At 70.5% G+C, this 57,397-nt stretch carries 48 protein-coding genes, 1 tRNA gene and 1 pseudogene (1 of these 50 cut by a window edge); 31 read left to right on the top strand and 19 right to left on the bottom strand.

The features are described from left to right. From ABZT14_RS12555 to ABZT14_RS12540, 4 genes are all read right to left on the bottom strand, one after another. Positions 1-916: the 5' portion of a branched-chain amino acid ABC transporter permease gene (locus tag ABZT14_RS12555; protein ID WP_356300347.1), read on the bottom strand. 11 nt of this gene lie to the left of the window's left edge; 916 of the gene's 927 nt are visible here — the first part of the coding sequence; it begins with the start codon at positions 914-916; its stop codon lies off the left edge, out of view. After that, positions 916-1,656, bottom strand: coding sequence for an ABC transporter ATP-binding protein (locus ABZT14_RS12550; RefSeq protein ID WP_356301216.1), 741 nt, complete (start codon positions 1,654-1,656; stop codon positions 916-918). Before ABZT14_RS12550 ends, ABZT14_RS12555 begins: the two co-directional genes overlap by 1 nt. Positions 1,657-1,718: 62 nt before the next feature. Further along, positions 1,719-2,456, bottom strand: a complete 738-nt coding sequence (locus tag ABZT14_RS12545) for an ABC transporter ATP-binding protein (RefSeq protein ID WP_356300344.1) — start codon at positions 2,454-2,456, stop codon at positions 1,719-1,721. 3 nt (positions 2,457-2,459) lie between these two features. Beyond that, positions 2,460-3,662: a substrate-binding domain-containing protein gene (locus ABZT14_RS12540; protein WP_356300341.1), complete on the bottom strand. Its 1,203-nt coding sequence runs from the start codon at positions 3,660-3,662 to the stop codon at positions 2,460-2,462. A gap of 1,419 nt (positions 3,663-5,081) precedes the next feature. Here ABZT14_RS12540 and ABZT14_RS12535 point away from each other — a divergent pair. Continuing rightward, entirely contained in the window at positions 5,082-6,140 is a 1,059-nt protein-coding gene (locus ABZT14_RS12535) for a PHB depolymerase family esterase (protein ID WP_356300339.1), read from the top strand. Between the two features lie 86 nt (positions 6,141-6,226). Here ABZT14_RS12535 and ABZT14_RS12530 read toward each other — a convergent pair whose 3' ends face one another. Together ABZT14_RS12530 and ABZT14_RS12525 are read right to left on the bottom strand one after the other, a co-directional pair. Further along, the gene (locus tag ABZT14_RS12530) at positions 6,227-7,105 is read right to left on the bottom strand and encodes an alpha/beta hydrolase (protein ID WP_356300336.1); all 879 of its coding nucleotides are present in this window, start codon (positions 7,103-7,105) and stop codon (positions 6,227-6,229) included. Positions 7,106-7,531: 426 nt separating this feature from the next. After that, on the bottom strand, positions 7,532-8,488 hold the full coding sequence (locus tag ABZT14_RS12525; protein ID WP_356300333.1) for an SDR family NAD(P)-dependent oxidoreductase: 957 nt from the start codon (positions 8,486-8,488) through the stop codon (positions 7,532-7,534). Positions 8,489-8,658: 170 nt separating this feature from the next. On the opposite strand from ABZT14_RS12525, the gene ABZT14_RS12520 reads away from it, so the two are divergent. Then, entirely contained in the window at positions 8,659-9,078 is a 420-nt protein-coding gene (locus tag ABZT14_RS12520) for a TOBE domain-containing protein (RefSeq protein WP_356300330.1), read from the top strand. A gap of 96 nt (positions 9,079-9,174) precedes the next feature. Here ABZT14_RS12520 and ABZT14_RS12515 read toward each other — a convergent pair whose 3' ends face one another. The 6 genes from ABZT14_RS12515 to ABZT14_RS12490 form a co-directional block, all read right to left on the bottom strand. Next, complete coding sequence (locus ABZT14_RS12515; RefSeq protein WP_356300327.1) at positions 9,175-9,642, bottom strand: NUDIX hydrolase; 468 nt, start codon at positions 9,640-9,642, stop codon at positions 9,175-9,177. 1,864 nt (positions 9,643-11,506) lie between these two features. Beyond that, on the bottom strand, positions 11,507-11,944 hold the full coding sequence (locus ABZT14_RS12510; protein WP_356300324.1) for a hypothetical protein: 438 nt from the start codon (positions 11,942-11,944) through the stop codon (positions 11,507-11,509). Between the two features lie 248 nt (positions 11,945-12,192). After that, complete coding sequence (locus ABZT14_RS12505; protein WP_356300321.1) at positions 12,193-14,397, bottom strand: hypothetical protein; 2,205 nt, start codon at positions 14,395-14,397, stop codon at positions 12,193-12,195. A 109-nt stretch (positions 14,398-14,506) separates the two neighbouring features. After that, on the bottom strand, positions 14,507-15,352 hold the full coding sequence (locus ABZT14_RS12500) for a hypothetical protein (protein ID WP_356300318.1): 846 nt from the start codon (positions 15,350-15,352) through the stop codon (positions 14,507-14,509). Positions 15,353-15,457: 105 nt separating this feature from the next. After that, the gene (locus ABZT14_RS12495; RefSeq protein ID WP_356300315.1) at positions 15,458-16,117 is read right to left on the bottom strand and encodes a Crp/Fnr family transcriptional regulator; all 660 of its coding nucleotides are present in this window, start codon (positions 16,115-16,117) and stop codon (positions 15,458-15,460) included. Between the two features lie 1,212 nt (positions 16,118-17,329). Then, positions 17,330-17,403: transfer RNA gene (locus ABZT14_RS12490), tRNA-Gly, on the bottom strand. A gap of 336 nt (positions 17,404-17,739) precedes the next feature. On the opposite strand from ABZT14_RS12490, the gene ABZT14_RS12485 reads away from it, so the two are divergent. The 3 genes from ABZT14_RS12485 to ABZT14_RS12475 are packed head-to-tail and all read left to right on the top strand — an operon-like array spanning position 17,740 to position 19,034. Continuing rightward, positions 17,740-17,916, top strand: a complete 177-nt coding sequence (locus tag ABZT14_RS12485; protein WP_356300313.1) for a hypothetical protein — start codon at positions 17,740-17,742, stop codon at positions 17,914-17,916. Positions 17,917-17,940: 24 nt separating this feature from the next. Beyond that, entirely contained in the window at positions 17,941-18,516 is a 576-nt protein-coding gene (dcd, locus tag ABZT14_RS12480) for a dCTP deaminase (protein WP_356300310.1), read from the top strand. Between the two features lie 20 nt (positions 18,517-18,536). Continuing rightward, positions 18,537-19,034 carry a phosphoribosyltransferase gene (locus ABZT14_RS12475; protein ID WP_356300307.1) on the top strand — a complete coding sequence of 166 codons (498 nt, stop codon included), beginning with the start codon at positions 18,537-18,539 and terminating at the stop codon, positions 19,032-19,034. Between the two features lie 72 nt (positions 19,035-19,106). Here the strand turns inward: ABZT14_RS12475 and ABZT14_RS12470 are convergent, their stop codons facing one another. Next, positions 19,107-19,832, bottom strand: a complete 726-nt coding sequence (locus tag ABZT14_RS12470) for a dienelactone hydrolase family protein (protein ID WP_356300304.1) — start codon at positions 19,830-19,832, stop codon at positions 19,107-19,109. Positions 19,833-20,415: 583 nt separating this feature from the next. On the opposite strand from ABZT14_RS12470, the gene ABZT14_RS12465 reads away from it, so the two are divergent. From ABZT14_RS12465 to ABZT14_RS12450, 4 genes are read left to right on the top strand one after another with little or no spacing between them, the layout of a single operon-like run. After that, the gene (locus ABZT14_RS12465; protein ID WP_356300301.1) at positions 20,416-21,369 is read left to right on the top strand and encodes an ABC transporter ATP-binding protein; all 954 of its coding nucleotides are present in this window, start codon (positions 20,416-20,418) and stop codon (positions 21,367-21,369) included. Continuing rightward, complete coding sequence (locus tag ABZT14_RS12460; protein WP_356300299.1) at positions 21,369-22,139, top strand: ABC transporter permease; 771 nt, start codon at positions 21,369-21,371, stop codon at positions 22,137-22,139. The genes ABZT14_RS12465 and ABZT14_RS12460 overlap by 1 nt, the downstream gene beginning before the upstream one ends. 26 nt (positions 22,140-22,165) lie before the next feature. Then, the gene (locus ABZT14_RS12455; RefSeq protein ID WP_356300296.1) at positions 22,166-23,416 is read left to right on the top strand and encodes a histidine kinase; all 1,251 of its coding nucleotides are present in this window, start codon (positions 22,166-22,168) and stop codon (positions 23,414-23,416) included. Beyond that, positions 23,413-24,033, top strand: coding sequence for a response regulator transcription factor (locus tag ABZT14_RS12450; RefSeq protein WP_356300293.1), 621 nt, complete (start codon positions 23,413-23,415; stop codon positions 24,031-24,033). The genes ABZT14_RS12455 and ABZT14_RS12450 overlap by 4 nt, the downstream gene beginning before the upstream one ends. A gap of 193 nt (positions 24,034-24,226) precedes the next feature. Here ABZT14_RS12450 and ABZT14_RS12445 read toward each other — a convergent pair whose 3' ends face one another. From ABZT14_RS12445 to ABZT14_RS12435, 3 genes are all read right to left on the bottom strand, one after another. Then, a complete protein-coding gene (locus ABZT14_RS12445; RefSeq protein ID WP_356300290.1) occupies positions 24,227-25,123 on the bottom strand; it encodes a Yip1 family protein in 897 nt (298 codons plus the stop codon). 266 nt (positions 25,124-25,389) lie between these two features. Further along, positions 25,390-27,675 (bottom strand): (Fe-S)-binding protein, encoded by a 2,286-nt coding sequence (locus tag ABZT14_RS12440; protein WP_356300287.1) that lies wholly within the window; start codon positions 27,673-27,675, stop codon positions 25,390-25,392. 247 nt (positions 27,676-27,922) lie between these two features. Further along, entirely contained in the window at positions 27,923-28,612 is a 690-nt protein-coding gene (locus tag ABZT14_RS12435; RefSeq protein ID WP_356300284.1) for an NAD(P)-binding domain-containing protein, read from the bottom strand. A gap of 74 nt (positions 28,613-28,686) precedes the next feature. Here ABZT14_RS12435 and ABZT14_RS12430 point away from each other — a divergent pair. The 11 genes and pseudogenes from ABZT14_RS12430 to ABZT14_RS12380 form a co-directional block, all read left to right on the top strand. After that, positions 28,687-29,025: pseudogene (locus tag ABZT14_RS12430) on the top strand (helix-turn-helix domain-containing protein); the annotation flags it as partial. 613 nt (positions 29,026-29,638) lie between these two features. After that, positions 29,639-31,522: a molecular chaperone DnaK gene (gene dnaK, locus ABZT14_RS12425; RefSeq protein WP_356300281.1), complete on the top strand. Its 1,884-nt coding sequence runs from the start codon at positions 29,639-29,641 to the stop codon at positions 31,520-31,522. Beyond that, a complete protein-coding gene (gene grpE / locus ABZT14_RS12420; RefSeq protein ID WP_356300277.1) occupies positions 31,519-32,247 on the top strand; it encodes a nucleotide exchange factor GrpE in 729 nt (242 codons plus the stop codon). The genes dnaK and grpE overlap by 4 nt, the downstream gene beginning before the upstream one ends. 42 nt (positions 32,248-32,289) lie before the next feature. Further along, a complete protein-coding gene (gene dnaJ, locus ABZT14_RS12415; protein WP_356300275.1) occupies positions 32,290-33,477 on the top strand; it encodes a molecular chaperone DnaJ in 1,188 nt (395 codons plus the stop codon). A gap of 1 nt (position 33,478) precedes the next feature. Beyond that, complete coding sequence (locus tag ABZT14_RS12410) at positions 33,479-33,931, top strand: helix-turn-helix domain-containing protein (RefSeq protein WP_356300273.1); 453 nt, start codon at positions 33,479-33,481, stop codon at positions 33,929-33,931. An 812-nt stretch (positions 33,932-34,743) separates the two neighbouring features. Beyond that, on the top strand, positions 34,744-36,045 hold the full coding sequence (locus ABZT14_RS12405) for a HAMP domain-containing sensor histidine kinase (protein ID WP_356300270.1): 1,302 nt from the start codon (positions 34,744-34,746) through the stop codon (positions 36,043-36,045). A gap of 91 nt (positions 36,046-36,136) precedes the next feature. After that, the gene (locus tag ABZT14_RS12400; RefSeq protein ID WP_356300267.1) at positions 36,137-37,366 is read left to right on the top strand and encodes a histidine kinase; all 1,230 of its coding nucleotides are present in this window, start codon (positions 36,137-36,139) and stop codon (positions 37,364-37,366) included. Beyond that, positions 37,363-38,034 carry a response regulator transcription factor gene (locus ABZT14_RS12395; RefSeq protein WP_356300264.1) on the top strand — a complete coding sequence of 224 codons (672 nt, stop codon included), beginning with the start codon at positions 37,363-37,365 and terminating at the stop codon, positions 38,032-38,034. The genes ABZT14_RS12400 and ABZT14_RS12395 overlap by 4 nt, the downstream gene beginning before the upstream one ends. A 228-nt stretch (positions 38,035-38,262) precedes the next feature. Further along, the gene (locus ABZT14_RS12390) at positions 38,263-38,496 is read left to right on the top strand and encodes a hypothetical protein (protein ID WP_356300262.1); all 234 of its coding nucleotides are present in this window, start codon (positions 38,263-38,265) and stop codon (positions 38,494-38,496) included. Between the two features lie 5 nt (positions 38,497-38,501). Continuing rightward, positions 38,502-40,709: an MMPL family transporter gene (locus ABZT14_RS12385; RefSeq protein ID WP_356300259.1), complete on the top strand. Its 2,208-nt coding sequence runs from the start codon at positions 38,502-38,504 to the stop codon at positions 40,707-40,709. Between the two features lie 56 nt (positions 40,710-40,765). Beyond that, the gene (locus ABZT14_RS12380; protein WP_356300256.1) at positions 40,766-41,440 is read left to right on the top strand and encodes a hypothetical protein; all 675 of its coding nucleotides are present in this window, start codon (positions 40,766-40,768) and stop codon (positions 41,438-41,440) included. A gap of 338 nt (positions 41,441-41,778) precedes the next feature. On the opposite strand, the gene ABZT14_RS12375 is transcribed toward ABZT14_RS12380, so the two are convergent. Genes ABZT14_RS12375 through ABZT14_RS12365 form a run of 3 tightly spaced genes read right to left on the bottom strand, consistent with a single transcriptional unit; the run spans position 41,779 to position 45,337 of the window. Next, positions 41,779-44,121, bottom strand: coding sequence for an FtsX-like permease family protein (locus ABZT14_RS12375; protein ID WP_356300253.1), 2,343 nt, complete (start codon positions 44,119-44,121; stop codon positions 41,779-41,781). Then, positions 44,118-44,816, bottom strand: coding sequence for an ABC transporter ATP-binding protein (locus ABZT14_RS12370; protein ID WP_356300250.1), 699 nt, complete (start codon positions 44,814-44,816; stop codon positions 44,118-44,120). The genes ABZT14_RS12375 and ABZT14_RS12370 overlap by 4 nt, the downstream gene beginning before the upstream one ends. Continuing rightward, positions 44,813-45,337, bottom strand: a complete 525-nt coding sequence (locus tag ABZT14_RS12365) for a PadR family transcriptional regulator (protein WP_356300247.1) — start codon at positions 45,335-45,337, stop codon at positions 44,813-44,815. Before ABZT14_RS12365 ends, ABZT14_RS12370 begins: the two co-directional genes overlap by 4 nt. Positions 45,338-45,725: 388 nt before the next feature. Between ABZT14_RS12365 and ABZT14_RS12360 the strand changes: the two genes are divergently transcribed. From ABZT14_RS12360 to ABZT14_RS12310, 11 genes are all read left to right on the top strand, one after another. After that, positions 45,726-46,007: a hypothetical protein gene (locus tag ABZT14_RS12360; RefSeq protein ID WP_356300244.1), complete on the top strand. Its 282-nt coding sequence runs from the start codon at positions 45,726-45,728 to the stop codon at positions 46,005-46,007. A gap of 673 nt (positions 46,008-46,680) precedes the next feature. Further along, the gene (locus ABZT14_RS12355) at positions 46,681-47,184 is read left to right on the top strand and encodes a DUF2617 family protein (protein ID WP_356300242.1); all 504 of its coding nucleotides are present in this window, start codon (positions 46,681-46,683) and stop codon (positions 47,182-47,184) included. Between the two features lie 112 nt (positions 47,185-47,296). Beyond that, positions 47,297-48,256 (top strand): SRPBCC family protein, encoded by a 960-nt coding sequence (locus ABZT14_RS12350; RefSeq protein WP_356300239.1) that lies wholly within the window; start codon positions 47,297-47,299, stop codon positions 48,254-48,256. A 131-nt stretch (positions 48,257-48,387) separates the two neighbouring features. Next, the gene (locus ABZT14_RS12345) at positions 48,388-49,212 is read left to right on the top strand and encodes an aldose 1-epimerase (RefSeq protein ID WP_356300237.1); all 825 of its coding nucleotides are present in this window, start codon (positions 48,388-48,390) and stop codon (positions 49,210-49,212) included. 10 nt (positions 49,213-49,222) lie between these two features. After that, positions 49,223-49,762, top strand: a complete 540-nt coding sequence (gene pyrE, locus ABZT14_RS12340; protein WP_356300234.1) for an orotate phosphoribosyltransferase — start codon at positions 49,223-49,225, stop codon at positions 49,760-49,762. A gap of 924 nt (positions 49,763-50,686) precedes the next feature. Then, the gene (fbaA, locus tag ABZT14_RS12335; protein ID WP_356300231.1) at positions 50,687-51,709 is read left to right on the top strand and encodes a class II fructose-bisphosphate aldolase; all 1,023 of its coding nucleotides are present in this window, start codon (positions 50,687-50,689) and stop codon (positions 51,707-51,709) included. Positions 51,710-51,883: 174 nt separating this feature from the next. Further along, positions 51,884-52,297, top strand: coding sequence for a DUF3151 domain-containing protein (locus tag ABZT14_RS12330; protein ID WP_356300228.1), 414 nt, complete (start codon positions 51,884-51,886; stop codon positions 52,295-52,297). 215 nt (positions 52,298-52,512) lie between these two features. Then, positions 52,513-53,400 carry a tryptophan 2,3-dioxygenase family protein gene (locus ABZT14_RS12325; protein ID WP_356300225.1) on the top strand — a complete coding sequence of 296 codons (888 nt, stop codon included), beginning with the start codon at positions 52,513-52,515 and terminating at the stop codon, positions 53,398-53,400. Beyond that, on the top strand, positions 53,393-54,598 hold the full coding sequence (gene kynU / locus ABZT14_RS12320) for a kynureninase (protein ID WP_356300222.1): 1,206 nt from the start codon (positions 53,393-53,395) through the stop codon (positions 54,596-54,598). Before ABZT14_RS12325 ends, kynU begins: the two co-directional genes overlap by 8 nt. Next, the gene (locus tag ABZT14_RS12315; protein ID WP_356300219.1) at positions 54,595-55,272 is read left to right on the top strand and encodes an alpha/beta hydrolase; all 678 of its coding nucleotides are present in this window, start codon (positions 54,595-54,597) and stop codon (positions 55,270-55,272) included. The genes kynU and ABZT14_RS12315 overlap by 4 nt, the downstream gene beginning before the upstream one ends. A gap of 271 nt (positions 55,273-55,543) precedes the next feature. Continuing rightward, the gene (locus tag ABZT14_RS12310; RefSeq protein ID WP_356300216.1) at positions 55,544-57,097 is read left to right on the top strand and encodes an alpha/beta hydrolase; all 1,554 of its coding nucleotides are present in this window, start codon (positions 55,544-55,546) and stop codon (positions 57,095-57,097) included. Positions 57,098-57,397 lie beyond the last annotated feature (300 nt).

Here is a 57,397-nt window from a genome sequence, read left to right as displayed (position 1 = left end):
CTCCGGCGGGCTGTGGCCGCAGGCGGCGGGTGAGCCGTTCCAGCGGGCCGGACGTGCCGGGGGTGGGCCGGGCCAGCACCACGGCGGCGAGCAGCACCACCACGGCCAGGTCGCCGTATCCGCCGGCGTAGTAGTTGGCGTACTGCTGGACCAGGCCGACCGCCACGGCGGACAGGGCGACCCCGGTGAGGGAGTGCAGCCCGCCGATGATCACCACCACGAAGGCGAAGATCAGCAGCGAGGTGCCCTGGTGGGGGGAGAGCGAGCCGAAGAACATCCCGGCCAGGACACCGGCCAGTCCGGCGAGCGCCCCGCCCAGGGCGAACACCAGGGTGAACGCCCGGGTGACGTCCACCCCGAGGGCGGTGACCATCGCCCGGTCCTCCACCCCGGCCCGTACCACCAGGCCGTAACGGGTACGGGAGAGGAACAGCTGCACCCCGACCAGCACCAGTCCGGCCACCGCGATCAGCACCAGCCGGGTCACCGGGATCTGGGCGCCCAGCACCCCGACCGTGCCGGACAGGGCGGAGGGGACGGGGAAGTCCCGGGCGTCCGGGCCCCACACGGTGCGTACCAGGGCCGGTATCGCCAGCGACAGGCCGACGGTCACCAGGATCTGGTCCCGCACCCTCCCGTACAGCCGCCGGATCAGCAGCCACTCCACCACCACGGCCAGCAGCAGCCCGGTGGCGGTGCCCACCAGCAGCGCCAGCAGCAGTCCCGTGGAGGACTGCGGTCCGCCGACCGCCTGGAGGGTGCGCCAGGCCGCGTAGGCGGAGACGGTCAGGAAGGCGCCGTGCGCGAAGTTGAGCACGTCCATCAGCCCGAAGATCAACGCCAGCCCGGAGGCGATGAGGAAGTACAGCGCGCCCAGCCCGAGGCCGGTGACGCTCAACAGCACCAGGGTGTCCATCAGGCGGCCCCTCCCGACATCCTTCGGTCGCTGACCCCGAGCAGACGGGTCGTCATCTCCCGGTCCCCCAGCAGTTCGGCCGCCTCCCCGGTGTGCACCACCTGTCCGGCGTCCAGCACGGCGGCGTGCCGGGCCAGTCGGCGCACCAGGGCCAGGTTCTGTTCCACCAGCAGCAGCGGCACCCGTTCGGCGACCCGTTCCAGCACCTCGGCCACCTCGGTCACCACCCGGGGCGCCAGCCCCTTGGTGGGCTCGTCGGCGATCACCAGCCGGTTGTCGTTGAGCAGGGTGCGGGCGATGGCCACCATCTGCTGCTGCCCCCCGGACAGGGTTCCGGCCAACTGCCGTGAACGGGACCGTAGTTCGGGGAACAACTCGTGCACCAGCTGGTAGTGCGGGCCGTCGGTCGGCGCCCCGTCCGGGCCCCGGCCCCGCTCGGCCAGGGTGAGGTTCTCGGCCACCGTCAGCTGGGCGAACACCCCACGGTCCTCCGGCGCGTACCCCACGCCCCGGCGCACCGTGCGATGGGTGGGCTCGTGGGTGACGTCCGCCCCGGCCAGGGTCACCCGGCCGCCGGTGATCCGCCCACCGTCGGGCAACAACCCCAACACCGCCCGTACGGTGGTGGTCTTGCCCACCCCGTTCCGGCCCAGCAGGGCGGTCACCCCGGAGGCGGCGACCTGGAAGGTCACCCCGCGCAGGATGTGGGAGCCACCGATCAGCACCCTCAGGTCCCGCACCGTCAGCACCGGCGCGGCGGCGCCCTCGGGCGTCCGGGCACCGGTCTCGGTACCGGTCTCGTTCACAGCAGCTCCCCCACGTAGGCCTCCTGCACCCGGGAGTCGGCCATCACCTCGTCGGGGGCGCCGGCCGCCAACAGCCGGCCGTGGTGCATCACCGCCACCCGGTCCGCGAGGCCCAGCACGATGTCCAGGTGGTGTTCCACCATCAGCACGGTGCGCCCCTCGCCACGGTGCAACTCCCATATCACCTCGGTGAGTTCGGCGACCTCCTCGCTGGCCACGCCCGCCATCGGCTCGTCCAGCAGCATGAGCCGGGGCCCGGCCGTCGAGGGGGCGAGCAGCATCGCCAGCTCCAGCTTGCGCTTGTCCCCGTGGGACAGTTCGGCCGCCGGCTCGGCACGACGGTGCGCCAGCCGCACCCGTTCCAGGGCCGGCCGGGTGTCGACCGGGCCCCGGGCCCCGCCGGCCCGGGCAGCCAGTTCCACGTGTTCGGCCACCGTCATCGAGGGGAACAGCAGCGAGGACTGGAAGCTGCGGGCCACCCCGAGGCGCGCCCGACGGTGCGGGGGCAGGGTCTGTACCGCGCGGCCGTCCAGCAGTACCGCGCCTCCGGTGGGGCGGTTCACCCCGGACACCAGGTTGAACAGCGAGGTCTTGCCGGCCCCGTTGGGGCCGATCAGCGCCCAGAACTCCCCCTCGGCGACGGCCAGTTCCACGCCCTGGACGATGTCCGCCCCGCCCACCGACCAGCACAGGTCGCGCAGTTCCAGTACCGGTACGGGGCCCGAGCCCGGCACGTCTCAGTCCGCCTTTCCGGGCCGGGGCGCCACCTTGTCGGGCGGGAAGGTGGCCACCACTCCGGGCTTGCCGTCGTCGTCGAACTCGGCCTGGAACATGGGCTGGAGCAGCGCGTGGTCCTCGGCGCGGACCGTGTTGGGTCCCTTGACCCCGTCGAACTCGAAGCCCTCCAGCGCCTTGGTCATGGCCTTGGTGTCGGAGTCGTCCCCACCGGCCCGTACCGCCTCCACCACCATCTGCGCGGCGTTGAACCCGTCCGGCGAGAACAGGTCCTCCTTCCAGCCCCGCTTGGCGAAGTAGGCGCGCATCGCCTTGGCCTGCTTGTTCTCGGTGGCGCCGGCCACGTAGTGGGCCAGCAGGGTCACCTTGTCCCGGGCCTTGCCGAACACCGGGTAGCTGGAGCGGATGTCGAGTCCGGTGACCACGGTGGAGCTGTCCAACACCCCCTGCTGGTCCAGGGTGTTCCACATGGAACGGGCCGTGTCGCCCGCCCAGGCCACGAACACCATGTCCGGCTTGGCGGCCTTCACCTTGCTGGTCACCGGGGTCAGGTCGGTGGCGCTCGGCGGTGCCAGCACCTTGCGCACCTCGGTGCCGTCGCCGCCCAGCACCTGCCGTACGGCGGCCACGTTGGCCTGACCGAAGGCGTTGTCCTGGGCGAGTACCACCACCCTGCGCTTCCCCTGGGAACCGGACTTCCTCTCCCGGTCCAGGATGGCCTTGGCGGTCACCACGTCCTGGTAGGTCTGCCGGCCCGAGCGGAAGGTGTGCGCGTTGACCCCGGTCACCTCGTCGGTGGCGGCCGGGCCGGAGATGTAGAGGGTCCGGTTCTGCTCGGCGACCGGGGCGATCTGGGTGGCCACCCCGGACACCACGGTCCCGGCGATGATCCGTACGTCCTGGCCGATGCGCTTCTTGGCCAGCGACACCCCCTTGGCGGGGTCACCGCCGTCGTCGTCCTTCAGTACGGTGATCCGCCGCCCGTCGACCTTGCCGGTGCCCTTGGTGGCGTGGTGCAACCCCGCCTGGAAGCCCTGGAGGTACTGCTTGCCGTAGCTGGCCAGTGGCCCGCTGGTGGAGGTGACCAGTCCGACCTTCACCTCCTCGTCGTCCCCGGAGGCGTTGTCCTGGGGGCTGGCACAGGAGGTGGCCAGGGCCGCCGAGAGGGCGGCGACGAGTGCGGTCTGTGCCAGGGGTCTGCGCATGGCGAAACGGCTCCTCGGATTCGGTCCGATCCGCCCACGGGGCCAGGGCGGGGCTGCTGCTCAGGGCCCCGGAACCGGCGTCGACGGGTCAGGTCGCGCCGGGGTGCGGCTCGGGGCACGCCACCGTGGGGCTCGGGCCTCGTGGTGACTTAGGCAGCGTCCGCCCCGTGATGCCGGCCGGCAATGTACGTCCCGCACACTGCCCGACCACCACTCCTGGGGCCGGACCACATGGATCGCCCGCCCCCGATGGTCGCCCCAACCCCCGTGCCGAGTACGGGGGTTGGGGGCGCGCGGGGGAACGTGCCGGCGTTCGGCGGGGGCCACGCCCGGGTGCGTACCCCGGAGTCACGGTGCCCGGTCATCGGAGTCGACGGGACCGGCGGGGGATGGGGCACCGGGACCGGGGCCGGTCACCCTGAGGGTGGGGACCCGACAGCCGAGGTCGACGACCGGCTGGGGCACCGCCACGGAGGGGACCCCTGAGGGGGCCAGGCAGCACGGCCCGGCTGGGGCACGCCACCGGAGCGCCAGCCCGAGAAGGGGAGCGCCCTCCGACGGGTGGGCCACCCGAGACGGGGGCACCGCCCCGGTAGGCGGGGGCACCACCCGAGACGGGGGCGCCGCCCGAGATGGGGGGGCACCGCCCGAGATGGGGCACCACCACGGAGGGGACCCCTGAGGGGGCCAGGCAGCACGGCCCGGCTGGGGCACGCCACCGGAGCGCCGGCCCGAGAAGGGGAGCGCCCTCCGACAGGTGGGCCACCCGAGATCGGGGGCACCGCCCGAGATGGGGCACCGCCACGGAGGGGACCCCTGAGGGGGCCAGGCAGCACGGCCCGGCTGGGGCACCGCCACCGGAGCGCCGGCCCGAGAAGGGGGGCGCCGGCCCGAGGAGGGGGGGCGCCCTCCGACGGGTGGGCCACCCGAGACGGGGGCACCGCCCGAGATCGGGGGCACCGCCCCAGCAGACCAGGGCACCGCCCCAGTGGGCGGCCCGTTCGGGACCTGGTGGGCCCCGTGGGGGTCCCGTACCCCCGCCGGCGCCCACCGGCAGAGGGGTACGCGCCCTCCCGGCGGAGCGGGCGCCCACCCGAGGAGGCGGGTCCCCCGGGCGGGGGAACAGCCCCCCGGCAGAGAGGCAAGCGCACCCCAGGGTGGCCAACCGCCCCCGGGCCGGGGGCCGTTGGGGGCGGGGACCGTTGGTCGGGGCCGTCCGCCCTCGCAATGGCCAGTCACCACAGTCCTGGACCGCCACCATGGCGCCCCGGCACATTCGCCCAGCCCCGCCGCGCTCCCTACGGTGCTGTGACCTGACCGGCCGCCGCCTCCCCAGCCGGGCCGGTACCGGGGCGCCGGTACGCTCCCCGATGCCGCCGGACGCGGTCCCGTTCACCGTCCCCACGACAGGAGACCGGAATGCGCGCAAGTCCAGGAGCCCCCCGCACCCCCCACGTCGACCCGACCCCGCACCAGACGACCTCCCGCCGCCGGCGGCTGCCGGGTCTGCTGGCCGCCGGCCTGGTGACCGCCCTGGCGCTCGCCCTGCCGTCCAGCGCCAGCGCCCTGCCCGGCGCGTCCGGTACCCCCCGGGCCACGGCCGGGCTGGAGCAGGTGAGCGACTTCGGCGACAACCCCGGGGCGCTGTCGATGTACCGCTACGTTCCCGAGGGCCTGCCCCAGGGCAGCCCGGTGGTGGTGATCCTCCACGGATGCGCCCAGAGCGCCGCCGACTACTTCGACGGCGCGGGCTGGCAGTCCCTCGCCGACGAGCACGGTTTCGCCGTGGTCGCCCCGCAGCAGGAGATCCTCAACAACGCCTCGCGCTGCTTCAACTGGTTCGAGCCCGGGGACCGTTCACGCGGTCAGGGCGAGGCCGCCTCCATCCAGCACATGGTCGACCACACCCTGTCCGACCTGGGCGCCGACTCCTCCCGCGTCCACGTCACCGGACTCTCCGGGGGCGGGGCCATGACCGCCTCCCTGCTGGCGTCCTACCCCGACACCTACGCCGGCGGCGGCATCGTCGCCGGGCTCCCCCACGGCTGCGCCGACTCCATGGTCACCGCGTTCACCTGCATGAACCCGGGGGTGACCAAGTCCGCCAAGGAGTGGGGCGACCTGGTACGGGCGGCCCACCCGGACCACCAGGGCGCCCGCCCGGTGGTCTCCCTCTGGCACGGCAGCGCCGACGCCACGGTCGCCCCCGGCAACCTCACCGAGTCGGTCAAGCAGTGGACCGACGTCCAGGGCGCCGACCAGGAGGCGGACGGCACCGAACAGCTCCCGGGCGAGACCACCAGGGAGGACTACCAGGACGCCGACGGCAAGGTGGTCGTCCGCAGCTACCAGGTCGCCGGCATGGGCCACGGCACCCCGGTGAAGCCCGACGAGGGGTGCGGCACCAGCGGCACCTACTTCCCCGACCGCGTCTGCTCCAGCTCCCTGTTGCTCAAGGACTGGGGCCTGGCCGGCTGACCGGGCCCCCCACGCCTCCGTGCGGACGCCCTCGCCCGGCGTCCGCACGGAGCGGGTCGTACGGGCCCGGCCGGCCCCGGTACCCCTCAGCCGGAACGGGGGTGCGGGCAACTGTCCCGGTACTCCACGACCGCGCCGCGCTCCGGGGGCGGCGGACAGAGCCTCCGGTCGTAGCGGACGTCGCCGTCCAGGAACCGCCCGAACCAGGCCAGTACCTGTGAACCCAGGTACTTCCGGGGATAGTTGCCCACCAGGTGGTCGCCGTCCAGGCTGAGGTAGGCCCGCTCCCGGGCGTTGTCCAGACCCTGGTAGAAGGGCTTGGCGTACTCCGAGGGCGGGGCGATCTGGTCCGTGCTGCCGGCCACCACCAGGGTGGGCGCCCGTACGCCGGGCCAGCCGCGAGGGGACTCGTACCAGGGGGTCAGCGACACCACCGCTCGGATCGACGGCCGCCGGGACGCGGCGACCAGTGCCGCCCCGCCGCCCATGGAGTGGCCCAGCACCGCCTGCCGGTCAGCGTTCACCCGGCCCGCCAGGGGGCCGTCACGGGTGAGGTAGTCCAACGCGTTCAGCAACTGTTCCGCGCGCCGGTCCGGGGAGTCCTCCAGGGTCAGGGTGTCGATGGCGATCAGCACGAAGCCGTGCGACGCCAGCAGGTGCCCGTACCAGGTCACCGTCGACCGGTCGGCACCCAACCCCGGGGAGGCCGCGATCACGGCGGGTCTGGGGCTCATCCGCTCCGGGCGGTACACGGTGCCGCCCCCGAACCGCCCGGCGACCTCCCGCGCCTGCACCGTGCTGACCCGCACCCGCTCCGGCCCGGTCTCGGCCTCCGTGTGCGAGGGCAGCGGTACGGGACTGGACGGTTCCGCCCGGTCGGGCGAGGAGTCCCCGGAACACCCGGCCCCCAGCAACAGGGCCACGGCCACCCCCAGGGCGCCCAGCCCCCGCGTGATGCCTCCCATGGCCCGACTCCTCACACCGGGTGCGCCCTGCTGCGACGGTACGAGCGAGGAGAGGGCCCGGCAACCGGCGACCGTACGGAGGCGGAAGCGGGCCAGCCACCACCGAGGGACGCCCACCGGCACCCCTGCCCCGAGGGCGCCCCGAGGGGTCGGCCTGGCCGGGGCACCCCTCGAAGAAGCGTCCCGTGGTGGCCGGCCACCACGGGACGCCTGGACGGACGGGGGCGGTCGCCCCTCGGAGCCCAGGCCACCGACAGGACGTCCCCGGTCGGGGAAACGGCCACCCACACCGAAGCACCCACCACGAGCGGGGGCACCGGACGGGTTCGAGGGGACGGCGGGCGGCCGTTGACCGGCGCCCACCCGACGCGAGCGATGGTCGACCGGGCCGGCCACGTGGGCCGGTCCCGGTCGGGCCGCACTCCCTCAGCCGGAGAAGGCGTTCACCCCGGTCAGTTCGGCGGACAGGGCCCACAGCCGGGTCGCGCTGTCCGGGTCCACCGCGTACTTCCGTACCCCGCCCCGCCGGCCGTCCTCGGACAGTTCGGCGATGTCGCAGTCCTCGCAGTACACCCCGCCCCGGCCGTCCAGCAGCGGGGAGGTGGCCGCCCACACCTGGGTGGCCGCGCCCTGTTCCGGGGTCTTGAAGTCGGGGTTGATCAGGTTCCCCTCCTCGTCCACCCAGCCCAGCTCACGCATCTCCTCCAGCCCCAGGTGCCGTTGGAGTTCGGTACGGATCGGCCCCGGGTGCAGCGAGAAGGCCCGTACCCCGCTGTCCCTGGCGAGGGCGTCCAGCCCCACGGCGAACAGCACGTTGGCCGTCTTGGACTGCCCGTAGGCGACCCACTTGTCGTAGCCGGAGGTCAACTGGAGGTCGTCCCAGTGGATGTCGGAACGGTGATGGGCCGCCGAGGACACCGCCACCACCCGGCCCCGCCCCTGGGCGATCGCCGGCCACAGCCGGTTCACCAGGGCGAAGTGGCCCAGGTGGTTGATGGCGAACTGGGACTCCCAGCCCGGCCCCACCCTGGTCTCCGGGCAGGCCATCACCCCCGCGTTGTTGACGGTCAGGTGCAGCGGCCGGCCCTCGGACAGGAAGTCCTCGGCGAACCCCCGCACACTGTCCAGGTCCGACAGGTCCAGGGCCCCCACCCGCACCCGGTCGACGCCCTCCAGCGCCCGACGGGCCTCCTCGGGGCGACGGGCCGGCACGATCACCTCGGCACCGGCCGCGCTGAGCGCACGGGTGGTCTCCAGGCCGAGCCCCGAGTACCCACCGGTGACCAGTGCCAGGGTGCCGTCGAGGTCCAGGCCCTCGACCACCTCGCGGGCCGTGGAACGGTAGCCGAAACCGGAATCGATCTTCTCTTGCGCTGTCGTCATGGGCCCGAGGCTACGAATTGGAGTGCTCTCCAGGGCAAGCCCGACAGCCCCGACCCACCCGTACCGGCTCACCGACCCCCGGGTGACCCCGCCGCGTGTTACCCGGGCACCTCCCCGCTCCCGCCCTACGGTGAACGGGTCGCCCCTCCACCCCAGCGAAGGTCCCTCCCGTGAAGCTCAGCATCAGGAACCAACTCCCCGGCACCGTCACCGACTTGACCCCGGGGGAGGCCATGGCCACCGTCCACGTCCAGCTCACCGGAGGTCAGCGCGTGGTCGCCGCGATCACCCGGGACGCCGCGGAGGACCTCGAACTGACCGGCGGTACCCCGGTACGGGTCCTGCTGAAGTCGACCGAGGTCTCCCTGGCCACCGGCCCCACCGACCACCTCAGCACCCGCAACCGCATCCCCGGCACCGTCACCCGGGTCACCACCGGCGAGGCCATGGCAACGGTCCGGGTACGGGTGGACGGCGGCGAACTCACCTCCGCCATCACCCGGGAGGCCGCCCAGGACCTGCACCTCACCCCCGGCACCCCGGTGCACGCCCTCATCAAGTCCACCGACGTCGCCCTGGCCATCCCCTGACCGGTACGCCCGTACCACTGAGGTGCCCGTACCACTGAGATGCCGGCCAAGCACGGCAACCACGGGGCCCCGGCCACCCGTACGCCGGGGCAACTCCTACCGCGCGCCCATCAGTTGACGGCCGTCATGGCTCCGTACATGGGGGCCGCCCTCCACCGCCGCGTCCAGCAACCGGGCCGCGTACGGCTCGCTCATCCGCTCGGCCACCTCCTCGGCGGTCAGCCACACCACCGCCGACGTCTCGTCGGAGGTGGTCTCCACCCCGCCGGAGGGCACACAGCGGAAGATCAGGGCGACCACGCCCCGCACCATGTTCTTGTACACCCCGCTGAGCGCACCGACCTCGACCGTGATGCCGGTCTCCTCCCACACCTCACGCCGTACCCCCTCCTCCGGCGTCTCGTCCAACTCCAGCACCCCTCCGGGGAGGTCCCACTGGCCGTTGTCCGCCCGCTGGATCGCGAGGAACCTTCCGTCCGCCCGCATCACGGCCCCACCGACGGACACCGAATGCCGGGGCAGTGAACTCGCTACAGAGCTACCGGTACTCATGCCCAGGAGCATAGGAGCCAGCAGCCCCCGAGGTCCCCTTCGCCCCAGAGTGTGGACTGCGGGACCAAAAGAGAATCAGTGGCAAACACCTCCATTCCACACTATCGACTCACGATATCATTAATCTGGCCGACAGACCCCGCCTGGCGAAGCGACACCGAAGAAAGGGGAGGCCTAAACAGCGAAAACATCCGTTGGGCCCTATTCCCGGAGAACATGATATGCGCCATTCTCCACATCATCAGGGTGCACAATGGAGTCCTGAACCCCCAGGACAGCCATAAGAGATCTCACCGAAACAACTCGACTATTTCCGATCCAGAGAACACTAAAAGGGAGCTTTCCCTTCCTGTGCATATTCGATGCCTGAGATTCCGAAATACCAACAGCGTCAGCCGCTTCACCAAACCCGATATATCGCGGCAGCAGATCGGAGATCCGATAATATAAGTTTCTCCCGTCAACCCAGGTTCGCCCCAGTTGCGCCGAGTTAATCGGTGGAGCATCCGCGTCCCTCCGGCGGCCACTGCGGACTCCCTCATGAAAATAATTCACGTGCACCATTGCCCCCATTCGCTGCAGAAGAGCACCCGCGTTCTCGCCACGAATCCTCTCGTCAGCGTCCGGGTCTTGCACCGCACACCCGTCAATAATCGACGACGCACATAGAGTGACATATTCCTCGTGCACTACACCAGAGATCAGATACCCGGAACTTTCAGCGCACCTCTCCCCTTTGCCTACTTCCACCAAGGAGCGAGCCTTGGCAAATGCGCTCCTTCTCATACCATCCAAAAGCTCCCTGGGGGTCGCGCTACCAGCCAACGAAACCCAAGCTTCCAGTGCTCCTTCCACCATCGCGGACCTGACATCAGATACATCACAGCGCCACTTCCTTGCTAGATCATTGGACCACCACCGAAAATTCGGAGTAAGCATGTCCAACAAGATCATCAACCATTTCTCCCGCACCCGTTGTTCGCCTTGCATAGCCAGAGTTGACACCGACTCCCAGAGACGCATACTTTTCGTTGATTTCGTTCGCCCCAACTGAATGCTCTCCCGCAGAACCTCGTAAGTGGGATGCCTCTTGATTGTGCACACGCGCACATCGCCAACATGAGCACAGATCGGACGCCCGCCACAGTCTCGTACAATCTGTTCGGTGATGAGGGTAAAAATATCGCGCATCACTTTCTCCTATCTAACCCTCCCGCCCCCACACAAAGGGACGGAACACGAGGTGAAGTTGAAGTGGACAACAAATAAGCCGCAACTGGGCATTGGAATTTCCCATAACTCAAGCGGTCTCGATTAGCATGCCGCGCGCTCCGAGGCGGAATCCCACTGAAATCCCAACAGAAGATCCACATAGGCATATTGGGATTCTTCTATACTGCCCAACCAGCCACCGATCGGGAGTGAGCAGTAAACGGTTTCTGGGAACGCATAGATTGCTATGCTAGCGAGCCAAGTCTGGCAACCTCTTCAAATCCCCACCACTAGCCAGACATGTCAACCCCGAATAACTGAAGCATTTCGCACGCAAATTTCTGCCGCAATCCCTGGCTTCGACCTCCACAGTGAACAAGCGGAAAGCCGGCGCCCGATCTCACTCTACGGTGTGGGGGACTCGCGAAAATATTCTCGAGTTATCGGATTCACTTTTAGAGATCGTCTACTCTCGTGACCCAGTAAGAAGCTTGACTGACGGTTGCCCGGCGGCAGAGCAGGTAGACCATCTCGTCAGGACGCATGAGCATACGAGCTCGACACCAAGCAGCGTCATACGTCATCATCCGACGGCTACGCAGAATCATGAATAGAGCTAAAAGGCTCGTCAAAGGGGCAAGGATCACTCTCCAGATGGCGAGTGTCACAGCCGTTCCTGCCCTTCGGTAAAAGAGTTCTGAGGCAGGCCAGAGAGGTCTGGATCGATACTCTTGTCAAGTCTATTCAATGCGTCAATTAGGGCGAGCATTGCCCGCTGTTGCTGCTCTGGGTCATTGAACCCTTTTCCCACTTCCTCCCACTGCCGTAACAAAGGGGACCACCATTGATCGCAGGATTTGATCAGTCTGGACAAACGCTGAAGTTCAGCGACGTAGTCTTCATCAAGATCTCCGGGTGATCGGTGTTCCAGACGGTCGACCACTACAAGATCAGGGTGATCATACAGATTTTCCTTTAGGAATCGCAGGCGGCTGATGCGTTGGCCATCTGCCTGTTGACGGGCGATAAACGTCTTCGCCTGTGAGTTAAGCTGCAGCGAAGCATGTACATCGACCAGTCGGTAAGCATCATTGTCAGGCATGCAAGCGAGGGCAGCATTTATAGCGTCCTGCGCAGCGACCAGCTCGTGAGCTTCCCATAGGGCAGCTGTACGACGTGCCGCAGTTTGGACGTCGACCCGCAAACGATCTTCTGCGTTTGGTCGAGAAGGCCACTTTGGGCGCCATGTAATAACAAAAAACGCCTCGAAGTAGATGTCGGGCGTGGCGCTGGGCAATAGGCGAGGCTTCGGGCAGGAACTGGTACGGGAGCGACGCTGCCAAGGCTTCATCATTCTGCTTCACTTTCATGCTCCTTCGGGAGCGGAAAAGTGGGCTGTAGGCGGCTATCAACCAAGTGTTGGTAGAAGTCCTCGGCGGCGCTGCTGCCGCAGGCGGTGCAAACGCCTTCCAGGTGCCGCATCAACGTCATGCCAGCCTTGAACATGTCATGCCTGCGCAGGGCAGGAAGAAGGGTGTCGCGCAGTTGGCTGTAGGTATCCTCGTTGCTGGAACTGGAACTGATCCAGTCGACCAAACGAAGTATGACCGTATCATTGCTTTGCGGATCGACCAATAGATCATGTACGGCGCCTTGCACGTCAATTTCGGTAGTGCTAGCCGAACGTACCAGCCAAGGAAGGTCAGAGGATGTTTCGTTGTCAGGCACCGTCATGAGGGCGAGAAAGGCCAGGCTTCCGGCTCGCGCGGATGTTCTCTTCTGCTGCCAGCCACGCACTTCAGTTACCAGGCGTGCAATTCCGCAATCCTGCTGAGCGAGTTCATCGAATGCTTTCAAGACCGTTTCACGAGTTACATCAGTGGTTGACCTGTGGGCCACACGTCGTAGGCGAACCATGGCCCGCTTCTCTGCTCCCGCAGACATGGGATCTTGGAGAACCCTCTGGCACAGAAGAATCACCGGCTCGGTGTAGGTGTCACTTCCCGCCCATCGGTACAGGGTCTTCCAGGCGAGTGGACCGATATGCTCATCCCGGACGGCAGACTCCATCACAGAGGCGAAAACATCGGGTGCGGAAGCAGCTGACTTGCCCAGGGTGCTCAGGTAATCGATGCTACCGTGGCGTACCGCCAGGTAGGAAAGTGTTTCCACGGCACGTTTCTTAGCGTCCCCGTTATCGGTGCTTGTTTCCACCAGCCATGCGAGTAGGGGTTCGCGCAGGAATTCGTAGTTGTCCCACACATACTCTATGATGGCCTGCCCATAGGTTGGCCGTTCGAAGATTACGTTGTCCTGACCGTCTACCGTTGCTTGAACGTCGTGGAGTCGACGCCGTGTGCCACGACCAGCAAAAGCGGCATGCAAGGTGGGGATACCTGTTTGCCCATGAGCCACGGGTGCTTCACCCAACCGCCTCATCAAACGGTCTGCGATCCGAGCCACCTGCGACATCGGCGCGGACTGCCGGACTGCCAGGGCCACCAGCAGGCAGCGGTCATCCACTGTCAGAGAACTCTTGGGGTTGTGCACGGCGGGCGCATCGCCGAAGAGCCCATCCAACTCGTTTCGCCAGTCCGTCAGTGCTGCGGTCACCCGAACCTCCAAGTTCGGGGACTCTGTTTCAAGTTTGGCCCCCGACCTAGGGGAAGAATGCAGCAAGTTTTGATGCTCTTCCCATGCTGCCACGATGGTACGGGCCGCCCGTGCTGCCTTGACCGCGTTCAAACCCTTAAGCGAATCACAAGCTTTGGTGAACGTGCGTAGTGACGATGCGAGTGCAGCGTGGCCATGCGATTCCAGGTGAGCCTCAACTAGCGCTTGAGCGTCAGGCGCTTTCTGGAGGTGTAGAACGTGGACTCCTCGACGTGGGGGAAGGCGGTCATCAACCCACAGTTCTTGGGCTACTGTAAGCACCAGGTGAGAATGGCAAGACCGTAGATGGTCGGCGTGCCCGGAAAGAGCGTCAAGGAAGTCGCTGTTGACTCGGTCATGTTCGGGGTCTTTGAGGTCTAGCTGAAAACCGTGATTTTTCTCTAGCGGTAGGCGACCGCAACTCGGGGCGCCCCAGTCAGGGTCCAACTTCAAAATTGAAGTCGTGGAATTAGCACTCTTTGCCAGCAATCGCAGAGCGAAGGTGGTCGAACCGATGGAACGTGGTGCAACGATGATCAAGACAGGTGCCGCAAGACTGTGGGTGATCGGATCATGCGCTTCTTCCCACTTCTGGCTCCAGTCCGAATTCATTTCGAAGGGAGAATCCAGGATCTCGTGAACTCTCCGAATACTTCCCTCTAGTAGATCTTTTTTTCTTGATTCTGTAATCAGCGTACCAATCGACGCTGCTACAATGCCGGCGTCACCGTAAATATTGAAATCTTTGGAGGCTCTGGTTTCAATTCCCTTCTCAACGGTAGCCCCACTCGACGAAGCGTCACCACGCGCATCGTCGATGTGATATGGGTGCGGAGGTGTCTGCCCATTCGACGAAGCGGTCACTGGGATTTGCCGAGGATACTGCTGATACGGGTCATTCATGGAAATCTCCAAAATCTCCTGTGCCGACGCATTAGCGGGTCGCAACCCAAAAGCTGCTGCCTGTAACACCCACGTCACATAGCTCCGGGGCTACCAGACCTATGGTGATTCACCCCTTACGTTGGTCGATACGCAACCTCTTGATTTCTCCCACGATAGTTGGTTGATGCAATTCACTGAGAAACTTAAATGTCACGGCATCTTTTCCCGCCCCCTGCCCGCTGACGTCAGATTTCTGAGCAGACAGTGGGAAATCAGGAAGGAATTCAGTCCGGTCGCTGCTTTCCCTGGGCCGCACATCATCGTCAGAGATATACGGACGCAGGCCCAATGCCGTTAGACCTGGGACATGGATCCTGCAGGGTTCTGCGAAGTCTGGCTTGCCTTCAACTCGAGCTTCTGTGGGGAGAAAATGTTGCGCACCAAGATGAGGAGTGCGGCCAGCGGCGACCGCGCGCCGGTAAACGGTCTCCGAAATGACAGCCGCTAGATGGCCGTGCCCCTCGGCCGCCGCTGCCAGACCCCGATAGACAGCCTGGCAACTGACTAGTCGGCATGCCTCATTGATGGCATCGCCTCGCCTGTCCGGCAGCGACAGCGGCCCTACATGCACGCTCGCCCGCAGCCTTACCAAGGGTGCACCCGAAATCCGGTGTCGTTCGTGGCGCATCAACCCCACGTTCAACTCACCTAGCAAGGGGTCGATCAATCGGGCCAAAACATGAGGGGCGAACGCCAGGATCACCCCGTCCCCGGTGTCCATGTATGCACCGTCGTCCTCGCGTGGCAGCTTCAACCCGGCATGGGCCAGTGCGCAGTCCAGGATGTCGTCCACATTCGAACGAGCTGCAACCATCTTCGATTCAGGGATCTTGCTGTATCCCTGCATGTCGATGACGAGCAATGCCTGTTCTGGCGGCACGTCGGTGACACAAGGGGAGTCGTTCCACTCCATGGTGATCCGAGCCTTTCGCTAGTACCGAAGTCAGCGAGAGACACATGCTGGCCAGTTGGTACCGCTGTCGGTGCCCATCGTTGGGCACCGACAGTGTGCTCTACGTCACAGCGTCATCCCAGCGTGTGACTGAATGGCACTGATGTTGCGAATGCTCAGTCCACCGCCCGAAGTGGTCTCGATCCACCCTCGCTCCCGCCACGGCTTGAGGGCCGCACCGACCGCGTTGCGCGAGGCGCCAATAAGCTGTGAGAGCTCAGTCTGGGTCAGCCGCACGGTCACGAAGGAGGCAGACATTGTGGCGGCCTTGCACAACCGTTCTAGGGCCGAAGCCAGCCGAACCGGAACCGGTGACGTGGCGAGCTCAACCCTGACCGCGTCTCCCTCTCGGACTCGGGCGATCGCATGCTGCAGCAAGAGAGAGAGGAGGTCATGGCTCTCCACGAACTTGAGGAAGTCAACAGCCGGAATGACGTGAACCCCACACTTCTCGGCGGCCAACACGGAAGCGGTCCGCGGTTGTGAGTCCAGCACAGCCAACTCGCCCAGCAGTTCGCCCGCGCCACGGACAGCCAGGAGCATGCGCTCGCCATTACGTGCCGTTCGCGTGATGACGGCAGAGCCCCAAGCCAGCAGTATCACGTGCGTACCAGAATCCCCCTCCCGCAACAGAATGCTCCTAGCTGGCCGCGTCCGCAGCGGTGCCAGCTCCTTCAGCTGGCTCCACAGTTCGTCGCCCAATGCCTGCGCATGCGGTTGATACATCACACCTCCAGCAGCTGGAATGCTTGTCAGTACAAAGCGTCCTAAGAAGTTAAGTAATCCATCAACAGGGCAAAACCAGCCATCACAAGTGCAATCCGCACCAGGTCCACTGCAAGCCGCACAGCCCGAAACTTCCGCCCAGCCAAAGCAGCCAGGACTCGCAAACGCCTCGCATCCGATGTGGAACGAGCCAACGTGAGTGCCCCTCCCTCAACTTGCGGGCATCCCGCCTCCTCGGCAAGTGCTGCCGGTAGACCAGCTCGTGGCAACGCCGGACGTAGAGCTCCCAGCGCGGCGATAATCGCACTCGCTAGCAGTACACAGACTGCAGCCAGCCCGTACACAAGAAAGCCTGAGGCGCCTTCCGCCTGCACCAAGACCGTCACGCTGAGCGTCAACAGTCCCCCGGCCACTCCACACAGCGCAGTGGCCTTCGTATCGGCTCGCTGAATCTCAGCGAACGCTTCATCCGCACGCGCCCCGTAAGCCACGGCCGTAGTCACACGCTGCCCGTCCACGCGAACCTCCCGATGTCTTAGACAGATCACGACGCACTTACCATGCCCACGGGAGCCTGCTGCGGCTGCCCTTCACCAGGCACGCCTCAGGCAATACAGCTCACGCACAACGTGTTTAGTTCTTCTGCTTCTCGTGTGTCACATGAACCTGGCGCAGCGCACATGATTGTCACCCACCCCATAGCTGGCACCGCACTGTATGGACCATCGGGATCAGCAGGGGGAATGAGGAAGGATTCACAGAAACTATGTACCAATGCTTCCAGGCGCGACCTCCCTAATTCACACGTGGTTGAAAATGTGGGCGGGCATTCCCATTCAACATTGCTAATCGACGCGCCGGATCAATTTTATGATCAAGTCCACCCATCTCCTCGCATGCAAGGAAAGGGACTGGAAGAGCCTCTGAGATGTGAGAGATTTTTCCTCGTAGGTGACCAGCAGACTCTCAGGCTTCCTCGTTCAGGGTCGCGACTTAACAATGGATATCATTCAGCCCGCGACATGCACAGCCACCTCGTCCTCGACGTACGTTGCTGCAACATAAGCCACTGCACATAGCGCATGACCTTATTGGCTGGCCCCTTACCGTCCCGGACAAGTGGAGAGGTGAACTGGCGGGCCTTCTAGGGTAAGAAATTCAAAGTGCCCACAAAAAATCCACCCCCAGGTCTTTCAACCTGGGGGTGGACTATGGAGCGGGCGACGGGAATCGAACCCGCGCTATAAGCTTGGGAAGCTCATGTTCTACCATTAAACTACGCCCGCGAGATTTCGCCGGAGGCGATCTCGGTGCGGACACTGTACCGCATCCGGGAAGTGTCCCGCAGGCCGGTTCGGCAGGCCCCCACCCCGGGAGGGTGGGGGCCTTCGCGCTGCTCCGGGAGGCCGCCCCCGGGGTGTGGGTGGTGGGGCCGCCAGGGCGTCGGGGCGGGAGTCACCGGGGCGCCGGGGCAAGGGAGTTGGGGCGTACGGTGGGTGTCGGAGCGGCGCCTGGGTGAGCGCCCCCTTCATCCCCTACCGTGACGCTCGTCAGCCTTCGTCCCGACCTCCTCGCGGGGGTCCGAGGCACGAGGGGAAGCGGACGTCTGGGAGAGGGAAGCGATGCAGTCCACGGTGGTGCGTTGTAGCGAGGGCCACGAGTTCCGCACCTCGGTTTTTCCGATGCCGCAGCTGGACGAGGCCCGGATCGGGCCCGGGCGGTTGCTGCGCTGTCCGCGCTGCGCCCGGCTGAGGAACGCGGTGCCGGTTTCGATGCCCGAGGCACGTCGGGAGCGGTAGGTCCGGGGCGGGTAGTCTCGGCTCGTGCTTCTGTCAGACAAGGACATCCGGGCCGAGATCGACTCCGGGCGGGTGACCATCGAGCCGTACGACCCGGCGATGGTGCAGCCGTCCAGCATCGACGTACGCCTGGACCGTTACTTCCGGGTCTTCGAGAACCACCGTTACCCGCACATCGACCCCGCCGTGGAACAGCCGGACCTGACGCGGTTGATCGAACCGCAGGGGGACGAGCCGTTCATCCTGCACCCCGGGGAGTTCGTGCTGGCCTCGACCTACGAGGTGATCGGACTGCCGGACGACCTCGCCTCCCGGCTGGAGGGCAAGTCCTCGCTGGGGCGACTGGGTCTGCTGACGCACTCCACGGCGGGTTTCATCGACCCCGGGTTCAGCGGTCACGTGACCCTGGAGCTGTCCAACGTGGCGACCCTGCCGATGAAGTTGTGGCCGGGGATGAAGATCGGTCAGCTGTGCATGTTCCGGCTGACCTCGGCCGCGGAGTTCCCCTACGGCTCCTCCCGTTACGGTTCGCGCTACCAGGGGCAGCGCGGGCCGACGCCCTCCCGCTCGTACAAGGACTTCCACCGCACACGGGTCTGAGCCGTCGGGAGGGACACGGAATGGGTGACGAGCGGGAGGAACTGAGCTACCCCCTCTTCGGGCAGGCCGTACGGGAGTTGGCGCGGTCGGTCGCGGAGGACGGGTACGAGCCGGACATCATCCTGTCCATCGCCCGGGGCGGGCTGTTCGTTGCCGGTGGGCTGGGGTACGCGCTGGACGTGAAGAACCTCTACGTGACCAACGTGGAGTTCTACGAGGGCGTGGGCAGGACCCTCGAAGTCCCTATGATGCTGCCGCCGTTGCCCAACGCGGTGGACTTCTCCCAGAAGAAGGTGCTGGTCGCGGACGACGTGGCGGACACCGGGCGGACCCTGCGGCTGGTGTACGACTTCTGCGAGGGGCACGCGGCCGAGGTGCGGTCGGCGGTGATCTACGAGAAGCCCGGGTCCCTGGTGAAGTGCGAGTACGTGTGGCGCCGCACCACGAAGTGGATCAACTTCCCCTGGTCCTGTGAACCGCCGGTGGTACGGCGCGAGGGCCAGGTACCCGAAGCCTGAGCCGGGGCAGGGCGGGGCCGTCGCCCCGGGGCAGGCGCTGGTCGGCGCAGGCCCACGTTCGGACGGGTCCGGTCACTCCGTCAGGGGCAGGCACTCGGCGAGCAGGCCGACGACGTCGTGCCAGGCGCGCCGCGCGTGGTGGGGGTGGTAGCCGACGCCGGGGACCACGGGGTGGTCGACCGGCGGGTGGTGGAAGGCGTGCACGGCGCCGCCGTAGACCACCAGGCGCCAGTCGACATCCGCGTCCCGCATCTCGGCCGTGAACGCGTCCCGTTGCGCGGGCGCCATGATCGGATCCTGGGACCCGACCCCGGCCCACACCGGGCAGCGGATGCGCGCCGCCTCGCCCGGGCGGCCGGTGGTCAGTCCGTTGACGGTCCCGATCGCGCGCAGGTTGACCCCGTCGCGCCCGAGTTCCAGCGCGATCGCGCCACCGGTGCCGTAGCCGACGGCGGCGATCCGGTCGGGGTCGACGCGCGGTTCGGCGCGCAGCACGTCGAGCGCCGCGTGGCCGATGTCCCGCATCCGGTCGGGGTCGTCCAGCAGCGGCAGGCAACGGGCCAGCATCTCCTCCGGGTCGTCCAGGTAGCGCCCGCCGTGGATGTCGAAGGCGAGCGCCACGTACCCCAGTTCGGCGAGGGCGTCGGCCCGACGGCGCTCGACGTCGCTGAGCCCGGTGCCCTCCGGGCCGAGCAGCACCGCGGGCCGGCGGTCGGTACCGGCCGGGAGCGCGAGGTGCCCGATCATCGTCAGGCCGTCGGCCGGGTACTCGACCGTGCGCGTGGTGATCGTCGTCATGGGACGGGACGCTAGTCCGGCCCGGGGGCTCGTGGACAGGGCCTCGGGTACGCCCGTGGCAGACCGCGACCGCCCCGAGCCCGGCCCCGTGTTGCCGCTCGCCGGCCGCGACGGACCGGGGATGCCAGTCCCCCGGCCCCCGCCACCCGGTACGGGCGTCACGCGGTGGCGCGGCCAGGCGCGCTCCCCGGGGGCGTACCACCGCGCGCCGGCCGGCGTGACCCGTACGGGGACCACGTACGCGGTGCCCGACCAGGTCCCGAACACCTGCCGGGGCCCCACCTTCACCGGCCAGCGCCCCGCCCACGGAGACCCGCGAGAGCCGCGAGGACCGCGATGCGGGACAGCACCTCCGCCGGCGCCCTCCGGGGAACGGACGCCCTCAACCGCCCGACGCACAGGGGCGGTTGACGCCCTCCTGACGTTGCCCGCGCAGCCGACGAGGTAGCCACCCGTGCCGCTTCCCGGCTCGCGTACCCACCGGGTCGGGGTGCGGTCTGTCACCGCCCGGACTGACATTTGTCACGCCGACCGATGACAGCGCGCACTGCCTCAGCCGCTCCACGGACGGAAGCCTTGAGGCATGGACACAGACGAGCTGGTGATCGAGACACACGGGCTGAGGCGACGTTACGGCTCGCGCGGCAAGGACGGTTTCGAGGCCGTACGGGGGTTGGACCTGGCGGTGCGCCGGGGCGAACTGTTCGCCCTGCTGGGCACCAACGGCGCCGGCAAGACCTCCACCGTGGAGCTGCTGGAGGGCCTGGACCGGCCCACCGACGGCACCGTACGGGTGCTGGGCCACGACCCGTACCGGGAGCGGAACCGGGTGCGGCCCCGGATCGGGGTGATGCTCCAGGAGGGCGGTTTCCCCTCGGAGCTGACCGTCCAGGAGACCGCCCGGATGTGGAGCGGCTGCACCTCCGACCCCATGCCCCTGGGCGAGGCCCTGGAGTTCGTGGGCCTGACCCGGCGGGAGAAGGTCCGGGTCAAGCAGCTGTCGGGGGGTGAGCGGCGCCGGCTGGACCTGGCCCTCGCGGTGCTGGGCCGACCCGAGGTGCTGTTCCTGGACGAACCGACGACCGGCATGGACGCCGAGGCCCGGCACGCGACCCAGCGGTTGGTGGGGCACCTGCGCGAGCGGGGCACCACGGTGCTGCTGACCACCCACTACCTGGAGGAGGCCGAGCAGTTGGCGGACCGGCTGGCCATCATGCACGCCGGCCGGATCGTCACCTCCGGCACCACCGACGAGGTGACCCGGGAACGTCCGTCCCGCATCCGCTGCACGCTGCCGCCCGGGGTGGAGCGCTGGCGGTTGCCGGCCTCCCTGGGTGCCGGTGGCGAGGGCAGCACGGTGGAGATCAGGACCGAGAACCTCCAGCACACCCTGACCGAACTGCTCGACTGGGCCCGGGCGCAGAACGTGCCGCTGGCCCAACTGGACGCGCGGACCGCCTCGTTGGAGGAGGCGTTCCTGGACATCGCGGGCTCGGTGAACGGCCGGGAACCGCTGACCGTAGGGGAGGCCCACTGATGACCACCACGGCTCTGGGACGGATGTCGGCGCTGGGCAGGGCGGAGCTGACGCTGCTGCTGCGCAACCGTTCGGCGATGGTCACCGCGCTGCTGCTGCCGCCGGTGCTGGTGCTGAGCGCCAAGCGGCTGTTCGACGGGATGTCCTCGCTCGACGAGGCCGGGTTCAGTGTGGGAGAGATGCTGGTCACAGCCGGTTTCGGGCTGATCCTGACCATGACCGTCTACACCACCCTGGTCGCCTCCTACGTCACCCGCCGCGAGGAGCTGGTGCTCAAGCGGCTGCGTACCGGTGAGGCGTCGGACGCGCAGATCCTGGCGAGTACGGCCCTGCCGGTGGCGACCCTGGCGCTGGCCCAGATCACGCTGCTGTTGCTGGTGGGCGTGGGGTATCTGGACGTGTCCGCGCCGGCCCGGCCGGACCTGCTGGTGGCCGGGGTGGTGCTGGGGCTGCTCCTCATCGTGCTGGCGTCCGCCGCCACCACCATCGTGACCAAGACGACCGAGAGCGCGCAGGTGACCGTGATGCCGGTACTGATCGTGACCATGATGACCTCGGGGATGCTCACCCCGCTGGACGCCCTGCCGGACACCATGGGCCAGATCTGCCGGCTGATGCCGCTGACCCCGTCCGTGGAGCTGCTCCAGGCCGGCCTCCAGGGGGGCATGGACGGTACGGAGGTGCTGCGGGCGCTGGGCGTTAGCCTGGCCTGGGCCGTGGCCGCCGGGTACGCGGTGAACAGGTGGTTCCGCTGGGAACCGCGCCAGTGAGGTCGAGGGCGGAACGGGGAGCGGCGATGGCGCCGAAGTGGCTGACCGGCTGGTGGACCGACCGGAACACCCCGGACCGGATCGAGATATACACCCGCTACAGCTTCCTGTTCTTCGCCCTCGCCGAGCTGCTGTGGGTGGGGGTGTCGGCCCTTCGGTGGGCGGACACCCCCACCGCCGTACGACTGGGCCTGTTCGCCCTGGTGGCCGCGCACGCGGCCACCTCGGCGTTGGCCAGCGTGCGGGCCCTGGACTGGGCCATGGAGCGGCGGGGCCGGCCCACCGCCGAGTTCGTGGTCTGCTGGGCGTTGGCGTGTGGGCTGTTCGCCGGGTCGCTGGCGCTGTGCGCGACCGGGCAGCTGTCCCAGCGGGTCATCTTCGCCACCGCCGTGGGCCCCCTGATCTTCGCCGTGGTCCCGGTGACCGCCAACCTCGCCAACCGTCACCAGCCCCGGGTGGTGGTGGCCGTCGGGCTGCTGGTCGGGCTCGGCTCCTGGGTGGCCGGCCTTCCCGGCCGTACCCCGCTGGCCATGGGGTTCGCGGCGCTGTGGTTCGCCCTGTTCGCGGCGTTCACCGCCCGGTTCTCCACCTGGCTGGTGGCGGTGGTGTGGGAGCTGTACCGGGCCAGGGAGACCCAGACCCGGCTGGCGGTGGCCGAGGAGCGGCTGCGCTTCTCCCGTGACCTGCACGACGTGCTGGGCCGCAACCTGTCGGTGATCGCCCTCAAGAGCGAGCTGGCGGTACAGCTGGCGCAGCGGGGGGAGGCCGGTCAGCGGTCGGCGCGGGACCAGATGGTGGAGGTGCAGCGGTTGGCGCGGGACTCCCAGCGGGAGGTGCGCGAGGTGGTACGGGGGTACCGGGAGACCGGGCTCGACACCGAACTCGCGGGCGCCCGTGGGGTGTTGGAGTCGGCGGGCATCGACTGCGAGATCGCCACCTCGGGGGTGGACCGGCTCCCGCACCCGGTACAGACCGCCCTGGGGTGGGTGGTGCGGGAGGGCACCACCAACGTGCTGCGGCACTCGGAGGCGGCGAACTGCGCGATCCGTCTCCGTCAGGACGGGGAGCGGGCGGTGCTGGTGGTGGCCAACAACGGCTCCCCGGTGAACGGCACCGGGCGGGGCGACGGCTCGGGGCTGAAGGGGCTGCGGGAGCGGCTGGCCCGGCTGAACGGCACCCTGCGGACCGAGCGGGGTGGTGACGGTACCTTCCGGCTGACCGCCGAGGTGCCGTACGGGGAGGATGGTGGCGGCGAGCCGAAGGTGGTGGGTACGTGACCGAACAGCGGTTGCTGCGGGTGCTGTTGGCGGACGACGAGCATCTGATCCGGGGGGCGGTGGCGGCCCTGCTGGCCCTGGAGGACGACCTGGAGATCGTGGCGGAGGCCGCCTCGGGGCCGGAGGCGCTGGCCATGGCGCGGGCGCACCGCCCGGACGTGGCGGTGCTGGACCTCAACATGCCGGGGGCGGACGGGGTGGAGGTGGCCCAGGCCCTGCGGGGTGAGCTGCCCGGCTGCACCACCATGATCGTCACCGGTCACGGGCGGCCGGGGAACCTCAAGCAGGCCTTGGCGGCGGGGGTGCGGGGGTTCCTGCCCAAGACGGTCTCGGCACAGCGGCTGGCCGAGATCATCCGTGACGTCCACGCCGGAAACCGTTACGTGGACCCGGAGTTGGCGGCCGACGCCATCAGTGCCGGGGACTCCCCGCTGACCTCCCGGGAGGCGGAGCTGCTGGACCTGGCGGCGGACGGTGCCTCGATCGCGGACATCGCCCAGCGGGCCTCGCTGGCCCCGGGCACGGTCCGCAACTACCTCTCCGCGGCGGCCAACAAGCTGGGTGCGGAGAACCGTCACACCGCCGCCCGGATCGCCCGCGAGCGGGGCTGGCTGTAGGGCGGGGCGTTCGGCAGGGGCCTGGTGTGGCCCCGGAGGTCGCGGGTGGGGTGGCGCCCGTACCCCCGGTGCGCCGGGCCGTTGCCCAGCGGCGCCCCCGGTATCCCCGTGCGTACGGGGTGCGGACAGCCGTCCGCCGCCGTGCGGAGGCCCGTGGAGGGCCGTACCGGCACGGCGGCGGGAGGGCGGACGGTCAGATGGTGCCCAGCTTGATCAGGCCGAGCAGGGCGACCAGTTGGATGGAGGAGGCGCCCAGCGCCTTGGTCCAGGGCAGGTCGTGGGAGCGGCTGACCATCATGGTGAACAGCACGCCGGCACCGAGCCAGGTCACCCAGCCCAGCAGGCGGACGAAGGAGTCGTCGCCGCCCAGGAAGATGGCGAACAGCAACCGGGGGGCGTCGGTGAGGGACATGATCAGCATGGACAGTCCCACGGTGGGCTGCCACAGGCCGTCGCCCCCGAACTGCCGGGCCATGGTGTGGGTGACCGCGCCGAGCATCAGACCGGCGAGGAGTACCGCGATCCCGGTGGACAGCACATAGGGGATGGCGGTGGTGAGGGTGGCGTGGATGGCCTCCTCACGGGCGTTGTGCAGGCCGAAGAGGGCCAGCAGCCCGTAGAGGAAGGTGACGATGAGCGCCGGGCCCCAGACCGCGTGGTCGCGCATCTGCCAGAAGGTGGGGCTGGGGCGGAGGATGATGCCCCGCAGCAGGTCCTTCCAGTGCATCCTGGGCCCGACCGGGTACCCGCCGTTGCCGTACTGCTGGGCGGGCCCGTAGTCGCCCGGCCCGTACCCCTGGTCCGGGGCCTCTCCCACCGTGAAGCTCTGGGTGTGTCCCGGGCTGTTGGCCCAGTCCCCGCCGTGCGGGTCGCCGTAGTTCGGTGGGGCGAGGTACTCCGGGCCGTCCTGGCTCCCCGGAGCCGCCGGCCAGTCCGGCCGGGTGGGTTCGACGTGCGGGGGCCGCTGCCCGTACGCGTGCGGGGGCGGGCCCTGACCCGGTGGTGCCGGGTAGGGCGCCCCGGGCGGGGGCTGCTGACCCTGCTGTGCGTTCTGCGGTTGCCGGCCGCGTCCGATCCTGAATCCAGCCACGTCATCGAACGTACCCTCTTCCGTGGCCACTGGGAGCCGGCGGCGGGAGAATCTCGGGGTCTTTGCCGTCCAGTCGTGACATCCCCTAGGGGGCCCCGGTGGTGCTGGGGACACCCCGCCGGTGGAGCTGGCACCCGGTTTCGCCCCGGGGCGCCGTTCGGGCGACCGACAGGTCCGTACGGGGGTGGGCGTGACCGTCGTACGACGGACCGGGGGCCACGGGAGGAGTTCCCGTGGCCCCCGGTCCTGGGCGTCGTGGTGGGCGGCTACTTCACCGACTCCGGCGCGGGGGCCGGCTCGTCCTCGGCGGCGCCGTCCCCCTCCTCGGGGTCGGCCGGGGTACGCACCGAGTCCAGCAGCAGCTGGGCCACGTCGACCACCTGCAACTCCTCCCGGGCCTTGCCGTCGTTCTTCTTGCCGTTCACCGAGTCGGTGAGCATCACCAGGCAGAAGGGGCAGGCGGTGGAGACGATGTCGGGGTTGAGGGCGAGGGCCTCGTCCACCCGCTCGTTGTTGACGCGCTTGCCGATGCGCTCCTCCATCCACATGCGGGCGCCGCCGGCGCCGCAGCAGAAGCCCCGGTCCTTGTGTCGGTGCATCTCCTCGTTCCGCAGGCCCGGCACCTTGGCGATGATCTCGCGCGGTGGTGTGTAGACCTTGTTGTGGCGGCCGAGGTAGCAGGGGTCGTGGTAGGTGATCAGCCCCTCGACGGGGGTGACCGGCACCAGCTTCCCCTCGTCCACCAGGTGTTGGAGCAGCTGGGTGTGGTGGATGACCTCGTAGTCCCCGCCGAGCTGGGGGTACTCGTTGGCGATGGTGTTGAAGCAGTGCGGGCAGGTGGTGACGATCCGCTTGCGGGACTTCTCGACCGTCACGCCCTCGTCCTCGTCCTCGCCGAAGGCCATGTTGAGGGTGCTGACGTTCTCCTGGCCGAGCTGCTGGAACAGGAACTCGTTGCCCAGCCGTCGGGCCGAGTCGCCGGTGCACTTCTCGTCGCCGCCCATGATGGCGAAGGAGACCCCGGCGATGTGCAGCAGTTCGGCGAAGGCCTTGGTGGTCTTCTTGGCCCGGTCCTCCAGGGCGCCGGCGCAGCCGACCCAGTAGAGGTAGTCGACCTCGGTGAGGTCCTCGATCGTCTTGCCGACGACGGGCACCTCGAAGCCGATCTCGCGCTCCAGCTCCTTGGTCCACTCCAGGCGCTGCTTCTTGGCCAGGCCCCAGGGGTTGCCCTTCTTCTCCAGGTTCTTCAGCATCGTGCCGGCCTCGGAGGGGAAGCTGGACTCGATCATCACCTGGTAGCGGCGCATGTCGACGATGTGGTCGATGTGCTCGATGTCGACCGGGCACTGTTCCACGCAGGCACCGCAGGTGGTGCAGGACCACAGCACGTCGGGGTCGATGACCCCGTTCTCCTCGTGGGTGCCGATCAGGGGGCGTTCGGCCTCGTCCAGGGCGGAGCGGGGTACGTTCCGCAGCTGCTCCTCGGTGGCGCGTTCCTCGCCCTCCATGTCCTTGCCGCCACCGGCCAGCAGGTAGGGGGCCTTGGCGTGGGCGTTGTCCCGCAGGGACATGATCAGCAGCTTGGGGGACAGCGGCTTGCCGGTGTTCCAGGCGGGGCACTGGGACTGGCAGCGTCCGCACTCGGTGCAGGTGGAGAAGTCGAGGATGCCCTTCCAGGAGAAGTGCTCGACCTGGGAGACCCCGAACTGGTCGTCCTCGCCGGGGTCCTCGAAGTCGATCGGCTTGCCCTTGGAGACCATCGGCTGGAGGGCGCCGAGGGCGCTGGAGCCGTCGGCCTCCCGCTTGAACCAGATGTTGGGGAAGGCGAGGAAGCGGTGCCAGGCCACGCTCATGTCGGTGTTGAGCGAGACCGTGATCATCCAGATCAGGGAGACGCTGATCTTGATCGCGGCGAAGAGGTAGACCAGGTTCTGCAGCGCGCCGACGGACAGTCCGTCGAAGGCGGTGACCAGCGGGTACGACAGGAAGTAGTCGACCTCGTAGTGGTCGACGTGGTGGAGGGCCCCCTCCAGTCCCCTGAGCACCAGGATGCAGATCCCGATGGTGAGGATCACGTACTCCACGAAGTACGCCTGCCAGGCGGTGGAGCCGGCGAACCGGGACTTGCGGCCGGCCCGGGAGGGCAGGTTGAGCAGCCGGATCACGATCAGCGCGGCGATGCCCAGGACGGTCATGGCGCCGATGAACTCGATGTACATCTCGTACGGCGGGAAGCCGCCGATGAGCGGGAGGGTCCAGTCGGCCTGGAACAGCTGGCCGTAGGCGGTGGCCAGGGTGGGGGGCAGGGTGAGGAAGCCGATCGCCACGAACCAGTGGGCGACGCCGACCACACCCCAGCGGTTCATCCGGGTGTGCCCCAGGAACTCCTTGATCAGGGTGGCGGTGCGCTCCTTGGGGTGGCCGGTGCGGTTGCCCGCCGGCAGGGGTTGGCCCAGCCTGACGAAGCGGTAGATCTGCGCCACGGCTCGACCGAACAGCGCGAGACCGACCGCGGACAGGACCAGCGTGACGATGATCGCGGCGAGTTGCATACGAGGCTCCTCGGGCCTGCGGAGGGCGTGGTGACGGCGGCGAGAGGGCAGTCCTGGTAAGGCAAACCTTACTAAGCAGTAACTTATCTCGCCGGTTAGAGGGTACCCACTATCTCAGTGGCGCTGTAGCCGGTGACCCGTGATCTGTGTCGCGACCTGGACCACCCCCTTCAGGGGTCCCGAAACCCCTCCCCCGCCGGGACCACGCGCCCAACCCACCCGCCGCCCCCGGGAGTTCACCCCCGCTCTAGTCCCCCTTACCCGCCTGGCTCCCCCCGCCCTCCCCGTCCGCCGGCCCGGCCGCGTACGCCAACGGAGGCGCGATCGCCTGGGCGTCAGCCCCCTCACCGACCCACAGGGAGATGAACAGCGCCGCCGTCGCCTCCAGCAGCCCCGCACGCTCCAGGCCACCACCGGCCACCGGTTCACAGCCCACGTCCCGCACCAGTTCCCGCACCCGCGCCAGGGCGGTCCCGTCGTCCCCGCAGACCGGAACGGCCAGGGGGCGCCCGTCGAAGACCGGGGGCCGCATCCGCCACACGTCCTCGTGGCAGAGGTTGAAGGCCTTGACCACGTGGGCCCCCGGCGCCGCCTCGGCCAACAGCCGCGCGGCGGAGGGACCGCCCTCCGTCAGCAGCCGGAAGCCCGGCCCCACCGGGTTGGAGCAGTCGACCAGCACCCTGCCCTCCAGGGCCGGGCGGAGGTCACGTACCACCTCGGCCCCGGCACCGAAGGGCAGCGCCGCCAACACCGCGTCCCGCCCGAACCCGGCCGCCTCCCGCAACCCCACGGCACGCGCCCCGCCACCGAGACGTGCCGCCAGCCGCTCCGCCCGGTGCGCGTCCCGCCCCCCGACGGCCACCTCGTGCCCGGCGCGCACCCAGTGGGTGGCGAGCGCGTCGGCCATGTTGCCCGTTCCCAGTACGCCGATCCTCATCACTGACTCCCTCTTCGCGGCCTGTTGACCCGTTCACCCCCACGCTAGGAAGTGGCTCGGGCACCATTCGGTACGTGACGCCTGACGCCTTCCTCGCCGACTGCCGCGCCCGCCTCGCCTTCGACCTGCTCTCCCACACCTGGAACGCCGTCGTGCTCTGGGCGCTGCGCGAGGGCCCCCGGCGCCCGGTGGAACTGCGGGAGAGGATCGGGGGCATCAGCTCCAAGGTCCTGACCGAGACCCTGCGCAGGCTCCAGTTCAACGGCCTCGTCGAGCGGCGGGCGCACCCCGGTTCCCCGCCCCGGGTCGAGTACGAACTCACCGACCTGGGCCGGACCCTGCTGCCGGCCATCGACACCTTCGGCAAGTGGGGCTTCGAGCACGGCGACGAGGTGATGGCCGCCCAGGAGGCGGCGTCCACCCCGGAACCGGCTCCCGCCCGGACGCCGACCACACCACCCGAGGACACGGACACCTCGGCCCCGAGTCCACGCCGGCACCCCAAGTCCCGTCACCCCGGGGGCCGTTGACTCCAGAACGGCACCCCTTCCCCGGTCGGGGGCGGCCGGCCCGGGTGGCGGAGGTTCCTCTCGGGGTGGACGCTGGTGGGGCGGGCGATCCGGGGTGGCCGGTGCGCCTGGCCGGGCGGCATCGACCGGAGGCGCCGGAGGGAAGCGGCGCCCCGGGGGCGCGGCACCGGGTACGGCCGGTGGCGACGGCGACAGGCGACGTACCGGCCGCGCACCCCACGGGGGCGGGCCGGCCAGGGTTGGCCTCCGGCGAGGGCGCCCGGCGCGTCCGGCTCGCGGCGGTGGTCCACCTGAGGAGGGCGTGAGGAAGGTCGCACGACTGTCCGGCCACCCTAATACACGCCTCTGACCTGGGCTTACGCCATGACGAAACTTCGCTGCGTGAATTTACCGCAGGAGAGTTGAGCCAGGTCGACTCATAGCAATTGACGCCGCCCCCTCGTGTCAGGCACTCTTGAGCCAGTTCCACTCAAGGCTCTTTCTGGAGGACCGGAAAATGACACGTGCGGTCGGCATCGACCTGGGTACGACGAACTCCGTCGTCAGTGTTCTCGAAGGCGGTGAGCCCACCGTCATCACCAATGCCGAGGGCGCCAGGACCACGCCGTCCGTCGTGGCCTTCGCCAAGAACGGCGAGGTGCTGGTGGGTGAGGTCGCCAAGCGTCAGGCGGTGACCAACGTCGACCGGACCATCCGCTCGGTCAAGCGCCACATGGGCACCGACTGGAAGGTCAACCTCGACGGCAAGGACTTCAACCCGCAGCAGATGAGCGCCTTCATCCTGCAGAAGTTGAAGCGGGACGCCGAGTCCTACCTCGGCGAGAAGGTCAGTGACGCGGTCATCACCGTCCCGGCCTACTTCAACGACCACGAGCGGCAGGCCACCAAGGAGGCCGGGGAGATCGCGGGTCTGAACGTCCTGCGCATCGTCAACGAGCCGACCGCCGCCGCCCTCGCCTACGGCCTGGAGAAGGACGACCAGACCATCCTGGTCTTCGACCTCGGTGGCGGCACCTTCGACGTCTCCCTGCTGGAGATCGGCGACGGTGTGGTCGAGGTCAAGGCCACCAACGGCGACAACCACCTCGGTGGTGACGACTGGGACCAGCGGGTCGTGGACTACCTGGTCAAGCAGTTCAACAACGGCCACGGCGTGGACCTGTCCAAGGACAAGATGGCGCTCCAGCGTCTGCGCGAGGCCGCGGAGAAGGCCAAGATCGAGCTGTCCTCCTCCACCGAGACCAGCATCAACCTGCCCTACATCACCGCCTCCGCCGAGGGCCCGCTGCACCTGGACGAGAAGCTGACCCGGGCGCAGTTCCAGCAGCTGACCAGCGACCTGCTGGAGCGCTGCAAGACCCCGTTCCACAACGTCATCAAGGACGCCGGCATCCAGCTGTCCGAGATCGACCACGTGGTGCTGGTCGGTGGCTCCACCCGTATGCCGGCCGTGGCCGAGCTGGTCAAGGAGCTGACCGGCGGCAAGGAGGCCAACAAGGGCGTCAACCCGGACGAGGTCGTGGCCATCGGCGCCAGCCTCCAGGCCGGTGTGCTCAAGGGTGAGGTCAAGGACGTCCTGCTGCTGGACGTCACCCCGCTGTCCCTCGGTATCGAGACCAAGGGCGGCATCATGACCAAGCTGATCGAGCGCAACACCACGATCCCCACCAAGCGTTCGGAGATCTTCACCACGGCCGAGGACAACCAGCCCTCGGTGCAGATCCAGGTCTACCAGGGCGAGCGGGAGATCGCGGCGTACAACAAGAAGCTCGGGATGTTCGAGCTGACGGGCCTGCCGCCGGCTCCCCGTGGCGTGCCGCAGATCGAGGTCACCTTCGACATCGACGCCAACGGCATCATGCACGTCGCGGCCAAGGACCTGGGCACCGGCAAGGAACAGAAGATGACCGTCACCGGCGGCTCCGCGCTCCCCAAGGACGACATCGAGCGGATGATGCGGGACGCCGAGCAGTACGCCGACGAGGACTCCAAGCGCCGTGAGGCCGCCGAGACCCGTAACCAGGCCGAGCAGCTGGTGTACCAGACGGAGAAGTTCCTCAAGGACAACGACGAGAAGGTCCCCGGGGACGTCAAGTCCGAGGTGGAGTCCGCCGTCAGCGACCTCAAGGAGAAGCTGAAGGGCGAGGACACCGCCGCCATCCGCGAGGCCTCCGAGAAGGTCGCCGCCACCAGCCAGAAGCTGGGTCAGGCGCTGTACGCCGACGCCCAGGCCGCCCAGGGCGGTGCCGAGGGCGCCGAGGGTGCCGAGGGCGCCAGCAAGGCCAAGGCCGACGGTGGCGACGAGGACGTGGTGGACGCCGAGATCGTCGACGACGAGACCGGCAACAAGAACGACAAGTCGCAAGGTGGTGCCGCGTGACGGAGGAGACACCGGGCTTCGACCAGGAGCCCGAGGTCCCCGACGACGCCGCGCAGTCCGATGAGGCAGCGGCCAAGGCCGCCGGGTCCGCCGAGAAGGCGGGCCCGGAGGCCCCGTCGGGTGACACGAAGGAAGACAAGGGCCGTACGGGCGGCGGGTCGGCGGGCGAGGCGGCACTGACCGCCCAGCTGGACCAGACGCGCACCGCCCTGCACGAACGCACCCAGGACCTGCAACGGCTCCAGGCGGAGTTCCAGAACTACCGCCGCCGGGTGGAGCGGGACCGCGCCGCCGTCAAGGAGGTCGCGGTCGCCAACCTGCTCACCGAGCTGCTGCCGGTGCTGGACGACATCGGACGGGCCCGGGACCACGGGGAGTTGGTGGGCGGCTTCAAGTCGGTCGCCGAGTCCCTGGAGATGGTGGCCGCCAAGATGGGGCTGATGCAGTTCGGCAAGGAGGGCGAGCCCTTCGACCCGACGGTGCACGAGGCGCTGATGCACTCGTACTCCCCGGACGTCACCGAGACCACGTGCGTGCAGGTTCTTCAGCCGGGGTATCGCATCGGCGAACGCACCATCCGGCCGGCCCGGGTGGGCGTGGCCGAACCCCAGCCGGGGGCTCCGGCCAAGGCCGAGGAGGAGTCCGAGGCGGCCGAGTCCAAGGAGGCGAAGGGCGGTTCAGACGCGGGAGACGAGAAGGACGACGGTGACACGGCCGAGGCGTGAGGCCGGCCACCGTAGGCCCGTGGGAGAGGAGGGACGCCGAGGATGAGCACCAAGGACTTCATCGAGAAGGACTACTACAAGGTCCTCGGCGTCCCCAAGGACGCCACCGAGGCGGAGATCAAGAAGGCGTACCGCAAGCTGGCCCGGGAGAACCACCCCGACGCCAACACCGGTGACGCCAAGGCCGAGGAGCGTTTCAAGGACGTCTCCGAGGCCTACGACGTTCTCGGGGACGCCAAGCGCCGCAAGGAGTACGACGAGGCGCGCACCCTGTTCGGCTCGGGCGGTTTCCGTCCCGGACCGGGTGCCGGCGGAGCGGGAGCCGGCGGCTTCAACTTCGACCTGAGCGACCTCTTCGGCGGCGGCCAGACCAGTCAGGGGCCGGCCGGCGGTGGCTTCGGCGGCGGGCTGGGCGACGTGTTCGGCGGCCTGTTCGGCGGCCGGACCGGCACCACCCGTACCCAGCCCCGGCGGGGACAGGACATCGAGTCCGAGGTGACGCTCAGCTTCACCGAGGCGGTGGACGGGGCCACGGTCCCGTTGCGGATGTCCTCCTCGGCCGCCTGCAAGAAGTGCTCCGGTACCGGCGACAAGAACGGCACCCCCCGGGTGTGCCCCACCTGTGTGGGCACCGGCCAGGTGTCCCGGGGCGGTGGCGGGGGCTTCTCCCTCACCGACCCCTGCGTGGACTGCAAGGGTCGCGGCCTGATCGCCGAGGACCCCTGCGACGTCTGCCGGGGCAGTGGCCGGGCGACCAGTTCCCGCACCATGCAGGTGCGGGTGCCGGCCGGGGTGACCGACGGGCAGCGCATCCGGCTGCGGGGCAAGGGTGCCCCCGGAGAGCGGGGCGGGCCCAACGGCGACCTGTACGTGGTCGTCCACGTCGGCGGCCACCCGGTGTTCGGACGCCGGGGGGACAACCTGACCCTCACCGTTCCGGTCACCTTCACCGAGGCCGCGTTGGGGGCGGAGATCAAGGTCCCGACCCTGGGCGGCCCCCCGGTCACCCTGCGGCTGCCGGCCGGCACCCCCAGCGGGCGTACGATGCGCGCTCGCGGGAAGGGTGCCCGACGCAAGGACGGGACCAGGGGAGACCTGTTGGTCACCGTGGAGGTCGCGGTGCCACGACAACTGAGCGACAAGGCGAAGGACCTTCTGGAGTCCTACCGGGACGCGGAGTCCGGTGAGGACCCCAGAGCGGAGATCTTCAGGGCCGCGAAGGGAGACTGACGTGAACGGCCGAGGTGGACGCAAGAACCCGTACGAGCTGACCGACGAGTCGCCCGTGTACGTCATCTCGGTCGCCGCGCAACTGTCGGGGCTGCATCCGCAGACCCTTCGGCAGTACGACCGACTCGGGCTGGTCTCCCCCGACCGCACCGCCGGCCGGGGCCGCCGCTACAGCGCCCGTGACATCGAACTGCTGCGGCAGGTCCAGCAGTTGAGCCAGGACGAGGGCATCAACCTGGCCGGCATCAAGCGCATCATCGAGCTGGAGAACCAGGTCGCGGCGCTCAGCGCGCGGGTGGCCGAACTCCAGCAGGCGGTGGACGGCGCCGCGGTGGCGATGCGCCAGCGCGAGGCACAGGTGCACGCCTCGTACCGCCGTGAGGTGGTGCCGTACCAGGACGTGCAGCAGTCCAGCGCGCTGGTGGTCTGGCGCCCCAAGGGGCGGCGCAAGTAGCCGTCCGACCAGAGCACCGCACCCCGCACCCCGGCGAACCCCCTTGCCCCGCAAGGGGGTTCGTCATGTCCGCCCACCACCTCACCGGGCCCACCCGGGCGCCCCTCCTCCCCCGGCCCGGGCGCCTCTGTCGGGTCCGTACCCACGCTGCCCGAGTCGGGCGACCGTACGACCACGGCTCCACTCGGCCCCGTGACACCGGCCGCCCCCGTCGGGGCACCCGCCTCCGCCCGGCCCCACGCGAACCGGGCACCCCGGGTCCGGCCACCGACCGACCGGGGCGGCACAAGGCCCGGGGCCATACGGTTGCGCCTTCACCCGCCCCCGTGCCTCCACCGCCCGGGGCGGCAGTCGTGGAGCCGCTCCAGCCACCACCGCCTCCGGCACCCGGACCGGGGCGCCCGTACAGCTGCGGCTGGAGCGGCCCCGGCCCGCGTGGTCGGGGCACCCCGGGCCCGACCACCGACCGACCGGGGCGGCAGCCGTACAACGGCCCCGGCCACCACGGGCCACCGCCCCGTACCGGTCACCGAGACCACCGGGCCCCCGGGCCGCCGGAACGGGGCGACCGTACGACTACGACTCCGCCCCGCCCCGTGACACCTGCCGCCCCCGTCGGGGCTCGGCGGGGCGCCCACGGCGGGCTTACCAGGGGTTTATGTAGGTTGCGGGCAGGATGGCCGCAGGGTCTACGGCAAGGAGGATGTCCGCTGTGTGTGCCTGTCGTCGCACCCTCCCGGGGTTCGCGCACGGCCGGGCGGTGAGCCGCCCGGTGAGGTCCGGCCACCACACCCGGAAAGTGGGGCCAGGTCATGGCCGGCACCGCTGAGGTCCCCTCGCCCGGCGGCCAGCCCCCCAAGTCACCGCCGCCGAAACCGGCCTGGGACCCCAGGGGCGCGAAGAACGGGAAGAACGGCAGGAACGGACACCCGGACGAGGGCCGGTTGCGGCCCACCATCCGTATCCGGCTGACCCTGCTGTACGGCGGACTGTTCCTGATGGCCGGCGTCATCCTGCTGGTGATCATCTACCTGCTGACCGCCCAGACGCTGAACGAGGGCGCCTCCAGCTTCCGCGTCTACGGCGGCTACGACCTGCGGCTGTCCAGCGACAACTGCCCGGCGGTGAGCCAGGCGACCAACATCAACGAGTTCAACCGCATCCTGGACGCCTGCCAGGAGGCCCAGCGTTCGGCCGTACTGAACTCGCTGATGAAGCGCTCCCTGCTGTGCCTGCTGGGGCTGACCGTCCTGGCCTTCGCCGCCGGCTACATGGTCGCCGGACGGGTGCTGTCCCCCATCGGCCGGATCACCCGCACCGCGCAGGGCGTCGTCAGCTCCGACCTGCACAAGCGGATCGACCTGGACGGCCCGGACGACGAGCTGAAGGAACTGGCCGACACCTTCGACGAGATGCTGGACCGGCTGGACCGCGCCTTCAACGCCCAGCAACGGTTCGTCGCCAACGCCTCCCACGAACTGCGCACCCCCCTGGCCATCAACCGCACCCTGCTGGAGGTGCAGATGGCCGACCCCGAGGTGTCCCCGGAACTCTCCCAGCTCGGCAAGACCCTGCTGGCCACCAACGAACGCAGCGAACAGCTGGTCGAGGGGCTGCTGCTGCTCGCCCGCAGCGAGAACGAGAACATCGAGCGCAAGCCGGTCGACCTGTCCGAGGTGGCCTCCCAGGCCGTGGAACTGGTGCGCCCGGAGGCCGAGCAGAAGGGCATCGAACTGCGCGGCATCCGCCAGCCCGCCTACGTCATGGGCAACGGGGTGCTGCTGGAGCGGGTGGCGCAGAACCTCGTACAGAACGCCGTGCGCTACAACGTCTGCCGCGAGGACTCCCCCTGGGTGGAGGTCACCACCGAGGCCCGGGAGGGCTTCGCCCTGCTGACGGTCAGCAACACCGGCCCCCAGGTCCCGGCCTACGAGGTCGACAACCTCTTCGAACCGTTCCGCCGGCTGCGCACGGAACGCACCGGCAGCGACCGGGGAGTGGGCCTGGGACTGTCCATCGTGCGGTCGGTGGCCACCGCCCACGGGGGGCGGGTCAGCGCCGAACCCCGGGAGAACGGCGGCCTGGTGGTCCGGGTGACCCTGCCGGTGCAGTGAGCCCACCCGGGCGCGGCCCCGGGCCGGTCGGGCACCCGGCCGGCCCGACGGTGGCCGGCGCGGGGGACGGGGTGAACCGTAGGGTGGCGGCATGGTGTCCGTCGGTGGTCTGCGCGTAGCGGTACCGCGAGGTCGGGCCGCCGACGCCACCCTGGCCGCCGTGGTGTTCGTGCCGGTGGCCCTCGGCTCCTCGCGGTCGCTGCTGGGCGCCCGCAGGGAGTCCTGGACGGCCACCTCGCTGGGCTGGGTGCTGATCGTCCTGTGCTGTGCGGCGCTGTACTGGCACCGCCGCCACCCGGTGGCCGTCGGCTGGTTCACCCTGGTCACCACCTTCGGCTACTACATCGGCAGCGCCTACGACGGTCCCCTGCTGGTGGCCTTCGTCATCGCCCTGTACTCGGTGGCCGAACGGGCCCGGCTGGTCCACGCCATGGTGCTGGGCGCCCTGATGGTGGCCGGTACCGGGGTCGGCTCCGCCTCCGGCAACGACGACGTCAACGCGGTCGCCCTGTTCATGCTCGGCGGCTGGATGGTGGGCGTGATCGCCCTGGGCCGGGTACGCCGACACCACCTCGCCTACAGCCGGGTGGTGGAGCAGCGGGCCATCACCGAGGAACGCCTGCGGATCGCCAGGGAACTCCACGACGTGGTCGGCCACCACCTGTCGCTGATCAACGTCCAGTCCACCGCCGCCCTACGCCGCCTGGAACGGGACCGGACCGGCCGACCCGAGGGCAGCTCCGGCAGTGGTTCCGGCAGCGCTCCCGGCAGCGGCCCCGATGGCGCCCGCGCGGTGGAGGCCCTGGGAGCGGTACGGGAGTCCAGCCGGGAGGCGCTACGGGAGCTGCGCGCCACCCTCGGGATGCTGCGGAACCCCGACGAGCGGGCGCCCACCGCCCCGCCCCCCGGACTGGACCGGGTGACCGAACTGCTGGAGTCCGCGCGGCGGGCCGGGCTGGACGCCCGGGTGGAGTGGCTGGGCTCCCGGCGCCCGCTGCCGACCGAGGTGGAGCTGGCCGGGTTCCGTATCGTCCAGGAGTCGCTGACCAACGTGGCCCGGCACGCCCAGGCCACCTCCGCCCGGGTGCGGGTGCGGTACGAGGAGGGGGCGGTACGGATCGAGGTGACCGACGACGGGCGCGGCCCCGGCGCCCTGGGGGCCGGCGGGGGCAGCGGGATCGGCGGGATGCGGGAGCGGGCCCGCTCCCTGGGGGGCGAGTTGGAGGCGGGCCGGGCCCCGGGCGGAGGGTTCCGGGTGGCGGCCCGGCTGCCCCTGGATGGCGGGCGCGGGCCGGAGGACGTACGAAGGAGCCGAGGATGATCAGGGTGGTGCTGGCGGACGACCAGCGGCTGGTGCGCGCCGGGTTCCGCTCGATCCTGGAGGACGAGGACGACCTGCGGGTGGTGGGGGAGGCCGGGGACGGCGAGGAGGCGCTGCGGGTCTGCCGGGAGACACGGCCGGACGTGGTGCTGATGGACGTGCGGATGCCGGGCACCGACGGACTGGAGGCGACCGGGCGGATCGGCGCGGACCGGGAGCTGTCGGCGGTACGGGTGGTCATCCTGACCACCTTCGACCTGGACGACTACGTCTACGCCGCGCTGCGCTCCGGCGCCAGCGGCTTCCTGGTGAAGGACACCGAACCCGAGGAACTGGTGCAGGCGGTACGGGTGGCGGCCCGGGGTGACGCGCTGATCAGCCCGCACATCACCCGGCGTCTGATCGCGGAGTTCGCCACCCGGGTACGCGCCCCCGAGCCCGGCCCCCGGCTGCGGTCGCTGACCGAACGGGAGCGGGAGGTGATGCGGCTGGTCGCGGCCGGCCGCAGCAACGACGAGATCGCCCGGGAACTGGTGCTGAGCCCGGCCACCGCCAAGACCCACGTCAGCCGCATCATGACCAAACTGGACGTACGGGACCGATCCCAGCTGGTGGTGCTGGCCTACGAGTCGGGCATGGTCAACCCCCGCTGGCTCAGCGGCGGTTGACGGGCCCGCACGGGCGGACGCGCGGGCGGCCGGGGTTCGGGGGCCGCGCCCCCGGAACACCACGAGCCACCCCACCCTCCCGGGGTTTCCCGGGGTCGCCGGCGCGGTACGGGCTGGGGCGCAACCGGGGGCGTAGGGGAGGTCCCCCAGGGGCACAACCGGCGGGGTAGCCGTGGTGTCCGCCGTGGGCGGACGCGGCGGGCGGTGCCGGGCGGCGAACCTGGCGCCATGAACCGATCCCCTGACCCCGGTGGGGCACGCACCCTGGTGCGGGTGCTGTCCCTGTTCGCGCTGGCCTTCGTACTGACCCACCTGGTGGGCACCCTGCACGCCCTCGCCCTGGGGGACGGCCTGTCGGAGGTGGACGGCACCGGCTGGCTGCTGGCCTTCCTGGTCGGCGTGCCCGCGGTGTTCGGCCTCCGGTACGCCCGTCGGGGCGACGCCCCGCAGAGCCGGGGGTGACCGCGATGTCCACGGCACCCGACGAGCACCCCCCGGGCACCGGACGTCCCGGGCGGCCGGCCGGCGTCTTCGGCCGGCTGGCGGACTGGTCGCAGCGGCACCGTGGCAGGGCGGTACTGCTGTGGGTGGCCGTCGTCGCCGCGATCACCGTCGGCGCCCAACTGGCCGGCGACGACTACCGCAACGACTTCAGCCTGCCCGGTACCGACTCCCAGTCGGCCTCCGACCTCCTGGAACGACACGGGGCGTTCCAGGCCGGCGGCACGGTGAACGTCGTCCTGCGGGACCCCGAGGGGCTGGACGGACACCGCCCGGAGGTCGAGGCGATGCTCCAGCGGCTGCGCCCGCTGTCCGGCGTGGCCCAGGTGCGCGGCCCGTACGCCGACTCCTCCGCCGTGTCCCGTGACGGCACCATCGGCTACGCCACCGTGACCCTGGACGGCAAGGCCGAGGAGGTCCCGCCGGGGGACGTACGTCGGATCATGGACACCGCCCGGCAGGCTTCCGGGGACGGGCTGGAGGTCCAGCTCGGGGGCGAGGCGGTCCGCGCGGCCGAGGAGGACGAGGGCGGCGGCGCCGAGGGCGCCGGGATGCTGGCCGCCCTGGTGGTCCTGGTGCTGCTGTTCGGCTCGCTGCTGGCGGCGGCGGTGCCCCTGCTGACCGCGCTGTTCGCGGTGGGCAGCGCGGTCGGGCTGATCGGGCTGGCCTCCCACCTGTTCACCATCGCCGACTTCACCCCGCCGGTCATGATGCTGGTGGGCCTGGGCGTCGGGGTGGACTACGCCCTGCTGGTGTTCTACCGCTACCGCCACGAGCTGCTGCACGGCGCCGACCCCCGGGAGGCGACCCGGTCGGCGCTGGACGCGGCCGGCCGTACCGTGTTCTTCGCCGGCTGCACGGTGATCATCGCGCTGCTGGGGCTGGTGGCCCTGGGCCTGGGCTCGCTCCAGGGGGTGGCCCTGGCGGTGGCGTTGACGGTGCTGATGACCATGGCCGCCTCGCTGGTGCTGCTGCCCGCGCTGCTGGCGTACTTCGGCGGGCGCATCCAGCGCCATGTGCTGCGGCACGAGGAGAAGGCCCGGGCGAAGGGCCGCCAGGAGGGTCGGCGGTGGCGTTCCTGGGCCTCGCGGGTGCAACGCCGGCCGCTGGCCGCGCTGTTGGCGGCGGTGGCGGTGCTGCTGGCGCTGTCCGCCCCGGCCCTGGGGATGCGGCTGGGCTTCGCCGACGCCGGCAACGACCCGGAGTCCAGCACCAGCCGCAAGGCGTACGACCTGCTGGCGGAGGGCTTCGGCCCGGGCTTCAACGGCCCGCTGGTGGTGGTCGCCCGGGGCGACGGGCAGGCCGCCACGAAGCTGCGGGAGGCGCTGAACCGCACCGAGGGGGTGGCGGCCACCACCCCACCGCTGCCCACCCGGGACGACGCGGTGTCCACGGTGCTGGCCTTCCCCACCACGGCGCCCCAGGACGAGGGCACGGCCGAGCTGGTCCACCGGCTACGGGACCGGGTACTGCCCGCGCTGGGCGACCGTACCGGCGGCGACTACCTGGTGGGCGGACCGACGGCGGCCACCCAGGACTTCGCCGACACCGTCGCGGAACGGATGCCGCTGTTCGTGGCGATCGTGGTGGGGCTGTCCACACTGCTGCTGACCGTGGTGTTCCGCTCGGTGCTGATCCCGCTCAAGGCGGCACTGCTGAACCTGTTGTCCATCTCCGCCGCGCTGGGGGCGATCACCCTGGTGTTCCAGCGGGGCTGGTTCGGGGTGCCCGGGGGGCCCGTGGAGGCGTTCATCCCGGTGATGGTCTTCGCCATCGTCTTCGGCCTGTCCATGGACTACGAGGTGTTCCTGGTCTCCCGCATCCACGAGGAGTGGGAGCGCACCGGCGACCCCGCGGAGGCGGTACGCGAGGGGCTGGCCGCCACCGGCCGGGTGATCACCGCCGCCGCGGCCATCATGATCGTGGTGTTCGCCGCCTTCGTACTGAGCCCGGGGCGGATGCTCCAACAGTTCGGCCTGGGCCTGGCGGTGGCCATCCTGCTGGACGCGGTGGTGATCCGGTGCCTGATCGTGCCGGCGGTGATGCAGCTGTTCGGCCGGCGGGCGTGGTGGCTGCCGGCCGCCCTGGCCCGACGGCTGCCCCGGGTCGCCCTGGAGCGCCCGGCCGAACGGCCCCGGGAGGGCCCACGAGGTGGGTGTGGCCCGGCTGAGTAGCCGGGTGAGTACGTCAACTCAGTTGGCGGGGGCCGGAGTTGGCCGAGGGTGAGGTCATGCCTCACACCACCGGCCAGCCCGTGCCCCCGACCGCCACCGGCCCGACCCTCCCCGTGCCGCCGGCCCCCTTCACACCGCCCCCGACGGCGGCTCCCGGCACCGCCCCGGCCACGTGGCGCCGGCCGGGTCCAGTGGTCGCCGTACTGCTGGCGCTGGCCCTGCTGGGCGGGGCGCTGACCCTGTGGTGGGCCGACCGGAACGACGACCCGCTGGACGGGCGGCCCCGGGTGGACGACCACCGGGCCGGCGTCACCTACCCGGTCCCCGAGGGGTGGCGGCGGCAGCGCGCCGACCAGCTGATCGACGCCTTCTCCTCCGGGGTCACCGCCCCCGGTAAGGGTTCGGCGACGGTGCTCGCCAGCCGGGGTGACGCCGTGGCCGACGGGGAGAGGCGCTCGGTCGCCGAGCATGTCGCCGGGCAGAACGCGGTGTTCTTCTTCCCCGACGGCTCCTCGGACCTGACCCGTTCCGAGGCCACCACGGTCGACGGCCACCCCGCCCACACCGTGCTCCGTTCGGTACGCGACGAGGGACGCCGCTACCAGCTGCGGGCCACGCTGATCTCGCTGGACGCCCACCGTTCCGCGCTGCTGCTGGGCGTGGTCGACACCGGCCACCAGACGGACCGTCGGCTGGTGGAGGGGGTGTTCCGGGAGGCCCGGGTCCGCTGAGCGGCGAGGGGCCTCAAGCCGCCCGGGGTGAACGGTTCTTGAGGAACCCTTAAGGCGGAATCGTGGCGTCCACCACAGTCGCCGACCGGGGAGGGCGGGAAGGGTGAACCCCCCGGGCCCGGCGAGCGGGCGACCAGCCGTACCCCGCCGTCGGGCCCGACCAGCCCCCGCCCCGTACCCCGCACCGCGCCGTACGCCACCGCGCCGGGGCACGGGAGTGCCGCGCACCGGATGGTGCGCGGCGTACCGGACCAGGCGCCCCCGCCCCGCGAACGGCCTCGGACGAGTTGGGGGCGTCCCCGACCAGCCCTCCGATCCGGTCGGGGACGCCCCTCCCCTCACTCCGTGCGGAGGCCCTCCGCACGCATCACCCTCCACAGGAACGGCATACTCAGCGCCGTCACCAGGGCGATCACGCCCACTCCGGCGGCCGTCACCGGCAGGAAGACCAACCAGTCGCCGGCCCGCACGGACAGCAGGCGCAGCAGCGCCCACCCCAGGCCGAGGCCGAACAGCACGGCCAGGCCCATGCCCAGCAGCACCGGGATGGCGGTGCTCCACAGCACCGAGGCGCCCAGGGTGCCGCGCCTGGTGCCGAAGGCCACCAGCACCGACAACTCCCGCCTGCGGTCCCGTAGTTGCTCCACGGTGGTGACCAACATGCTCGCCCCGATCAACAACAGCACTCCGATCGCGGCGACCGTCAACGCCCTGCTGATGGACACGAAGTCGTCGCTGACCGTCTCGTCACGGGTCTCGAACAGCGACATCGACGGGTCGGCCCGGAACAGCGCGGTACGCAGCTCCTCCAGGGGCGCCATCGTGCCGTCCTCGGTCTGCACCCACCCCTCGAAGCGGAACTTCTTGTCCAGGAAGGCCATCGTGGACGGCTCCAGGGCGCCGGGGGTGGCCAGCACCCCGGTCTCCTCCGACTCGGCGGGGGAGTCCCGGTGCGCCACCCTCTCGGCCGAGGCCGGCACCTGCCAGGTCTTCTCGGCCTGCCCGTTGGGGCCGCTTTCCTCCAGCTTCAGCTTCTGTCCCGGCTTGGCGTTCCCCTCCTCGCCGGGCTCGCCCCTGAGGAAGGCCTGGCCGTCGCGGCAGTTCGGCAGTTTGGCCAGTTCCCGCAGCGTCGCGCAGTCGGCCACCACCACCTGGACGTACTCCTCGTCCGCCTTGGCCTCCCCGTACACCGCCGCGTAGCCCTGGGCCCGCCGGATACCGTCGGTGGCGCGCAGGTCGGACCGCAGCTTCTCGGCCCGGTCCACGGAGAAGCCCTGGCCGCTGACCCTGGCCTCGGTCTTGTCCACCCGCCGGGTCTCGGTGCTGTGCTCCTCCACCGCGCCGAACAGCATCTGGAGGGCGATCGCCCCGGCCACCGCGATGGTGATGCCGCTCACCGCCCGGCTGGCGTTGCCGCTGCTCAACTGGAGCCGTCGGACGGCCAGTTGCCAGGGCAGCGGCCCCCCGCGCAGCCGGCCGACCACCCGTTCCACCAGCCAGGGCAGCAACAGGGACACCCCGCCCAGGAGCAGCACCACACCACTGACCACCTGGACCTCGTTGACCGAGGCGTCGGAGTCGGTGACGGTGCCGGCCAGGGGCAGCAACAGCAGCAGTCCCAGTACCGGGGGCACCAGCCGCCACCACATCCGGCGGGGCCGGGTCCCGTGGTGCCGTACCAGGCCCAGCGGTTCGATGGCCACCCCGCGCATCGCCACCTGGGTGGCGAGCACCGCGCCGACCGGCACCATGACGCAGATCAGCAGGGTCAACGGCAGGGCGGGCAGGACGTCCACCGGGAAGACGCTGATCCTCATCAGCTCCACCGAGGACAGCAGGGAACGCGCCACCAGGAACAGCACCCCGCCCAGGAGCAGTCCCAGCAGGGCGCCGACCAGGGACTCCCCGGCGGCCATCCGGCGGGCCATCGGTACGTCCGCCCCGACCAGTCGTAGCGCCGCCAGCCGGGCGTCCCTGCGCTCCCCTCCGAACCGGGCCGCGGTGGCGATGAACACCGCCACCGGCAGCACCAGAATGGCGCAGGCGACGACCACCAGCAGCACCAGGACCGGGTCCATTGGCCCGCTGGTGATGGTGCCGGAGTAGTCCTCGACACGGTCGGTCTGGGGCTTGCCGTCGAGGTCGTCGGCGCCCTTGTAGAACGCCAGCTCGGACGGCCCCAGCAGCCCCTCGTCGGCGATGGTGCCGATGACCTTGCCGTCCAGCCGGTCGCGCAGCGCGGCGCCCTCGGAGGAGTCCAGCAGCCGTTTCAGCTCCGGCGAGACCACCATCTCCCCGGGCCTCGGGAACTGTTCGACCCCGGGCGGACGCGCCGGGGAGTCCCCCTCGGCCTGGAGCAGCCGACCGTAGGTCTGCTCGCCCCGGTACTGGGTGTTGGCGTCCACCGTCAGCACACTGCGGTGGCTGCGCTCGACCTCGCTGGCCGCGCCGGAGAAGGCCCCGCCGCGATGGTTCGCCCGGTCGTCCTGCGAGGCCAGGATGCTGGGTACGGAGGCGGCCAGCAGCAGCACGGTCACCCCCAGGGCGACGCCCACCGCGGTCAGCAGCACCCGGGCCCAGCCCTGTCGGCCGCCGCTGACCGCGAAGCGCATCCCCATCACCAGGTCGCGCCAGATCAGTCGGGGCCCGGTGGGGGCCGACGGTGTGGACGCGCCACTCACGCCGCCTCCGCTCCGGCGAGGTCACGGGAACGGCCGTCCCGTACCACCACCTCCCGGTCGGAGTAGGCGGCCACCCGGGACTCGTGGGTGACCAGCACCACGGCGGCTCCGCTCTCCCGGGCCGCCGCGGTCAACAGGTTCATCACCCGCTCTCCGTTGAGGGAGTCCAGGGCACCGGTCGGCTCGTCGGCGAACAGCACTCCCGGTTCCGCCGCCAGGGCCCGGGCGATCGCCACCCGCTGCCCCTGCCCCCCTGAGACCTGACCGGGACGCTGGTGCCGTACGTCGTCCACCTCCAGCCGGCTGAGCCACTCGGCCGCCTGGTCCTCGGCCTGCCGGCGGGAGACGCCGGTCAGCCGCAGGGGCAGGGCGGCGTTCTCCAGACAGGTCAACTCCGGTACGAGCTGGCCGAACTGGAAGACGAAGCCGAAGTCGCCCCGGCGCAGGGCGCTGCGCCGGGCGTCGCTCATCTCCGACACCGTCTGGCCCTTGTAGACCACGGTCCCCCGGTCCGGGGGCACGATGCCGGCGAGGCAGTGCAGCAGGGTGGACTTGCCGGACCCGGAGGGCCCCATCACCGCGACGACCTCGCCCCGGGAGATGCTGAAGTCGGCGCCGTCCAGCGCCTTGGTGGTGCCGTAGGTCTTGTGCAGGTCGGTGGCGGTCAGCAGGGGTTGGACACGGGAGTGGTTCATGTGCGCACTTCCTTGGCGAGTTGGTCCAGGCGGGCGCTGGTGAGGTCCAGCCACCGCAGGTCGGCCTCCAGGTGGAACAGGGCGTGGTCGCAGATCAGCTGGTCCGCGAGGTCACCGGCCTGTTTGCGCCGGGTCAACTGCCGCATCAGCCGCAGGTGTTCGGCGCGCTGTAGGTCCAGCAGTTCGGCGGCGTCCCGGCCGGACAGCAGGGCGAGGACGACCTTGGTGTAGAGCGTGCTGTGCAGGTAGGGCTCGGGCTTCTCCGGTGTGCCCAGCCAGTTCTCGACGTCGGTGACGCCGGCGTCGGTGATGGCGTAGCGCTTGCGCTCGGGGCCCCCGCCCGTCTCGGTGCCGGCGACCTCGACCAGGCCGTTCTTCAGCAGCCGGGACATCGTCGAGTACACCTGCCCGTAGTGCAGTTGGCGGTCCTGACCGAAGCGTTGGTCGAAGGCGTGCTTCAGGTCGTATCCGTGACGTGGCCCGGACTCCAGGAGCCCGAGCAGGGTGTGGCTGATGGACATGTCGGGGACTGTACACCACGTGTATAGCCGGTGTGTATAGACGGAGTGCGGAGTTCTGCGACCCGTCCATGACCTGCGAGAACGCACCGCAATCCGGGAGGGAGCCCGGCGACAGCGGCCCACAGCTGCCCACAGCGACCCACGGCGGGCCGAACGGGACGCGCTAGCTCTTAAGTTGCTCAAGTCGGCTTTCGCCGAGGAGCCGTACGGGCAGGAGACGTCCAGGCGCGACCGGTCCACCCCGGAACGGGGCCGCTCCACCGAGGTCCGAGCGGGGCCACTCCGGCGAACCCCGTCGGAGGTGGAACCAACACGGGGGCCCCGGCTGTCCGTTCAGTCCACGGGCCCGGGAACGGCGCGCCGGCCCAGCGAGACCAAGGGGGAAACTATGAGCATCGTGATCATCTTCGTCGTGGCGGTCATCCTGATCGCCCTGGTCGCCGGGATCGCCACCGCCGCCGGACGCGGCGACAGGTCCGCCCGCCGCCGAGGCGGCTCGGGCGCGGGGTGGTACGCCGGCGGCGCCGCCACGGGAGGCGGTTGCGGAAGCGACGGCGGCGGGGGCGGCAGCGACAGCGGGGGCTCGTCCTGCGGTGGCGGCTCCTCGTGTGGCGGAGGCTCCTCCTGCGGGGGCGGGGGCGGCGGCGGTTGCGGCGGAGGCGGCAGCTGAGCCTCGGGGGCACCGCGTACGCACCCAACGGGCGCCGTTCCGGGAGCGGTTGAGCGACACCGGGGCACCCCGCCGCGCCGGCACGGACCACCGCACCGGGCCCGTGGGGCACCCCGGCCGCCCCGCCACCACGGCACGACAGGACGACCTCGGGGTGGACGGTGGGTGACATCGCCCACCGTCCACCCCGTACGTACGCCCCCACCACCGGTGAGGCGTCGACGTCCACCCCCGGGCCGGCCCGGGGCGCGGGCCCCAGCGACCCACCCAACCCACCGGCCCCGGGGGGACCACGACTCTGCCGCCAACTCCTGGCAGGATGACCGTCACAGCGGATACGTGACCGTACCGACGGGGTCGCGGGGGCCGACCTCCCGCGACCGCTCCACGGTCAGCCTGGTCAACCGGGCCTTCCCGCACGGACGTTGGGGGTCGTCACACCCTCGGCCGGGCGGGCCGACCCCCGGGCCCCGGACCGGTTGCGGCACGTATCGACCCAGACATCGACCCATCAACTGAAAATGCGTAAAAACTCTGTGGGAACCCGTCATTCCGTGATTCGGTACTTCTAGCCCCGGACCCCACAAGGGCACAAGCCGGCACAGTGATACCTCGCGCGGTGACGGGCAGGCCGGCCCAAAGCTCTCCACTGCGTGCCTGCGGAGCCGACCCCATGCTCACGACCCTCACGACCGCCTACTCAGACACCCGTGCCGGCGACCTCACCTGGGCGCTGGGCCGCGAACCCCTGCCGTGCCTCGCCCTGCTGAACCTCCAACTCGGCGCCCAGCACGTGCAGTTGAGGCTGCTGGGCGCCTCCCACCAGGTGCTGGTGCACGGGGACAACCGGGTCTCGGAGACCGTCGCCTGTATGCCCGGCAGCAACGCCCCACTCCCCATGGCCGCGTCCCAGCGGATAGGGGGCTGGGAGTACGAGTTCAGCGCCCGCATCGAGAGCCTGTCCGCCGGCTCCTTCCTCAACCGGGCCCGTGGCCTGTTCGGCATGGTCTCCGAACACCCCCAGGGGCTGGCCGGTGTCTTCCCGGGAAGCCCGTACGCCTTCACCGCCCTGATCGCCCAACGGCAACAGGAGGTCCTCACCTGGCGCACCTGGCACTCCTACCCCCAGGACCGCCAGCTGGTCTCCACCCGTACCCGGGTGAACACCGCCCGGTGAACCACCCGCCCGTTCCGCAGGGCGAGGGCGCGGTAGCACGACCGGAGGACAGCCCGCGTGGGAACACGTCGGACCCCTGCCCGCGACCGCGACCAGTGGGTAGGCTCCGCGCATGGAGCACGAGGTGTACCTTCCGTTTTCCCCCAGCACGGTACGGTCGGCCCTCGCCGACCGGACACAGACCGCCGGCTGCGTACCCGGCCTCCAACTCGACGCCTCCACCGGGGAGTCCACACCACAGGACACCCTGCGAGGCCGGCTGAGGGTCCGGGTCCACGGCTCCACCATCACCTACCGCGGCACCCTCCGCCTCACCCCGGAGGACGGCGGACTGCACGTCGAGGGGGACGGCTTCGAAGCCCGGGGCGGCGCCCGGGTCCTCCTCACCCTCACCCTGGTACCCCGCCCCGCCGAGGACGGCGAGGGCACCCGACTGGTGTGCTCCGGCACCGTACGGGCGGCCGGGCGACTGGCCGAGGTCGAGGAGAAGGTGGCCGCCGCCACCGGCACCCGGCTGCTGGACCGCTTCGGCAGCCGACTCTCCCAGCGGCTCGCCGAAGCCCCCCGCCCCCGGCAGGCCGACGGCGGCATCGGTGAACCGGACGACAACGAACCGGCCATCCCCGGCATCCCCGGCCCCGAGCAGCCCGAACGCCGGCAGGACGACCAGCCCCCCGCCGAGGACAGCCCGGACGACCAGCGGGCCACCACCCGGGACGACTCCGACACCAGCACCCAGGACGAGTCCCCGGACACCGACGACACCCCCGAGTCCGACGACGAACCGGCGGCCACCCCGCTGTACGAGACCGAGATCCCGCCACCCTCGCTCGCCTCGGACGACGAACACCTGGGCCCGGAGGCCGCCCACGCCCGGCGCACCATGATCGGCCGCAGCGCCGAGGAGGTCGACCACGCCCCGCCCCGGGGCCGGTACGCCCCCACCCCGCCACCCGGATCGGAGTCCACCGCGCTGTCCCTGCGCTGGCTCGCCCCCGCCGCCGCGCTCGCCGTGGCCGGGGCCGTGGTCGTCACCAGGGCGCTGCGCCCCCGAAGGCGCCGCCGGGGGTGAGCCGGACCGCTCCCCGGGCCGTGCCCCGGAGCGCCCGCCGTCGTCCGTACGGGCGGGCGTCGGGTGGGTGAGCGGCGACCTGACGGCCGTCGCCGACCCACCCGGCGGACAAGCTCGGTACCGTCAGGGGTGTGAACGAGACCCAAGCACCGGACAGCGAAGGCGGCCTGCTCCTCCAGGCCGGAGACACCGAGCTGACCGTCGAACCGGAACGCGGCTGCCGACTGGCGTCGCTGCGGGTCGGCGGTCGTGAACTCCTGCGGCAGGGACCCCGATACGGCTCCTTCGTGATGGCCCCCTGGTGTGGCCGTACCGACCGTGGCCGGTTCCTCAACGGCGGTGACTTCTACCAGCTGCCCATCACCGCCGGCCCGCACGCCCTGCACGGCACCGTGCGGGAGCTGCCCTGGGAGACCGTCCGCGCGGACAGCACCTCAGCGGCGTTCACCACCGGGCTGGGCGACGCCTGGCCCTGGACCGGCAAGGTCACCCAGCTCGTGGAACTGGCCGAGGACGGCGGTTCCCTCACCCTGACCATGGGAGTGGAGACACCCGAGGACTCCTTCCCGGCCCAGGCGGGCTGGCATCCCTGGTTCCTGCGCAACCTGGGTTCCGGTGGCGAGGACGTGACCATCGACTTCACGCCCACCTGGCAGGAGGAGCGCGGCCCCGACCACCTGCCCACCGGACGCCGGGTGGACCCGCTGCCCGGCCCCTGGGACGACTGCTTCGGAATGCCCGACGGCGTGGACGTCACCCTGACCTGGCCGAAGGAGGCCGAGGTGCGGATCACCAGCCGGGCGGAGTGGGTGGTGATCTACAACAAGCCGGAGTCGGTGGTCTGCGTCGAGCCGCAGTCCGGGCCGCCCAACGGCCTCAACAGCCGCCCCCGGCTGGTCACCCCGGTCGACCCCCTGGAGATCTCCACGACCTGGGCGCTCCGGCGGCTGTCATAGGCTCGCCCCCATGACAGACCGACGCGCCGAGCTGCTGCGACAGATCAAGGACAAGGCCGTGGTGCACGGCACGGTGACCCTCTCCTCCGGCCAACAAGCCGACTTCTACGTGGATCTGCGCAGGATCACCCTGGACGGCCAGGCCGCCCCACTGGCCGGCGAGGTGATGTTGGACCTCACCGCCGACCTGGACTTCGACGCGGTCGGCGGTCTGACCCTGGGCGCGGACCCGGTGGCCAGCGCGATGCTGCACGCCGCCGCCGCCCGGGGCCGTCGGCTGGACGCCTTCGTGGTGCGGAAGGCGGGCAAGGCCCACGGGTTGCAGCGCCGTATCGAGGGGCCGGACATCGCCGGCCGCCGTGTGCTGGTGGTGGAGGACACCTCGACCACCGGCAACTCCCCGCTGACCGCCGTGGAGGCGGTACGCCAGGCCGGGGGCGAGGTGGTCGCGGTCGCCACCCTGGTGGAACGGGGCGCGGCCGGGGCGATGCGGCGGGCCGGACTGCCCTACCTGCACGCCTTCGACCTGACCGACCTCGGCCTGGACTGACCCCGGCCGGGGCCGCCCGGGGCCGCCCGGACGGAAGCGACCAGGCGGGCGCGGGACCACCGGGCCCCCGCGTGGGCGGGTTCCAGGCACCACCCACCCCGCGCGGCGGACGGCGACAGTGGCCGAACGGCGACGTACGAGGTCGGGACGCCGCCTGAGGCACTACCGGGCACCACCTGGGCGCTGCCCGACTGTTGCCGGGCTCGGGGTCGGGGCCGGCCGGGGTCGGGGCCAGGGGGCCCAGCCGATCTCGGGCGCACCCGGGGGCCCCGCTCGACCTCCGGTGAGCCCGCCCAGCCGGGGGGCCGCCCCCACGGTCACCCCGAGGGCGCCCCGTAGTGGCCGTCGGGTACAGCCGACCGGTCACGGTCACGGTCCCGCCCGGTCACGCGGACCCCGACAGAGGGTCCCGCCCGGTCACGCTGACCCCGGCAGAGGCTCCCGCCCCGCCGGGTGCCGGCCGACGGGTGGCCCCGGTCGTGTGAACCGTTCGCCCAGCGGGGCCCCACCGGGGCCGTACCGAGGAGTGGGGCGAAGGTCGGCCACCAGGAACTCCACCCCCCTGTCCGGTGACGTGCCGGCACACCGGTCGCGGCGGCGCGACCCGTGACGGTGGCCCGTGGGGCCCGTGACCGCCAGGCATGGGGCGGCGGCCCTCGGGCAGCGGGGTTCGCCCTCGTCGTACCCGCCGTACCCCCGAAACGGGACGCGGGGCGGCCGTTCCGGCGACCGGGCAGTGCCCCACCAGCGGCGCCCCCTCCGGGGCGGCCGAGGGGAACGCGACCCCTTTCGTCCGGCAAGCGACCGGTTCTCCCCGGGGCCGTACACGTCTGGAAGGATGGGGGGCGTCGACGAGGACGTCGCCCACGGTCAGGGCCTTAGTACTTCCCGTAGAACCACCGCACGTCAACAAGGAGCGGACAGATGCCCATCGCAACTCCCGAGGTCTACAACGAGATGCTCGACCGGGCGAAGGCCGGCAGGTTCGCCTACCCGGCCATCAACGTCACCTCGACCCAGACCCTCAACGCCGCTCTCCGGGGCTTCGCCGACGCCGAGAGCGACGGCATCGTCCAGATCTCCACCGGCGGCGCCGAGTTCCTGGGCGGCCAGTACAGCAAGGACATGGTCACCGGAGCCGTCGCCCTCGCCGAGTTCGCCCACGTCCTCGCCGAGAAGTACCCGGTCAACGTGGCCCTGCACACCGACCACTGCCCCAAGGACAAGCTGGACGGCTACGTCCGCCCGCTGCTGGCGATCTCCCGGGAACGGGTGGAGGCCGGCCGCAACCCGCTGTTCCAGTCCCACATGTGGGACGGCTCCGCCGAGACCCTCGCCGACAACCTGGAGATCGGCCGGGAACTGCTGGCCCAGGCAGTCGCCGCCAAGATCATCCTGGAGGTGGAGATCACCCCCACCGGCGGTGAGGAGGACGGCGTCAGCCACGAGATCAACGACGAGCTGTACACCACCGTCGACGACGCGCTGCGCACCGCCGAGGCCCTCGGCCTGGGCGAGAAGGGCCGCTACCTGCTGGCCGCCTCCTTCGGCAACGTCCACGGCGTCTACAAGCCCGGCAACGTGGTGCTCCGCCCCGAGCTGCTCAAGGACCTCCAGGAGGGCGTGGGCGCCCAGCACGGCAAGCAGTCCCCGTTCGACTTCGTCTTCCACGGCGGCTCCGGCTCCACCGAGCAGGAGATCGCCACCGCCCTGGACAACGGCGTGGTCAAGATGAACCTGGACACCGACACCCAGTACGCCTTCACCCGCCCCGTGGCCGACCACATGCTCCGCAACTACGACGGAGTGCTGAAGGTCGACGGCGAGGTCGGCAACAAGAAGGCCTACGACCCCCGCAGCTGGGGCAAGGCCGCCGAGCAGTCCATGGCCGCCCGCGTGGTCGAGGCCTGCGCCAACCTGCGCTCCACCGGCACCAAGCTGAAGTAGCCGCACGGCGACCGGGCGGTGGCCCCGACGACTCCGGCACGGCGCGCGGTGTGACCGCGTACCCCGGCGCACCCGACGCGTACGACGCGCACCGCGAGGGAACCACCGCCCGGCCCGCCCCCGGCTTTCCCCGGCCGTACCCATCCGGGCCGGACGCCAGGCAGACTGGAACCCATGTCCATTCACGAGAACCTGCTCGGGGGCCCGCCCCCGACCCACCTGCCCGACGACCCGGAGCCCCGCCAGCTGCTGGCCTCCGGCACCGACCCGGCCGAGGTGGCCGCCCGCTACCCCGCGTCCTCGCTGGCCTGGGCCCAGCTCGCGGACGACGCCTTCGAGGCGGGCAACACGGTGGAGTCCTACGCCTACGCCCGTACCGGGTACCACCGGGGACTGGACGCGCTGCGCGGGAACGGCTGGAAGGGACACGGGCCGGTGCCGTTCGAGCACGAGCCCAACCGCGGGTTCCTCCGCGCCCTGCACGCGCTGGCCCGGGCCGCCGAGGCGATCGGCGAGACCGAGGAGTACGAGCGCTGCTCCACCTTCCTCAAGGAGAGCTCGCCCACGGCGGCGGCCACCCTCAGCTGACCGGTCGACCACACAGGGCCCCTGCCCGGACCCGTCGTCCGGGCAGGCTTGCCCGGAGGGGCACGTTCGCACATCATGCGAAGGTGGGCCCGACCGACCGGCCGTCCGTTCGACGGACGCCGGACGCACGGGCCCGAGGGGACCGGGGCTCCGAAGCAGTCGAGGAGACGGGAGGAGCGGACCGCTACCCGGAAGTACGCGTCGAGGAGACAGCGATGTCGCACACCCCCGATGCCCGGGAAGAGGGTTCGCAGCTGCCGAACCTGGACTTCCAGGGCACCACGCCCTACGAGGACTACGTACAGGCCGACGTCCTCACCCACCTCCAGCACCCCCTCTCCGACGACCCCGGAGAGATGGTGTTCCTGGTCACCACCCAGGTCATGGAGCTGTGGTTCACCGTGATCGTGCACGAGTGGACCACCGCCGCCGAAGCCCTGCGCGGCGACGACCTGCCGCGTGCCCTGGCCGCGCTGAAGCGCTCCGCCTACGAACTCCAGTCGCTCAACGCCTCCTGGGAACCGCTGGCCCACCTGACCCCCGCCCAGTTCAACTCCTACCGCAGCGCGCTGGGCGAGGGCTCCGGCTTCCAGTCCGCGATGTACCGGCGCATGGAGTTCCTGCTCGGCGACAAGTCCGCGTCCATGCTGGTGCCGCACCGAGGAGCGCCCCGCGTCCACGAGGAACTGGAGAAGGCCCTCCACCAGCCCTCCCTCTACGACGAGGTGCTCCACTACCTCGCCCGGCACGGCCACCCCGTCCCCCGCGAGGTCCTGGACCGCGACATCAGCCAGCGCTACCAGCCCCACCCCGAGGTGGAGGCCATCTGGGCGGCCGTGTACCGCGCCGAGCAGGACAGCACCGACGGCACCAGTGGCGAAGCGCCTGGCGGCGTGCCCGACGGGTCCCTCATCCGACTCGGCGAAGCCCTGACCGAAGTAGCCGAACTCGTGTGGCGATGGCGCAACGACCACCTGGTCGCCACCCGCCGCGCCATGGGCAGCAAGGTCGGCACCGGCGGCTCCGCCGGCGTCGCCTGGCTGGAGAAGCGCGCCGGCAAGCAGGTCTTCCCCGAACTGTGGACGGCGCGCAGCCATGTCTGAGACCCGCACCCTGCGAGACGAGGCACTCCACCTCGACGCCCAGGACCCGCTCGCCGCCAAACGCCGGGAGTTCGTCCTCGACGACCAGACCGTCTACCTCGACGGCAACTCCCTCGGCGCGCTGCCCACCACCGTCGCCGACCGCCTGGAGGAGGTCATCCGCCACGAGTGGGGCCGGCTACGCATCCGCTCCTGGACCGAGTCCGGCTGGTGGGAGGCCTCCGAACGCGTCGGTGACCGCATCGCCCCCCTCATCGGGGCGGCCCCGGGACAGGTCGTGGTCAGCGACTCCACCAGCGTCAACGTGTTCAAGGCCGTGGTCGCCGCGGTACGCCTCGCCCAGAGCCGGGACCCCGGCCGCGACGAGATCCTGTGCGACGCCAGCACCTTCCCCACCGACGGCTACGTCGCCTCGTCCGCCGCCCGGATGACCGGCTGCGCCCTACGCGCCCTGCCCCCCGAACGGATCGCCGCCGAGGCCGGGCCCCGTACGGCCGTCGCCCTGGTCAACCACGCCGACTACCGCACCGGACAGCTCCACGACCTGCCCGGCCTCACCAGCGCCCTCCACCAGGCCGGCGCCCTCACGGTGTGGGACCTGTGCCACACCGCCGGCGCCCTGCCCGTCCCCCTCGACGCCCACCGGGTCGACTTCGCCGTCGGCTGCACCTACAAGTACCTCAACGGCGGCCCCGGAGCCCCCGCCTACCTCTACGTACGACGGGACCACCAACCCGACTTCGACTCCCCCCTCCCCGGCTGGAACTCCCACGCCGACCCCTTCGGGATGACCCCCGACTACACCCCCGCCGAGGGAGCGGGACGCGGCCGGGTGGGCACCCCCGACATCCTGTCGATGCTCGCCCTGGAACAGGCGCTCACCGTCTGGGACGACGTCGACCTCGACGCCGTACGGGCCAAGAGCCTCGCCCTGGGGGACCTGTTCCTCCGCGCGGTGGAGGCCTACGCCCCGGACGGCCGCCTGGAGACCGTCACCCCCCGCGAACACCACCGCCGGGGCAGCCAGATCTCCCTGCGCTGCCCCGACGCCCGCCAGGTGATGGACAAGCTCATCGCCCGGGGCGTCGTCGGCGACTTCCGCCAACCGGACGTGCTGCGCTTCGGCTTCACCCCGCTGTACACCTCGTACGCGGACGCCGAACAGGCCGCCCGGACCCTGGCGGAGGTCCTCGGGTGACACCCACCACCCTGCGGTACGGCCCCCACCCCGCCCAACTCGTCGACCTGTACGGCCCGCGCCCGACGCTCACCGTGCTGCACGGCGGCTACTGGCGGGAGCGCTACGACCGCTCCTACCTGGAACCCCTGGCCAGGGAGTTCCAGCGACGGGGTACGGACTGCGCGCTGGTGGAGTACCGCAGGGTGGGAGGCGGCGGGGGCTGGCCGGCCACCGCCGACGACGTCACCTCCGCCCTCCGGCTGCTCGCCGAACTCCACGGGCCCCAGGCCCTGTTGGGGCACTCGGCGGGCGGCCACCTCGCCCTGCTGGCCGCGCTCCGGGTGCCCGAAGCGGTACGCCGGGTGGTGACCGTCGCCCCCGTCGCCGACCTGGGAACCGCCCACCGACTGGGCCTCAGCGACAGCGCGGTGGCCGAACTCCTCGGCCCCGAGCTGGAGTCGGCCCTGCCCGACGCCGACCCGCTGCGCCTACCCGCCCCGACAGCCCCGGTCACCCTGCTCCACGGCACCGCCGACACCGACGTCCCCCTCGCCCAGTCCCGTTCCTACGCCCGGGCCAAGGGCGCGCGGCTCCTCGAACTCCCCGAGGTCGACCACTTCGCCCCCCTCACCCCGGGTCACGCCAGCTTCGAGACCCTGGTGGGGGAGTTGGCCGAGGAGAACGCCGGGTAACGGGCCCCGGTCCCCTCCGGCCCTTGTCCCCGCCACTCCCCTTTCGGCTGCCCCTTCGCTCACCTTTCCCTCCCCGCCGAGGGTGAGGCCGCCGGTGGGTCACCCGCGCGGGGGCTCGCTCGCGAGTGCGGTACGAGCGGCCCCACCCCGTACCCGTCATACCTGAGAGCCACCCCCACAGTGGGCTCCCTGGAGGGACGCCGACCACCCACCGTGATCCCTAACTTCCCCGTAGTGCCCGGCCAACCGGGCGGAACAGGGAGGTACGAGGATGCGAGTGGGCCGGCCACACGGCAGGGAACGCCGGAACGGCAACCGTCGGGGCGTCAGGGGAAGGCAGCGGCACCTGTGGGTGGCCTCCCTGGTCACCGTGACCTCGCTCCCCCTGTCCGGTACCAGCCAGGCGGCCACCCCCGCACCCCCACCACCCCGACTGCCGCCGTTGAGCGCCCGCACCCTGACGGACCACTACCTGGCGGCCCGCCAGAGCGCCCGGGACGCGGCCGAGATGGCGCTCCACCACGGCGACCGCGCCCGGGCTCACGCCCTACGCCAACTCGGCAGCCCGCAGCGGCAGTTGCTCACCCTCGACGCACGCGGACCGGGCCGCGTGGTGGAGGTGCTCGGCGATCTGGTGAACGCCCGCCACGTGGCCGTACTGGTACCGGGAGCCGACACCACACTGGACAACTACGACCCGCCCGCCGACGAGCCCAACCCCGCCAAGACCCTCGGCGGAGCCGCCCGCTCCCTACAACGGGAGATGTCACGCCAGTCACCCGACACCCCCTCGGCGGTGGTCGCCTGGCTCGGTTACGACACCCCCAGCACCCTCAGCCCCCAGGTGGCCACCACCCGGCGAGCGGACGAGGGGGCACGGGCCCTGGTGGACCAGGTCACCGCGCTGCGACGCGTCATCCCCCACGCCCACCTGAGCCTGCTGGGCCACTCCTACGGCGCGGTCGTGTGCGGCCGAGCCGCCAAGAACCTCCCCCACCCCAGTCACCCCACCCCCAGTCCAGGCAGAAGCGAAAGGACGGTGCCCGGCACCTCGACCACGGGGGTGGAGCACGTAGGAACAGCGGTGCTTGGCACCTTGGCCACGAGGGTGCCTGATACGTCGGCCACGAAGGCAGGCACCTCGCAGGAGCGGCACCCCAACACCTCGACCACGAGAGCGGCGATGCCCGATGCCTCAGCCACGAGGGCGGGCAGTGGGGGCAGTGCGGTGCTTGGCACCTTGGCCACGGGTTACGGCAAGCAGGCCAACGGGGGTGGGGACACACCCGTAGCGCCCACCACGAAGGCCGGCACGACGGGGACGGCGGTGCCCGGTACCTCAGCCACGAGTCACGCGCCCTCTGTGGGGCCAACCACCGGTCGGGGCAATCCTGTTGAGAGGGGGCTCGTCCAGGGGCCTTCGCCACGAGCGGCGCACCCCCAACCGGCCTCCGCCTCCCGAGGGCCGGCGATCGACGAAGGGCCGCCCCGGGTGACCTCGGCCGGACTGGTCGACGTGATCATGTACGGCAGCCCTGGAGCGGGAGTCTCGGACGCCAGTGCCATGGGCTCCGGGGTCAGGGTCTGGGCGGGGAGGGGCAACCACGACTGGATCGCCCACATCCCGCACGTCGGCCCGGATCTGTGGGGTACGGGTCTGGGGCTCGGCCCTGATCCGGTGCACCCGAGCTTCGGGGCCCGCCGGTTCGACGCCGGCAACGCCCACCACAGTGACTACCTGGTCCCAGGTGGGGCCGCCCTTCGTCACATCGCCTGGATCGCGGGGGGTCACCCGGGCAACGGGCGCTCCGCGCAGTCGGGTTGAGGGGGACGCGGTGTCCGGTACCGGGCGGTGGGGTTCTGCCCCTGCGGTGCGGTGAGGCTCCTGGAGTCCGGGGCCGGGGTGAGGGGGGTGAGGGGTGGTGCTGGTGGCTGGTGGCCGGTCGCCACAGTCACGTGTGGTCGAGGTCGGGGGTGGGTTGGGTTGTGGGGGATTTTCCCCAGCCCCCCTTTCCCCCCAAGCCCACCCCCCACCACCTCCTCCGAGACGCCCGAGGGTGCGCACAAACCGGCCCCCAGGCGTGGACGACCTCCGCTCCACCCGCTGTCCACGACACCACCCCCA

The organism is Streptomyces sp. NPDC005438, from assembly GCF_040606315.1.
Taxonomy (GTDB): Bacteria; Actinomycetota; Actinomycetes; order Streptomycetales; family Streptomycetaceae; genus Streptomyces.
This window is presented reverse-complemented; position numbering and strand designations above follow the sequence as displayed.

What these genes read in the sequence shown, in the direction of transcription:
- ABZT14_RS12355 (WP_356300242.1), top strand. Translation starts at nt 46,681, where the DNA reads ATGCTCACGACCCTCACGACCGCCTACTCAGACACCCGTGCCGGCGAC.
- ABZT14_RS12390 (WP_356300262.1), top strand. Translation starts at nt 38,263, where the DNA reads ATGAACCGATCCCCTGACCCCGGTGGGGCACGCACCCTGGTGCGGGTG.
- ABZT14_RS12325 (WP_356300225.1), top strand. Translation starts at nt 52,513, where the DNA reads ATGTCGCACACCCCCGATGCCCGGGAAGAGGGTTCGCAGCTGCCGAAC.
- ABZT14_RS12540 (WP_356300341.1), bottom strand. Translation starts at nt 3,662, where the DNA reads ATGCGCAGACCCCTGGCACAGACCGCACTCGTCGCCGCCCTCTCGGCG.
- ABZT14_RS12515 (WP_356300327.1), bottom strand. Translation starts at nt 9,642, where the DNA reads ATGCTCCTGGGCATGAGTACCGGTAGCTCTGTAGCGAGTTCACTGCCC.
- ABZT14_RS12535 (WP_356300339.1), top strand. Translation starts at nt 5,082, where the DNA reads ATGCGCGCAAGTCCAGGAGCCCCCCGCACCCCCCACGTCGACCCGACC.
- ABZT14_RS12455 (WP_356300296.1), top strand. Translation starts at nt 22,166, where the DNA reads ATGGCGCCGAAGTGGCTGACCGGCTGGTGGACCGACCGGAACACCCCG.
- ABZT14_RS12470 (WP_356300304.1), bottom strand. Translation starts at nt 19,832, where the DNA reads ATGACGACGATCACCACGCGCACGGTCGAGTACCCGGCCGACGGCCTG.
- ABZT14_RS12380 (WP_356300256.1), top strand. Translation starts at nt 40,766, where the DNA reads ATGCCTCACACCACCGGCCAGCCCGTGCCCCCGACCGCCACCGGCCCG.
- pyrE (WP_356300234.1), top strand. Translation starts at nt 49,223, where the DNA reads ATGACAGACCGACGCGCCGAGCTGCTGCGACAGATCAAGGACAAGGCC.
- ABZT14_RS12460 (WP_356300299.1), top strand. Translation starts at nt 21,369, where the DNA reads ATGACCACCACGGCTCTGGGACGGATGTCGGCGCTGGGCAGGGCGGAG.
- ABZT14_RS12405 (WP_356300270.1), top strand. Translation starts at nt 34,744, where the DNA reads ATGGCCGGCACCGCTGAGGTCCCCTCGCCCGGCGGCCAGCCCCCCAAG.
- ABZT14_RS12360 (WP_356300244.1), top strand. Translation starts at nt 45,726, where the DNA reads ATGAGCATCGTGATCATCTTCGTCGTGGCGGTCATCCTGATCGCCCTG.
- ABZT14_RS12435 (WP_356300284.1), bottom strand. Translation starts at nt 28,612, where the DNA reads ATGAGGATCGGCGTACTGGGAACGGGCAACATGGCCGACGCGCTCGCC.
- ABZT14_RS12330 (WP_356300228.1), top strand. Translation starts at nt 51,884, where the DNA reads ATGTCCATTCACGAGAACCTGCTCGGGGGCCCGCCCCCGACCCACCTG.
- ABZT14_RS12385 (WP_356300259.1), top strand. Translation starts at nt 38,502, where the DNA reads ATGTCCACGGCACCCGACGAGCACCCCCCGGGCACCGGACGTCCCGGG.
- dnaK (WP_356300281.1), top strand. Translation starts at nt 29,639, where the DNA reads ATGACACGTGCGGTCGGCATCGACCTGGGTACGACGAACTCCGTCGTC.
- ABZT14_RS12350 (WP_356300239.1), top strand. Translation starts at nt 47,297, where the DNA reads ATGGAGCACGAGGTGTACCTTCCGTTTTCCCCCAGCACGGTACGGTCG.
- ABZT14_RS12495 (WP_356300315.1), bottom strand. Translation starts at nt 16,117, where the DNA reads ATGTATCAACCGCATGCGCAGGCATTGGGCGACGAACTGTGGAGCCAG.
- ABZT14_RS12365 (WP_356300247.1), bottom strand. Translation starts at nt 45,337, where the DNA reads ATGTCCATCAGCCACACCCTGCTCGGGCTCCTGGAGTCCGGGCCACGT.
- fbaA (WP_356300231.1), top strand. Translation starts at nt 50,687, where the DNA reads ATGCCCATCGCAACTCCCGAGGTCTACAACGAGATGCTCGACCGGGCG.
- ABZT14_RS12475 (WP_356300307.1), top strand. Translation starts at nt 18,537, where the DNA reads ATGGGTGACGAGCGGGAGGAACTGAGCTACCCCCTCTTCGGGCAGGCC.
- ABZT14_RS12505 (WP_356300321.1), bottom strand. Translation starts at nt 14,397, where the DNA reads ATGAATGACCCGTATCAGCAGTATCCTCGGCAAATCCCAGTGACCGCT.
- ABZT14_RS12485 (WP_356300313.1), top strand. Translation starts at nt 17,740, where the DNA reads ATGCAGTCCACGGTGGTGCGTTGTAGCGAGGGCCACGAGTTCCGCACC.
- ABZT14_RS12510 (WP_356300324.1), bottom strand. Translation starts at nt 11,944, where the DNA reads ATGCCTGACAATGATGCTTACCGACTGGTCGATGTACATGCTTCGCTG.
- ABZT14_RS12500 (WP_356300318.1), bottom strand. Translation starts at nt 15,352, where the DNA reads ATGGAGTGGAACGACTCCCCTTGTGTCACCGACGTGCCGCCAGAACAG.
- ABZT14_RS12465 (WP_356300301.1), top strand. Translation starts at nt 20,416, where the DNA reads ATGGACACAGACGAGCTGGTGATCGAGACACACGGGCTGAGGCGACGT.
- ABZT14_RS12525 (WP_356300333.1), bottom strand. Translation starts at nt 8,488, where the DNA reads ATGACGACAGCGCAAGAGAAGATCGATTCCGGTTTCGGCTACCGTTCC.
- ABZT14_RS12370 (WP_356300250.1), bottom strand. Translation starts at nt 44,816, where the DNA reads ATGAACCACTCCCGTGTCCAACCCCTGCTGACCGCCACCGACCTGCAC.
- ABZT14_RS12310 (WP_356300216.1), top strand. Translation starts at nt 55,544, where the DNA reads ATGCGAGTGGGCCGGCCACACGGCAGGGAACGCCGGAACGGCAACCGT.
- ABZT14_RS12400 (WP_356300267.1), top strand. Translation starts at nt 36,137, where the DNA reads ATGGTGTCCGTCGGTGGTCTGCGCGTAGCGGTACCGCGAGGTCGGGCC.
- dnaJ (WP_356300275.1), top strand. Translation starts at nt 32,290, where the DNA reads ATGAGCACCAAGGACTTCATCGAGAAGGACTACTACAAGGTCCTCGGC.
- ABZT14_RS12530 (WP_356300336.1), bottom strand. Translation starts at nt 7,105, where the DNA reads ATGGGAGGCATCACGCGGGGGCTGGGCGCCCTGGGGGTGGCCGTGGCC.
- kynU (WP_356300222.1), top strand. Translation starts at nt 53,393, where the DNA reads ATGTCTGAGACCCGCACCCTGCGAGACGAGGCACTCCACCTCGACGCC.
- ABZT14_RS12440 (WP_356300287.1), bottom strand. Translation starts at nt 27,675, where the DNA reads ATGCAACTCGCCGCGATCATCGTCACGCTGGTCCTGTCCGCGGTCGGT.
- ABZT14_RS12395 (WP_356300264.1), top strand. Translation starts at nt 37,363, where the DNA reads ATGATCAGGGTGGTGCTGGCGGACGACCAGCGGCTGGTGCGCGCCGGG.